Source organism: Aeromicrobium sp. (assembly GCF_036675695.1).
In the GTDB taxonomy this organism is placed as follows: Bacteria; Actinomycetota; Actinomycetes; order Propionibacteriales; family Nocardioidaceae; genus Aeromicrobium.
The window spans coordinates 1-46,146 of record NZ_JAKFEL010000218.1; the positions used below are offsets into that span (position 1 = coordinate 1).

Sequence of the window (46,146 nt, forward strand, 5' to 3'; positions counted from 1 at the left end):
CGTAACTCAATTGGTTAGAGTCTCTGCCTTCCAAGCAGAATGTTGCGAGTTCGAGTCTCGTCGTCCGCTCTGTACACCGCGTAGCGGTCTGTTGAGTGGACGACGAGACTCATGGGCCCCACCCCCGCGCCGAAGGCGCCAACCGAGGGATCGTCGTCCGCTCTGTATTCACGGCGAAGCCGTCCGCCCAGAGCGGACGCGCCACTCATGGGCCCCACCCGCGCGCCGAAGGCGCCAACCGAGGGATCGTCGTCCGCTCTGTACACCGCGTAGCGGTCTGTTGAGTGAACGACGAGACTCATGGGCCCCACCCGCGCGCCGAAGGCGCCAACGAGGGATCGTCGTCCGCAGGTCACATGACTACGTCGTCCGCTCGACAGCCAGCTCGCCAGACCGCGTAGCGGTCGCATCACCTGACCGCGCTCTCGACCGCGAAGCGGACACCGCGCACCCACAACCTTGTTACCGTGAACGACACAACGCGATCGGGGGATCCAATGGCACACGCACGAGTCAAGGTCATAGGGGCAGCGCTGGGCCTGCTTGTCCCACTCGGTTTGGCGGTCGGCTCACCCGCGTCGGCAGGCACCTGCGGCAGCCCGGTCTGGGACTTCAACCACGACGGCCACACCGACGCCGTCGTCGGCGGCATCGACGCGTCGCAGGTGCTGTTCTCCGACGGCGCAGGCGGTATCGCCACCTCGGAGCTCGGGCTGGCCTTCCCCGGAGCCATCTCGGAGGACTCAATCCTCCCCGAGTCGTTCGCCTCGATCTCACTGTACGAGGCCCCCGGCGATGAGGAGTTCTGCTCCCTGGCCGTCGTGGGAGTCCCGAACGCGACCGTAGACGGGGTCCCCGAGGCAGGGGCCGTGTATGTGTTCCGCGTCAACCCGGGCGGCGACCAGTCGACCGAGACCGGCGATGACGAGCTGTTGTTCACCATCACCCAGGCCAATGACGGTCTCGACCAAACCCAGCCGAAGGCGAATGCGCACTTCGGCGCATCGGTTGCGGCCTTCGACCAGACCGCGCTCGGCGACGGGCCCACGCCCCTGGCGATCGGCGCGCCGGGCGAGACGGTCGACGGTGTCACGAACGCCGGATCCGTGGCGGTGCTCAACCTGACGAAGACGGGCGACGTCGATTCGGCTCGTAGAGCCACCCGAGCACCCGGCAAGGGCGTCACCAAGTCGTCGGCACTTGGCACGTCACTCTCCGCGTCACGCGGCTTGGTTGTCGCCGGTGCACCGGGACGCACCGTCTCCGGAAAGGCCGCTGCCGGATCAGCGCTGCTGATCCCGACCGATTTCGCAAAGTCTGCCAAAGAGGTGACCCAGTCGACCTCCGGTGTGCAGGGCACGGTCGAGACGAGTGACCACTTCGGTCAGTCCGTGGCCGCCACGTGGAACGCGACCCTGAACCGGCACGAGATCGGCATCGGCATCCCGGGCGAGAACGTCGGCACCGTGATCGACGGAGGTCAGGTCACCACTCTGCGCAGTACGAGCGGCCTGAGCCTGACGACGATCAAGTCGTTCACCCAGAACACGAGTGGTGTGCCCGGCTCGGTCGAGAAGGGCGACAAGTTCGGACAGTCCATCGCGGCACTGACACGCGGCACGCAGGCGTCTGCCTGGCTGGTCGGAGTGCCATTCGAGAACGTTGGCTCCGCTGTCGACTCCGGACAGATCCAGACTCTGGGCGAGTCAAAGAACCGCTCGTGGGACGACACAGATGTGTTCGACAACGACTCGCCGAGTGCGCAGCTCCGGTTCGGCACCGAGATCGTCGGCCCCCGCGGGGATCGCGGCCCGATCTGGTTGGCCGACTACCAGCTCGACGACCCCTGGGCAGGATGGAACCTGCCCGACTGGGGCGCTGTGGAACTCATCGAGGAGCACGTCGAGCTGCAGTCTGGGTCCGGGACCGCCATAGGAGGCTGACTCGCTTCCGGATGTGCCCGAAGATGTCGATCACGACGCGGCGACCTATCGGCGCGGGCGCTTGGGACGTGGCGATGAAGAGTCAGTTCCCGCAACCGAAGGCGACAAAGCGCGCGTAAGGATCAGCACCGCACGGTCGTCGTCGCCAGACTCGACCTGGGCAATGATCCGCCGCGGTGCCTGATCGAACCCTGTTGAGACGACCTTGGCCGCGATGGTGCGCAACCACTCGATGCCCGAGGTGAAGTCCTTCGTGCGGCTCTCGACAACACCGTCGGTGTAGAACATCAGCGCATCACCCGCGGAGAGCCCACCTACGGTCTGATGGAACTCCGCGTCTTTCGTGATGCCAAGAGCGGTCCCCCGCGCACCGTCGATGATCCATTCGCGCTGGGCCGCATCCCACCGCAACGCGGGCGGGTGGCCGGCGTTGATGATCGTGTACGCACCTGTATCGAGGTCGATCAGCACGTGCACCGCCGTGGCGAATCCCTCGTCCCAGTCCTGTCGGAGCAAGAAGTCGTTGGCGGCGCTGAACAGCCCCAGCGGCGGCAACGCGCCGATCAGTCCGCCCAGTGCACCGGCGAACTGCAACGACTGCGTTCCGGCCGTCACTCCCTTGCCACACACATCGACCAGGACCATTTCGAGCCGAGACTCGTCGTCCGACAAGTTGGCGACCAGGAAGTCGCCGGCGAACTTCACGCCACCAGCCGTCAACATCGCCGACTGGGCGGTCCACCCTGTCGGCAGCGGGGGTACGACACCCTGCGCCTGGAGTCGATCTCGCAGGTCCACCAGCATCGCCTCGCCCAACGGTCCCGGCAGTCCGCTGCGGCGACGACTCGAGTCGAACAGCACGATCGCAATGATGGTGGCGATCGCGACAAGCGTCCCGATGCGGCCAACAACCAGTCCGGAGCTTGAGATCTCCTTGATTACTGAGGTTGCGATACACATGACCGTAAAGAGCACGAGCGCAAGCAGAGGCCTAAATCGCAGCGCGAGCATGCCGACCAGGATGGGGACGACAAATGATGCGGCGGGCACCGCCGCATAGTTCGTCAGAGATATCAGCGTCATCCCCAAGACCACGCCGATCAGCGCAGCGAGAACGAGGAACTGGCCCTCGTTGGAGCCCGTACGCCAGCGAACTATGCGGTCGTCGAGGTACCTCGCCATGTTCGGCATCGCCCTGCGGAACCTGTTAGCCACCCGGTCGACCTTATCGACGTTGCTGGCACGAGGGACACCAAAAGAGGTTTCTGCTGGCATGAACACGCGTGCACACGGAGGTGCCGCACACGAGGCATGCCTGGCCGTCGCGCCGATAGACATAGACCTCGCCACCATGATCGTCCACACGGGGTTCACGACCCATTGCCTCCGGCTCATGCTCCGGGTCCACCGTGTCGATGCGGCCGGTTTGCACGCCAGTCCGCATCAACGCCGCCAGGTCAGCCCACAGTGCCGCGAACGTGTCGCGGTCGAGCTCATGCCCAGGGAGGTCTGGGTCGATCCGGTGCCGGAACAGCAGCTCGGCGCGATATACATTGCCCACGCCGGACAGCACCCGCTGATCCATGAGCAGAGTCGCAATCGGCGCACGAGACGAGCTGATGCGCTGCCACGCCTGATCAGGATCAGCATCTTCCCGCAGCGGGTCGGGCCCGATCCGATTGATGAGGGCGTCGGCTTCGTCGGGGTCGAGGAGCTCACAAACGGTCGGTCCACGCAGATCGGCGGTCGCAGTCTCCGTGGCCAGGCGCCAGCGCACTTGGCCAACCACCGGCTGATCGGCGGCCGCCAGAACGAACGATCCGTAGATCCCCAGATGAACGTGCACGCGATCGCGCATTCCTGCGAAGTCGATCAGGAGGTGCTTGCCCCAGGTATCAGCCCGCTCGAGAACTCGACCGTCGACACGCGCAGCTCCGACTTCGAACCGTCCCTGCGGGCTGGAGGACGAGACGACGCGACCGCCGAAAGTGACGGTCAGCTCGGAGGCAAGCCTGTGGAGCGTGTGCCCCTCAGGCAAACTGGCCGGTCTCCTCGTACGCCAACAGCAGATCGATACGGCGCTGGTGACGAGCCTCATCGCTCCACGGCGTCGTCAGGAACGACTCGACGATCGCGACTGCCTCGTCGGCCGTGTGCATACGAGCGCCGATCGACACGATCTGCGCATCGTTGTGCTGGCGCGCGAGAGCGGCCGTCTCGACGCTCCACGCGAGTGCCGCGCGAGCACCTTTGACCTTGTTGGCGGCAATCTGCTCACCGTTGCCCGATCCACCGATCACTATGGCCAGCGAACTCCGATCGGCGACGGCGGCAGCAGCGGCGTCAACGCAGAACGGCGGATAGTCGTCTTCTGCGTCGTATTCGTGCGCGCCGTGGTCGACGACGTCGTGGCCGTTGGCGTCGAGCCAGGCGATCAGGTGGGTCTTGAGCTCGAAGCCGGCATGGTCGGCGGCAATGTGAACGCGCATGGATGAAGTGTGTCAGCCCCGAATCGGACGCGTCACCCGTGTCGGCTCAGCTGAAGTCGAGCTCGCCCGTACGAGTGCGCTTGAGCTCGAAGAAGTAGTCGAACCCGGCCAGCTGGCGGGTGCCGTCGAAGATCACGCCGGCGTCAGCGCCGCGAGGAATTTTGGTCAGCACCGGCCCGAAGAACGCCGTGCCGCCGATCGAGATGACGGGAGTTCCGACCTCTTCGCCGACGCGGTCAATGCCGTCCTTGTGCGAAGCACGAACCGCGTCATCGAGTGACGTGTCCTCGGCCGCGTTGGCGAGCTCGAGCGGGAAGCCGATCTCGGCCAGCACCTCTTCGTACAGAGCCTTGTCGAACTCACGACCTTCGTTGTGATGCTTGGTGCCGATCGCGGTGTAGAACGGGCGCAGCGCGTCGGTGCCGAGCTGCTGCTCGATCGCGATCGCGATACGAACCGGGCCCCAGCCGCGCTCGATCATTTCCTTGTACTTCTCCGGCACGTCCTTGTCGGGGTTGAGCACTGACAGGCTCATGACGTGGAACTTCGTCTCGACGTCTCGCACATTCTCGACCTCGAGCATCCAGCGGGACGTGATCCATGCGAACGGACACAGCGGGTCGAACCAGAAGTCGACAGTCTCTGTCGCAGTCGAAGGGGCGGAAGCGGTCAAGGTGTCAGTAGACGTCATACAAGTTTCAACAACTTGTGCAGCGTCAAGGATTCCAGCTGCGGCTATGACGTGGTTCACATCGAGCTAGCCAGGAGACGACAACGGGCTTCCCGCTCGCATCTCCTCAACGAGCAGCTGGGCCACCGCGTCAAGGTCGGAACCGTTGCCACCGACTGCGACCTGTCGTTGGTAAGACGCTCCCCCACGGACGATCTCGTCAATTCCGGCGAGCTCATCCATGCACTTGAGCTTGTCGGCGACCGGTTCGAGTCGCTTCAACAGCTTCGCCAGATCGGTGGTGACAAGCTCTTCCTCAGCGTTCTTGTCGAGAATCAGGATCGCGTCCATGCCATAGCGCGCTGACCGCCATTTGTTCTCCTGCGCGAACCACGGCGGCACGGTCGGCAGCTCGCGCCCGGCATCCAGCTCGCTCGAGAAGTACTCGACCAGGCAGTGGGTGAGTGCCGAGATGCTCATGAGCTCCGACATCGTCGGTATGCCGTCGCAGATGCGCACCTCGAGGGTGCCGAACTTGGGTGAAGGGCGAAGATCCCAGCGGATCTCATCGAATACGTCGATGACACCTGTCTTGAGCATGTCGGCGACATACCCCTCAAGCTGGCCCCAGTTCTCGAACTGGAAGGGAAGTCCCGCAGTGGGCAGCTGCTGGAACATCAGTGCTCGGTTGGACGCGTATCCCGTCGCCTTGCCGCCCCAGAACGGCGAGGACGCACTGAGTGCCTGAAGGTGCCCGTAGTACGTGAGCATCGCCCGGCTGATCGGCAGCACCTTGTCACGGTCCTCGATGCCTACGTGCACATGGACGCCGTAGATCAGCATCTGCCGGCCCCACCACTGCGTACGGTCGATCAGCGTCGCGTAACGCGCCTTGTCGGTCACCTTCTGGTGATCCCAGGCCGCGAACGGATGCGTTCCGGCGCACATCAGCTCAACCCGCAGCGGATCCGTGACGACCCGGATCTCGTCAATCGCCCGCTGGAGATCAGCTCCCGCTCCGGCGACGGTGTGACAGACACCGGACACGATCTCGACGGTGTTGAGCAGCAGCTCCTGGCGGATGTGCGGGTGCTCACCGCCGCCTGGGGGTGCCACCGCATCGAGCACTGTCTGCGCAACCTGGCGCAGGTCGCCCGAATCGGTGTCGACGAGGGCAAGCTCCCACTCAATGCCGATCGTCGACCGCTCGGACTCCGCGAACGGTATGTGCATGACCTCATCCTGCCCGAGAACGGTGTCCTGCCCGACTCATCTCGTGAACGGGCGCGTGAAAGCATGGCGACATGCCTGGAACTAACCTCACCCGCGAAGAAGCCAGCGAGCGCGCAGCGATCATCTCCACAGAGACCTACGATGTCGCGCTCGACCTCACCCTCGACTCCGAAACCCGCTTCGGATCGACCACGACGATCACGTTCGGGGCGACCCCCGGAGCGTCTACCTTCGTCGACCTGGTCGACGGAGAGATCACCTCGATCACCCTGAACGGCGCCGATGTCGACGTGTCTGCGTATGCCGACAGCCGCATCGCGCTGACCGGACTTGCCGAGAAAAATGAGCTCCGAGTCGAGGCCACCTGCGCCTACTCCCGCTCCGGCGAGGGCCTTCACCGCTTCGTCGATCCGGTCGATGGCCGCGTCTACCTCTATACACAGTTCGAGGTGCCCGATGCCCGGCGCGTGTTCACCACGTTCGAGCAGCCCAACCTGAAGGCAACCTTCGAGTTCCACGTCACTGCACCATCCGGCTGGGAAGTGGTCTCCAACTCCCCCACCCCCGACCCCGAGCCGGCTGCAGAAGGCACCAGTACGTGGCATTTCGCGCCGACCAAGCGCATGTCCACCTACATCACCGCGCTCATCGCCGGCGAGTATCACCAGGTCACCGACACCTACAAAGGTGCGTACGACGAGATCCCGCTCGGCGTGTTCTGCCGCCAGTCGCTCGTCGAGCACCTCGACGCCGATGACATCTTCCTGATCACCAAGCAGGGTTTCGAGTTCTTCGAGGGCGCCTTCGAGATGGGCTACCCGTTCGGCAAGTACGACCAGCTGTTCGTACCCGAATACAACATGGGCGCGATGGAGAACGCCGGCGCCGTGACGTTCCGCGACGAGATGATCTTCCGCAGCCGCCAGACCGTCGCCGCGTACGAACAGCGCGCCAACACGATCCTTCACGAGATGGCGCACATGTGGTTCGGCGACCTCGTGACGATGAACTGGTGGGACGACCTGTGGCTCAACGAGTCGTTCGCGGAGTTCGCGGCATCGCACTCGGCAACCAACGCGACACGCTTCACCGACTCGTGGACGAGCTTCACCAACGCTCGCAAGAACTGGGCCTACCGCCAGGACCAGCTGCCCTCAACTCACCCGATCGCGGCCGACAACTATGACCTGCACGCCGTGGAGGCCAACTTCGACGGCATCACGTACGCCAAGGGCGCCTCGGCACTCAAGCAGCTCGTGGCCTGGGTCGGCGAGAAGGACTTCTTCGCCGGACTCCGCGCCTACTTCACCAAGCACGCATACGGAAACACCGAGCTCTCAGACCTGCTGAGCGAGCTCGAGACCGCCTCCGGACGTGAGCTCGGCGACTGGTCCAAGGAATGGCTGCAGACGTCGGGCGTCAACACGCTCAAGGCGGTGTTCGAGACCACGGCGCCTGATGAGAGTGGCTCAGGCATCTTCACGTCCTTCAACATCGAGCAGACGGCGATCGAGGCCTACCCGACGCTCCGACGTCACCGCATCGCCATCGGCCTCTACAACCAGGTCGAGGGTCGACTCGTACGCACCGAGCGCTTCGAGACCGACATCCGAGGGGCGTCGACCCCGATTGCCGAGCTGCTGGACCACGCTCAGCCCGACCTGATCCTGCTCAACGACGACGACTTGACGTACGCCAAGATCCGGCTCGACGACCGCTCGTTCGACACCCTGCTCGAGAGCATTGCGACATTCGACGAGTCACTCCCCCGCGCGCTCTGCTGGGGATCCGCGTGGGACATGACTCGCGATGCCGAGCTGCCCGCGTCCGACTTCGTGGCGCTGGTGCTCGCCGGCGTCGGCTCCGAGACGGACCTGACTGCTGTCTCGGCGCTGCTGCGCCAGGCTCAGACGGCAGTCAACATCTACACGGCCGACAACGCACGACAGGAGCTCGCTGAGAAGTGGGAGTCGGGCCTGCGAGCTCTGGTCGACGAAGCCGAAGCGGGCAGCGACCACCAGCTCGCCTTGGTGCGCGCCTACGCCAACGCGGCTTCTGGTCCCGTACGACTCCGCGAGCTCCTCGACGGTGGACTCAAGGGACTTGCGGTCGATACTGACCTGCGCTGGACGCTGCTCACGGCCCTCGCCCGTCTTGGTGAGGCCAACGAGGCAGAGATCGTCGCCGAGCTCGAGCGTGACAACTCGATCTCGGGTCAGGAGCACGCTGCGTCGGCTCGTGCGATCCAGCCGCTGGCCGACGCCAAGGCTGCTGCCTGGGACGCCGTCGTCAGTGGGGACGTGCCCAACGAGACACGTCGTTCGATCGCCTACTCGTTCCAGGTCTCCGGCCAGGGTGAGCTGCTTGAACCGTACGTTGACCGCTACCTCACGATGGCCGAGACCGTGCTCGAGGAGAAGGGTGTATGGATGGCGAAGGTGGCGCTGATCCCGCTCTTCCCGTTGGCCAATCCGTCGCAGGCGACGCTCGACAAGGTCGATGCGTGGCTCAAGGACACCAAGGCCGGTGCGGCGACAGTGCGCTACGTGTCAGAGGGTCGCGATGACCTCGCCCGTGCGCTCCGCGCGCAAAAGGTGACGGTCTAGTCGTCTTCGCCACCCTCGGCGGCGCGTGAGGGGCGCCAGCTGGTGATGAGGAGGAACGCGGCACCGAGCAGACCGGCGCCGGCAGCGATGAGACCCACGGCGATTCCGTGCAGCTCGATGTCAAAGGCGTGATCCAGCGAGATCTCGCCGGCACCGAGCACAGCCAAGGCTGTGAGAGCGAAGGCAACCGTGCCGACGTACTCATAGCCCTCGCCGGGGTTGAAGATGAAGAAGCCGTTCTTGCGGTGCACTGTCACGAACGCGACCGTCATGGTCGCGACCCCAGCCGCCGCCGCGAACGGGACGAACAGGCCGAGCAGCAAGAGGATGCCGCAGGCGACCTCCATGTACGCGCTCATCGCGGCGTGCACCTTGGCCGGGCGCAAGCCGATGCTCTCGAACCAGCTCGCAGTTCCGGCGAGGCCACCAGAACCCCAGCCATGGTTGCGGCCGTGCATCAGCAGGACGACGCCCAGCGCGATGCGCAGGATCAATGAAGCCAGATCTGCGCTCGTCATGATCAGTGGTGCGCGCTGGTCTCGAGCTCAGTGCCCGGTTCGGGCTTGAAGTTGTTGCGCGCGGTCAGCAGACCGAAGATCGAGATGACGATGAACAGACCGACTGTGCCGCCACCAAACCGGATCAGGGTGTCGAGGACACTGCGGCTCTCACCATCGGGCCAGGCGGCGCTGTTGGGCTCATCGGCGATGGCGGATGCGGCTCCGATCGCGACAAACGTCGCGGTGGCGAGCAGCAAACCGAAGACACGGGTAGGAGTCGTCATAACGCAATCGTAGCCACCCGTACGCTGGAGGAATGCCGCACCTCGACGTCAACTGGGACATTCCCCGGGACACCGCCATCGACTGGTTCGTGGCCACCCCGGGCACGATCATCCTGATCATTGTTGTCGGGCTTCTTTTCCGCTGGTTCGTCAACCGCGCAATCGACAGGATCGTCGCTCGTGCCAGCAAAGGCAGCCTGCCCAGCCTCATCGCCAACTCCAAAGCTGGCGACTTCCTGTCTGACCTGCGTCCCGGCAACCACGAGCGTCGTAAGCAGCGCGCCGAGACGATGGGGTCACTGCTCAAGAGCATCGCTTCAGGCCTGATCCTGGGCGTTGTCATTGTCATGGTGCTGGGAAAGCTCGGCGCTCCGATCGCGCCGATCCTCGCGAGCGCCGGCATCATCGGCGTCGCGTTCGGCTTCGGCGCGCAGAACCTCGTCAAGGACTTCTTGTCCGGGATCTTCATGATTCTCGAGGACCAGTACGGCGTCGGCGACGTCGTGGACCTCGGCGAGGCCACCGGAGTTGTCGAGGCAGTCGGCCTGCGCGTGACTCGCCTCCGCGATGTCAACGGGACCGTCTGGTACGTCCGCAACGGCGAGATTCTCCGCGTCGGCAACCAGAGCCAGAACTGGGCCCGCACCGTCCTCGACATCACCGTCGGCTACGAAGCAGACCTCGACCAAGTGCAGACGATCCTGCAAGAGGAAGCCACGGCGATGTTCGAGGATCCTCAGTTCCGCGACGTCATCATCGAGGCTCCTGAGGTGTGGGGCGTCGAGCGTTTCGACAAGGATGGCGCCGTCGTACGCGTCGTCCTCAAGACCGCGCCGCTCGAGCAATGGCAGGTGGCGCGTGCGATGCGCCAGCGCATCAAGCATCGCTTCGATGCCGCCAACATTCGCATCCCGACGTCGTTCCAGACCTCGATGGGACCGGATGCATGACGACCGAACAGACGTTTTACGAGGCCATCGGTGGCCACGACACGATCAAGCTGATCGTCGACACGTTCTACGACGGCGTCGAGACCGACGAGGTGCTGCGTCCGCTCTACCCCGAGGAGGACCTCGGACCTGCCAACGAGCGGTTCCGGATGTTCCTTGAGCAGTACTGGGGCGGACCGACGACCTACTCAGACCAGCGAGGCCACCCGCGCCTGCGCATGCGCCACGCCCCGTTCGAGGTCACGATCGAGGCACGCGACCGCTGGCTAATCCACTTCCGCGCCGGCCTCGACAAGGCGGCCCTGCCGCCCGAGCTCGACCAGCAATTCTGGGACTATGTCCAGCACGCGGCCCAGTTCATGGTCAACTCCGCACGCTGACGAGCGGTCAAATACCGACGTGACGGCGGAGTTGGGCCATGAACAAACAGCACAGCATGGTCAGGTCCGCGCTCTGAGCGAAGCGAAGCGGACATGGTCAACTCGGCGCGCTAACGCACGTTCACTCGCAATGCGACGGCCGAATTGGGCCATGAACAATCAGCCCAGAATGGTCAGGACTGCGTCCTGAGCGAAGCGAAGCAGTCATGGTCAACTCGGCGCGCTGACGAGCGGTCATGGTCAACTCCGCACGCTGACCCAACAGCACTCGCGCTAGTTGTTGGGGATGAACTCCGAGAGGAGCTTCTTCTCGTGGTCTTCCAGCTTGCGTGATGTCTGCGCTGTCATGTCGAACCCGACCAGCACCGATCGCGCGTGCGCGTACAAGCGACCCTCCTCAGCGATCTCGGCCTCGATGTGGATCGAGGAGTCGCCGATACGGCTGATCCACGAGGTCACCGGGTAGGGCTCACGCCGCCACGGAATCGGCTCACCGAATGTGATGTCGACGTGTCCGACCACGAACCGGCTCGCCCCAGAACCATCGGTGCGCAGGGACGAGAAAAGGATGATTCGGGCTTCCTGGAAGAACTCAAACGCCTTGGTCAACGACGCGAATCCGGTGGCGTCGACGTCACTGCGACGCAGGCGCAGAGGAAACGGCTCAAACGTCGCCTGGCCTCGCTCGACATCGACGGGAGGTCCGAACACCGTGGTGACCCGCGCAAACACTGTCTCCGTGTCGCCGCTGGTGATCTCCTGAACGAGCGCGTCACCGTCACGCGTTGACGCCACGCATACGGGACGCTTGCTCAGCAGCAGCGGGCGGAGGAAGTCGACCGCGATGCGCTGCACGCGTTCGTCGGCGCCGACTATGCCGTCCTCGACCAAGATGGTGCGGCTCTCAGCCGCGTAGTCGAGATAGACGACGTTGTTGACGTGGTTGAGCGAGTCGAGGTCTGCCCAGCGCATCGGCAGCTCGTAGACGTGTTGATTGGCCACCCGCCGATGATGGCAGACGCCGAGTTAAGCGCTGGCGGTCTCGTCGATCTCGATCAGCGGGTCGCCCTCTTGGACGATCTGTCCGACCTCGACGAGGATCTTGCTCACGAAGCCTGAAGCCTCGGCGTACACCGGGATCTCCATCTTCATCGTCTCGAGGATCACCAGAACGTCCCCGGCGCCGACCTGATCGCCTTCGCGCGCGACGATCTTCCACACGTTGCCGACGATCTCGGCCCGTGCAGCAAACATCAGGCGGTGCCGGCGGTGAGCATGCGAAGCGCCGCAGTCATGCGGTCGCGTGTCTCCTCGGGATGGATCACGTCATCGACGATACCGGCCTCGGCGGCCAAATAGGGGCGAGCGACTTCCTCGCGATAAACCGCAGCCAGCTCGTCGCGCAGGACGGTCGGCTCTTCGGCCTCCTTCAGCGCGCGACGGTGCAGCAGCGCAACAGCGCCACCGGGACCCATCACGGCAATCTCGGACTGAGCCCAGGCCCAGTTCACGTCGGCGCCGAGCGACGCAGCACCCATCGCGATGTACGCGCCGCCGTACGCCTTGCGGACGACGACGGTGAGCTTGGGCGAGGTCGTGTCGACGTACGCCTTGAGAAGCTTGGCGCCATGCGTGATGATGCCGCGTCCCTCTTCGACGGTGCCGGGGATGAAGCCGGGAACGTCGACGAAGGTGAGGACAGGAAGGTCGAAGCGACCGCAGAAGTCGACGAACCGGGCGGCCTTGACGGCTGCCTTGGAATCGAGGATGCCGCCGCGGGCGTTGGGCTGGTTGGCCAGCACGCCGACGGCATGGCCGTCGAGGCGGGCGAACAGCGTCAGGATGCTGGGCGCGTGGGTCGGCATGAGCTCGAGGCGTGCGCCATTGTCGAGCACTCCGTCCAGGACTGCGTTCATGTCGAACACGACGCTGGACTTCTCGGGCACGATGCCAGGCAGGCGCTCGACCGCACCGGGGTTGGCCGGAACGGGGCTGTGGCGCTTCTGCGCTCCGCCCTTGTGGGTCGGCAGGAACGACAGCAGCAGGCGTGTCGCGTCGAACGCCTCTTCTTCGCTCTCGACCTCGAGGTGGGCGACACCGCTGACGCGGGTGTGAAGGTCAGATCCGCCGATGTCCTCAGCCGTGGCGTCCTCGCCTGTTGCCGCCTTGACGATGTCCGGGCCGGTCAGGAACATCTGTCCCTGCTCCTTGACCATGATCGTCCAGTCGGTCAGGGCCGGTGAGTATGCGGCTGCTCCGGCGCACGGGCCGAGGATCAGCGAGATCTGCGGGATGCGATTCTGCGCCTCGACGTTGAGCGCGAAGATGCCGCCACAACCGTGCAGCGCGAAGATGCCGTCGTGGATGCGAGCTCCACCCGAGTCGTTGATGTAGACGATCGGGTAGCCCTTCTCGATCGCGAAACGCTGGGCCTTCTGGATGCTCTCGGCCATGACAGCGCCGATCGCACCTGAGGCCACCGCTGCGTCGTGCGAGACGACGACGAGCGGGTGACCATCGGTCGTACCCCAGCCGGCGATGACGCCGCTGCCCTGACCGGCGCCGGCAGAGCGCAACGGCGTCATGGACACAAAGGAACCGTCGTCGACAAGCATCTCGGCACGCTGAAGTGCCGTGTAGACCCGCTTGCCCTTGGGCTCGACGTGGGCGAACCGATCTGCGCGACGCTGCGTAAGCATCGAGCGGTGACCTTGCCCGTCAACGAGCTCTGCGTCAGGCGCTGAGAGCACCGGAGGTGTTTCACGTTGCGACACGACGACTCCTAAAACATGAGGTTTTCCTCAACTATACACAAACATGAGGAAAACCTCACTTTCCGCGAGTGGTGTTTTCGAGTGATCTGGCTCTCGCGTGCTGGGGGCGTCTGCGATACGGTTCTGTGGAACTTACTAAGCAAGCGCTTAGGACATGATGAGACAGCACCGTGAAGGAGCAGAACAGTGAGTGAAGCCCGTACCGCGATCGTCACCGGAGGAGCCCGAGGAATCGGCGCCGGAGTGGCCCAGCGACTTTCGGCTGACGGGTTCAAGGTCGCCGTCGTCGACCTCGACGAAGGGTCCTGCGCGGGCACCGTCGACGCAATCACCGAAGCCGGTGGCTCGGCACTCGCCGTTGGTGCCAATGTTGGCGACGAGGAGCAGGTCGCAGCCGCCTTCAAGCGCATCGAGGCCGAGCTTGGTGCCCCGACCGTCCTGATCAACAATGCAGGCGTCATCCGCGACAACATGCTCTTCAAGATGACGACGGACGACTGGGACACCGTCATGAACGTGCACCTCCGCGGCGCCTTCCTGATGTCCAAGGGCGCGCAGAAGTACATGACCGAAGCCAAGTGGGGTCGCATCGTCAACCTCTCGAGCAGCTCGGCACTCGGCAACCGTGGGCAGGCCAACTACTCGGCCGCCAAGGCCGGCATCCAGGGCTTCACCAAGACACTCGCAATCGAGCTGGGCAAGTTCGGCATCACCGCCAACGCAATCGCTCCGGGTTTCATCCAGACCGACATGACGGCCTCGACGGCTGAGCGTCTCGGCGTCGCATTCGACGACTTCATCAAGTTCAGCGCCGAGCAGATCCCCGTACAGCGTGTCGGCCAGCCCGAGGACATCGCCCACACCGCATCGTTCCTCGTCAGCGAAGGCGCCGGCTTCGTGTCGGGTCAGGTCATCTACGTGGCCGGCGGGCCGCTCGGCTAATGAGCGATCCGAAGGGGCTCGACCTCGGAGCGCTGCATACGTGGCTGTCGGAGGTCGAGCCGTCGCTCGCCAACGGATCGTTGTCGGCAAGCCTGATCACCGGCGGCAAGTCCAATCTCACCTACCTGGTGAGTGATGGGACAAGCGACTACGTCGTACGACGCCCTCCCCTGGGCCACGTTCTCGCCACGGCGCACGACATGAGTCGCGAGTACACAGTCATGGCCGCGTTGGCCCCGACTGACGTACCGGTGCCACAGATGCTGGCCCACTGCGAAGATCCCGACATCATCGGCGCACCGTTCTACGTCATGGCCAAGGCCGATGGCACGCCGTACAGCCGCGCAGCACAGCTCGAGCCGCTTGGTGCAGACCGTACGCGCGCGATCACTGAGCAGCTGGTCGACACTCTCGCGACACTGCACGCCGTCGACCACAAGGCGGTCGGGCTGGCGGACTTCGGCCGACCAGACGGCTACCTCGAGCGCCAGGTGTCGCGCTGGAAGAAGCAGCTCGCGGCGTCGACCAGCCGCGAGCTCCCCGGCATGGATGAGCTCATCGCGCAGCTCGATGCCACCATCCCACCCACCAGCGACGGCACGATCGTGCACGGCGACTACCGGCTCGACAACGTGTTGGTCGACGACCAAGACAACATCACCGCAGTGCTCGACTGGGAGATGAGCACGCTGGGCGATCCGTTGACCGATGTTGCGGTGCTGCTGGCCTATCAGCAGCTGGCCGAGGAGGCCCCGCCCTCAAGCATCGGCGCGGCAATGGTCACGGACGCACCGCTTGCTCCCGGCTATCTCAGCCGTCACGACACTCTCGAGCGTTACGCCAGCAAGTCCGGCAGGGACGTCAGCAACATCTCGTTCCACCTGTCACTGGCGTTCTTCAAGCTCGCCGTGATCCTCGAAGGCATCCATTTCAGGCACTCCGCCGGCCAGACCGTCGGCAGCGGCTTCGATGGAATCGGCGACATGATTGAACCACTGATCGCCGCAGGACGCGCCGCTTCGCGCTAGGGTCGAGCCCGTGACGGCCGAGATTCTCGAACCCAGGCGCCGCCCGACTCAAGAGCGCAGCCACAAGAAGTTCGACCACCTATTGCTGGTGGCCCGCGAGCTGCTGCTCGAGGTCGGGTTTGAGTCGTTCACCTGCGAGGAAGTCGCCCATCGAGCTGGCCTGCCGATCGGCACGCTCTATCAGTTCTTCCAGAACAAGTACGTCATGGTCTGCGAGCTCGACCGCGTCGACGCTGTCGCCGTACGCATGGAACTCGCATCGTTCGCCGAGGCGATCCCATCACTCGACTGGTTGAAGTTCCTCAACCGACTCGTCGACCACATGGCCAAGATGTGGGTCGATGACCCCTCACGCCGCGCTGTCTGGCTGGCGGTCCAATCGACCCCCGCCACGCGTGCCACGGCCGCAGTGACCGAGCGCGAGCTCGCCGCCGAGGTCGCGAAGGCACTCGCTCCCCTGACGCCCGGCACGCCGCGTGAACGCCGCACGATCATGGCTGAGGTGCTGGTGCACGTCGTCTACTCGATGCTCAACTTCTCGATCCGCGATGGCCAGGAGCACAGCGAGGCGGTCATCGAGCTCAAGCGGCTCGTGACGGCTTATCTGCTGAGCGCCGAGCACTCCGAATAGTCCTCAGTCGGACAAGATGACGTACGCGGTCGCGTAATCGCCGTCGTGACTGAGAGACACCTCAAAGGTGCGGCCAGCAAGTCGCTTGGCCACTTCGCCATGAAGTCGTATGCGGGGTCGACCCCACGCATCGGTGACGACTTCGATCAGGTGATGGATGCCCTCGTCCATGACCGGCGCTTCACCGTACATCGATGCCGACCACGCCTTGATCACGGCTTCCTTGGCCGCCCAGCGAGCGGCGAAGTGACGCGCGGGATTGGAGGGACCACTCCGCGCATCACTCCGCTCGCCAGGTGAGAATGCCTCCGCAAACCTCGTACCGGGCTGGTCAAGCTGGTCCGCGAACGTAGGAACGTGGACCAGGTCGACACCGACCCCGAGGATCGTCATTGGCATGACACCGACTGGTACATGTCTCCCTCACCCAGTCGTGCTTGCGGATCCAGGAGCATCGCAGCCTCCCGGGCCCGCACTCCCTCGCTACCGAGGCGACGGTCGGGGCGTTCGTACAGCGAGGGGCCGCCGTACATTGCCCGAACCAGACGCATCCGGCCCCCGATCGTCCGCGCTTCCGCGCGGGTGGCGTAGGAGTCTCGCTCCTCCGCCGTCAAGGTTGCAAGGAAGGCTTGGGGGTTGACCAGCGCAATCAGGCCCGCCACGTGACCGAAGCCGAGGCTCGTCACGAGGCCTGCCTTGAGCTGGCCGGTCGCCAGCGGCTCACGCAGCCATACGAGGTGCTGGTGCTCAGCGAGGTCGTCCATGACGCAGTCGAGACTGCGGTTGGGAGGAACGACTCCGCCAGTGAGCACCTGGCTCAGACCGATGAGCTGGAAGGCTGCCGCGCCACCCTTCGAGTGACCCGTGAGGGCCTTCTGCGAGATGACATAGAGCGGGTTGCCCTCACTACGGCCGATTGCCGCCGCTAGACGCTCATGCAGCTCAGACTCGTTGCGCTCGTTGACGCCCGTCGAGGTGTCGTGCTTCGAGAGCACGCCGATGTCGTCTGCGGTCAGGCCGACCTGCGCCAGCGACTTCGCCAGCGCGGACTCGCGTCCACCGCGACCCGCGGCCAGCGCTCCGATGCCCGGGGCCGGGATCGACGTGTGGACACCGTCGGCGAACGAGCCGGCGTAGGCCACGACTGCGAGCACGGGCAGACCCATACGGGCAGCGACATCGCCACGAGCCAGCAGAATTGTTCCGCCGCCCTGTGACTCGACGAAGCCGCCATAGCGACGATCGTTGGCACGGCTGAAGTAGCGATCCTCGAGACCCTTGGCCTTCATGGCCGCCGAGTCAGCAGTGGCCGACATGTCAGCGAAGCCGACGATGCCCTCAACGCTCAGGTCGTCGAATCCGCCGGCTACGACGAACTCGGCCTTGCCAAGCTTGATCTTGTCGACGCCCTCTTCGACGGACACCGCGGTCGTGGCACAGGCGGCGACGGGGTGAACCATCGCGCCGTAGCTGCCGACGTAGGACTGCACGACGTGCGCTGCGATGACGTTGGGCAACGCCTCCTGGAGGATGTCGTTGGCCTTGTTCTCGCCGAGCAGGGTGTCGAGGTAGAGCGACTGCATCGACTGCATGCCACCCATGCCGGTGCCCTGCGTGTTGGCCACCATCGCCGGGTGAACCCAACGCATGAGCTCCGACGGCTCGAAGCCACTCGACAGGAACGCATCGACGGTGCAGACGAGGTTCCAGAGGCCGACGCGGTCGATCGACTCGACCATCTCAGCCGGAATGCCCCACACGGTGGGATCGAAGCCGGTCGGGATCTGGCCGCCGACCGTACGGGTCAGCTTGAGACGACGCGGTACGCGGATCTCGGTGCCGGCCTTGCGGGTCACGGTCCAGTCGCCGTCGGCTGTCGCCGCGATGACCGTACGCTCGGGGTCCGCGTCGCGGAGTGCCTTCGCCTCGGATTCGTTGGACACTGTGAACGACAGGTCCTTGTCAAGGAAGACCGATGTCAGCAGCGGGGCAGCGTTGTCGACCATGTTGCCTTCGTCGACGTAGCGGCGGATGCCACAGGCTTCGCGGACCGCATCTTCGTAGCGATCGGCGAGATCAGCCTCGTCGACGCTCTCCTGCGACTCGGTGTCGTACCAACCGCCTGCGGTGGTGTCCCAGGCGACCAGCCCGGTGGTCCACGCAAGCTCGAGGATGCCGGCGGCCGACAGGTCGTCGGACACCTCGACCTCGAAGCGAGTGCGCGAGGAGCCGTACGGGCCGAGCTCTCCGGCACCAACCATGACGACGAGATCCTCGGGACGCGCCTCGAGGGGTGCCCATTCAAGTGTGTCAACACGGTCGAGCTGTGCCGGGGACGGTGCCAAGGCGGCGATCATGCCGGTCTCGTCCTCGGCCTCAGCCGCAGGCCGCTCGACACCTTCGGCGAGTGCTCGCATGTCGAGGTTCACTCCACCGAGTCCACCCGTGAGATCCACCGTGAGCGGCTCGTTGTGTGCCGCGGCGCGAGCCTCCGGTGTGCAGGTCTCCAGAAGGGCTTCTGCCATCTCGTCAGGCGTCCACGTACGTACGCCGGCAGCCTCAACGGCCTCGACCAGCGGGTCGTTGCCGCCCATGAGGCCGGTACCGCGAACCCACCCGATGATCGCGTGGCTCAGCGTTACGCGGTTGGCCCAGGCGGGTTCAGCCTTCCAGCGGGTGACCAGTGCATCGAGAGCAGCCTTGGCCTCTCCATAACCGCCGTCGCCGCCGAACATGCCGCGGTTGGGCGAGCCCGGAAGTACGACGTGCAGCGACGCGTCGATGTCATGGTCCTGGCCGTGCGCCGACAGCGAGGTGATGAGGCGTTCGACCGACCACAGCAGGATGCGCATGTCGATCTCCGTGCGACTTCCGACGTCCGACATGTCACCAGCGACTCGACCTGCCGCGAACGGGAAGAGCAGCGTCGGTGTCATGGCGGGCTTGAGGACCGTCGTCGTACCTGCACGAGTCTGCGTCTGCTCGGCGCCGATCCACTCGGTGAGTGCGTCGACGTCGGCGAACGACGCCATGTTGGCTGGTACGACCCACAGGGCAGCACCCGTGATGGCGTACGACCGGTAGAGCTCGCGATAGAACGCGAGGCGCTTGGGATCGAGGCCCGATGTCGTCGCCACAACCGTCGCGCCACCGGCGAGCAGTTGCCCGACGATGCCTGCGGCGATCGAGCCCTGGCTCGCGCCGGTCACGACTGCGGTCTCGCCGGCCCACGGAGCGCTGGGCTCAGCGAGGGCGTCGGCAGCGATCTTGGCGAAGCGGTCCCTCAGCGCATGCTCACCGTTTGTCGCGTGCCACTGGGCCTGCGCCGCGAGCGCCTTGCCGGCTCCAATGAAGCTGACGTCAAGATCGTCGCCGTGGACGATGCGGGCGAGGTCTTCACGCGCACTGGCCCAACGATCGTCGAGCAGGACTGCCTTGTCTGCATCGAACGCAGGCGCGGTGAGCTTGGCCCAGTCGCTGCCCAGCTCAGTCTCGACGCGCGAGAGGATCGCGGCGTCATCCGCATTGGGCTCGACAACTACTGCGGGCTCATTGAGGCCGAGCTGGTCGAGCACGAGGCGGGCTGCCGAGGCGAGTACGCCGTCAGGACCGGTGATCTGTGCCGTGAACTCACCGAGAGCAGCGGCGTCGATCGTGGCTTCTCCTCCGCCGGTCGACGGGAGATCAACGCTGACACCGTGGCGTGCGGCGACTGCCGCAACGCTGGCATCGATGGCCGCGTCGACATCGGCACCTGTGGCGAGACCGCTCAGTGAACCGAAGTCACCACCGCGAACACTCGCACCTTCGCGGCTCGACATCGCGAGCTCGGCGAGCACGTGACTCGCCCAACCCGGGCCAAGCTGCCAGACATCGGCAACGCGTTCGGCGACGTACGCCTGACGCTTGCCGGTCGGGCCAAGCACCTTCTTGAGGTGATCGCCGAGAGCCTCGGTGAGGACCTGGCCGAACGCCTTGTAGCCACGCGCGAGGCCCTTGACCTGGCCCGACAGCGTCGGCAGGTCGGCGTCGGCGGCGCCATCAATGGCGCCGAGCCCAAGCTCTCCGCCAAGGTCGACGAGCAGCTGGTTGCGGCGTGAGGACGCTCCATCACAGAGCGACTCGATCGAATCGGCGGCGCCGATCTGATCGATACGCATCTTCGTCCACCAGGCGATGAGCACGGTGGTCGCATCTGCGGCGTCGAACGAGATGTCCGCAGGACGCGGGCCACTGCTCGTGGGCGAGGTGACCAGTTGAACACTCGGCGAAGCCGCATCCGAGGTTGGCGCCTCGACAACTGCCTCTTCCTCGTCGAACTCAACCATCTCCTCATCGGTGCTGAACACCGCGGCGCTGTCGCGCTCGAAGTTGAGCACCTCGACGGGTCCGCCATGGCGGCCCGGGAGCTTCAGAGTCTGCGAAGCGAGGTTGGCGACCGTAGGTGCCTGGCCTACGCCGACCTCGATGAAGCGCTCGACACCGAGCTCACCGAACATCAGGTCCTGTGTCTCGATCCAGCGGACCGGGCTGGCGAACTGCCAGGCCAGGAGCTCGATCAGCACCACGCGGCACAGCTCACCGGGCTTCTTGGACCACGCGGCGAAGTCTGCAAGGACTGCGTCGAGCGGCTCGGAAGGTACGAGGTCGGCGATCTCCTGGATGAAAGCGCGATCCAGAGAGAACGGCTTGGGCACCAGGTTGGGGACATAGCGACCGGCCAGGATCGCCGGGTCGATTGTCGGCGGCAGCAGCTCGTCGAGTCGCGCCCGGAAGTCCGGCACACCTCCACGGAGCACCGTCGAGTGGAATGGCACGTCGATACCCGGGATCAGGATGAACGCACCCTTGCCGCCGAACTCGTCGCGACGCTTGTTGACTGCGGTTTCGAGGATCTCGAGGCCGCGTACGGTGCCGGCGATCGCGTACTGCGAGTCGCGGAGGTTGTAGTTGACGATCTGGAGGAACTCGCCCGAGCTTTCGGCGATCCCGTCGACGAACTCCTTGACGTTCTCGTCGACCAGGCCGATCTGTGACGGCCGGATCGCGGCGAGACGATAGTCGCTGCGTCCCTCAGCGTCACGCTCGACGAGCGTGTGCATGACCGAACCGCGTTGGAACACGACCTCGACAACACCCTCGAGCGCAATGACGCCGGAGACAGCAGCGAGAGCGTTGTACTCGCCGACCGAGTGACCCGCGAGGATCGAGCCCTCGACGAATCCGCCTGCCTCGCGGAGTTCAGCCATCTGTGCAGCACCGAGGACGGCCATGGCCACCTGGGTGAACTGCGTCAGGAACAGCACGCCATCCGGGTGCTTGTGCGTGACGCCTTGCGCGACGAGAACCGTCGGGTTGTCGCGGACGACGTTCAGGATCGAGAAGCCGAGGGCCTCGCGAGTGTGCGCATCGGCGCGGTCCCAGATCTCGCGGGCGGCCTTGGAGCGGGCGTACGCGGCCATGCCCATGCCGGCGTGCTGAATGCCCTGACCCGGGAACGCGTAAGCCGTGCGGGGAGCTTCGAGGCGAGCGGTGGCGGCCATGACGACCTCACCCTCGACGCGGCAGCTGATGTCGATGACTTCAGCACCGGCGTCCAGACCAACGCGGTCGGCGCGGATGTCGACGGTCGCACCCGGACGTACGGGCGCCATGAAGCGCGTCGTCCAGCCCGTGATGCGGCGATTGGAGACGATCTGCTGGGCAGCCGCTGAGACCCACATGCCGTGGACGATCGGATCGCCCAGACCTGCCAGGCGTGCCGCGGCGACACTGGTGTGGATCGGGTTGTGGTCGCCGGTCACTGCGGCGAAGGCGTGCAGGTCAGTCGGTGCGACGACCGAGGCGGAGCCGCGCGACTTGCGCGGCGTGTCCTGGACGTCATCGCCCAGCGCTCCCCCGGCGCGTGCCGGATCGGCAAGCACGCCGGCGCCCGTGCGTCCGCGGATCGCAAAGCGCTCGCGCAGGGTGGCAATGGCCTGTCCTTCGGACGAGATGGTCACGTCAACCGTGACGACGCGGCCGTAATCGGTGTCGGAGACCGACTCGACCGTGGCGCCAATCGTGAGCGTCGCAGGCACGGTCGGCATAGTGCCGTCGAGCGCGATGGCGTGGTCAAGGTGAACCAGGTCGAGCATGCCCTCGATGACGGGGATGCCATCGGCAGTCGTCGTGTCGCCCAGAACGGCGAAGACAGACGGCCAGGCGAGTCCGACGAGCACGTCGGGTACGGGGTGCACGGGCACATCTGCGCCGGTCACACCCGCGTGGTCGGCGATCAGATCGGGGTCCCAGTCGACCGAGACGGTCGCATGACCATCCGAGACCTTGGGCACGGTTCCACCGGAAGCACCGGCAACCAGAGCACCCATTGCCTCCGCTGCGATCTCGGTGCTCACGACCGGAGCTGCGCCAGACACGACGGCGTCGCCAAGGTCGATGCGCAAAGAGAGCGGCTTTGCGAGCGGTACGTGGAGCTCAGCAGTACGGGCATCGATCGCGATGATCGTCGCGCCAGTCTCGGGGTGCTCAGCACGCTCGGGATCGACGATGACCCAGTCTGCGCCGAGGCGGTGGACGGGGTTGCGAACCGTGCGGCCGGCCCACACCAGGTCGGGAGCGGCGAGAACGAGCGACAGCACGTCACCCGCTCCGTCGACGCGACGACGTCCAGCAACGCGCTGAGGTGCGCGACCGGAAGCCAGCAGGCCATCGATCGTGGCGTCCTCGAAACGACGCAGGAGCTCGGCAACGGGCTCATCGACGCGGTCGATGCCGCCGACCGATACCGGTCCGGGGATGACGCAGACCTGATCAGCGCCGTAGCGGGCATCGTGTGCCTGCCATAGCGAGTCGGAGCGCCACCAACGGCGTACGTCCTGGTCGAGGATCGGTACGAAGTTGACCGGCTTGCCGGGTGTCTTGCACTGGTCGACGAAGAACAGCACGTCGCCCGGGTGCAGGGTAACCTCGGCCGCAGCCGGGTAGGCACGAAGCAGTGCGTCGAGAGCGGTCGCGCCGAAGGCAACGCTCTCCTCGTCGGCGAACAACGTCGGAATCGTGCCGCGGTCGGCGGCGTGGAGGCGAGCTTCGGCACGCTGCAGCATTGCGGTGAACCGCTCCTGCATCGTGATGTCGAGCCATGTCGGGGTGCCGCTCAGCTCGAGGAAACGGCTCAGCCACTGGGCGTAGGTCATGGTTGCGACATCGCCGAAGTAGGGCTTCGCGGTGCGGTTGAGCGCCTCGACGATCTCGTCACGACGCTCGGCAACGGCTTCGGCGTCGCCGGCGACCTCGTCGAGGAGGTGGCCGGTACGCGATGCGGTGTTGTCGATCTCGTGGATGTCAGCGCCGAGCTGGCTCAGGCTGGACGCCATTCCGCCCTTGGCGGTGCCTGCGCCGATCCAGGCGCCAGTGCCGCGCGTGTCGACCAGCAGCTGCTTGACGTCAGGTGCGGTGGTGGCCTCGAGCGTTGCCATGGCAGCAGTACCGACGAGGATGCCGTCGAGCGGCATCAACGGGAAGTCATGGCGACGAGCCCACTCACCGGACAGGTACGCCGCAGCAACCTCGGGAGTACCGATGCCACCGCCGACGCAGACGACCACGTTGTCGAGCGCGCGCAGCTCGCCGTACGTGGCGAGAAGCAGGTCGTCGAGGTCTTCCCACGAGTGGTGGCCGCCGGCCTTGCCGCCCTCGATCTGAACGATGATCGGTGTCGGAGCGACTTCCTTGGCGATCGCGATGACCTGGCGGATCTGCTTGACCGTGCCGGGCTTGAAGACGACATGCGTGATGTCGGCGTCGCGCAGCTCGGAAACGAGTGCAACGGCTTCTTCAAGCTCGGGGATGCCCGCAGTGACGATGACGGCGTCGATGGGCGCGCCGGCAGCGCGAGCGCGCTGTACGAGGCGCTTCTGGCCGAGCTGCAGCTTCCAGAGGTACGGATCGAGGAACAGCGAGTTGAACTGGTAGGTGCTGCCGGGCGTCAACAGCTCATTCAGCTCAGCGACACGGTCGGCGAAGATGGGCTCGGTGACCTGTCCACCGCCGGCGAGCTCAGCCCAGAATCCGGCGTTGGCGGCTGCCGCGACGATCTTGGCGTCAACGGTCGTCGGCGTCATGCCGGCGAGCAGGATCGGCGACTTGCCGGTCAGACGCGTGAAGCGCGTCTCGGCGTGAATGCTGCCATCAGGCAGTGTGACGACGCTGGGCGCGTAGGCCGACCACGGCGTTGCGAGGCGCGGAGCTGCACCGGCAGCGACAAGCTCGCGGTGACCGCGACGAGTCGTCGTGGCGATGATGCCGACGCCGCGTGTACGCAGCTCGCGGGCCGAGAGGCGCGCTGCGATGTCGCCAGGACCCAAGTCAAGGATCCAGGTCGCGCCGGAGTTCATGGCCATTTCGAGGGACTCGACCCAGTCGACCGGGTCGACGAGCGAGCGCTTCGCAAGATCGCGAGCACGTTCGGCGTCAATGCCACAGGTCGTTGCCCAGGCGGCGACGAGATCTGCTGCTTCGGCGAGGTCGGGGTGGTGGAAAGCCAGCTGTGACGTGAGCGGTTCGATGACGGGAGCGAACGGCGTACCGCCCGTCGTCTTACGATCGCGCTCAGCCTTCTCGGCGGCTGCAACCTCTTCGAGATGGGATTCAACGATGGGGAGACTGCTTGCCGGACCGCTGATGACAACACTGCGGCGACCGTTGCGCATGCGCGAGACGACCCGAAGTGAAGCCGGCAGTTCAGCGAGGATCTCGTCGATGCGCTCCGGGCGTACATTCGAGATGCTCAGCATGGTGTTGCCGAGCAGTCCACGACGACGGCCAACCAGCTGTCCCGCTGCACCGATCAGACGAGCGATCGCAAGCAGCTCGACGTCGTCGACGCCAGCAAGTGACTGGGCTGCGATGTGGCCCTGCGAGTGTCCAATCACGGCGGATGGCTTCACGACCTGAGTGTCGATCCCCTGACGGTGCAGCGCGCGGATCCCGGCGAGCTGCGTCAGAAGGATTCCGGGCAGCGAGACACCCGGCGCGCCGAGCATGTCGGAGTCAGGAAGCTCAGGAGCGTCGTCGTCCTCAGCCGACTCCCCCACAGCGAGGACGTCGACCCACGCCAGCGGCGTGAACGTGATGCCCGCACGGGCGAGCTCACCTGCGACAGGTACGAGCTTTGCTTCGGCCTGGCTCACCAGGGACTCGAGGTCCGCCTCGAGGGCGTAATCACGTACGAGATCGGCCAACGGCTCCAGCCACGAGGCGCCCTGTCCACCGAAGCCCACTGCGTAAGGGGCGCCGTCGACGATGCGGTCGACGAGAGCGCCGCGGCGCTCAGAAGTGCGGATGGGGGCAAGCGATGTGTCGATGGTCGTCACGTGAGTTCCCTCGGGGTACTGCCGTCTCGGGATCGACGGGCGGTAACCCCAGTCTCGCAAAACATGAGGGAAACCTCAACTTTAATGCGAGGTTTTCCTCATGTTTTTCAAGAGATGTGGATCACGCTCCCTGTTGACCGATCCCCAGTCAGCGACCAGAATGAATGAACATTCAGTCATAGGAGCTCCCGATGAGTTGGACCCAGAACGACATCCCCGATCAGTCCGGCCGCACGGCGGTCGTCACAGGCGCCAATGGCGGTCTCGGTCTTGAGACCGCAGAAGCCCTGGCCGGCGCCGGCGCACATGTCGTCATGGCCGTACGCAACCAGGACAAGGCCAAAGGCGCTGTCGAACGCATCCGAGCCAAACATCCCGACGCTTCGCTAGAACTCGTGCCACTCGACCTCGGCGACCTGGCCTCCACCGCCGCAGCCGCCGAGCAGATCCTGGCGAAGCACGACTCGATCGACCTGCTCATCAACAACGCCGGTGTGATGGCCATGCCTGAGCGCACCACGGCCGATGGCTTCGAGATGCAGTTCGGCGTCGACCACCTCGGCCACTTCGCCTTCACGGCCCATCTCCTCCCGAGGATCGTCAGGACGGACGGGGCTCGAGTCGTCACTGTCACCAGCATCGCCCGCTTCCAGGGCAAGCCGGTCGATCCCGACAACCCGCACATGAAGGGCAACTACGGCGCATGGCGCTCGTACGGGCAGGCCAAGCTGGCCAACTACTACTTCGGTCTGGGCCTGCAGAATAAGTTCGCCGAAGCTGGCGTCTCGGCCCAGAGCCTGCTCGCGCATCCAGGTCTGTCCCATACGGACCTGCAGACCACAACGTCAACTGAGGGTGGTGCCGGATGGCTCGGCGCCTGGTCTGAGACGTTGGCCGCTCGCACCGGGATGCCACCTCACAAGGGAGCCCGCCCGCAGCTGCGTGCCGCGACCGATCCCAAAGCCAAGGGCGGCCAGATGTACGGTCCGCTGCTCGCATCCAATGGCCCTGCCGTCAACCGACCAATCCTTCGCCGTATCGGCCTCGACAAGCGCATTCAGGAGCTGTGGGACGTTTCCGAGCGCGAGACCGGCGTGAAGCTCGACGTGGCAGAGGCTGTGCGCTCGAAATGACGACACCCGTCGCGGTCAATCGAGCCAAGGCGGTTCGTCACGCCTTGATCCGGCTCGTTGCCCGTGACGGGTTCCACGGCACGTCCATGGCTGCTGTTGCCAAGGAGGCGGGGGTCGCAACCGGCACGGCGTACGTCCACTACGCCTCGAAGGACGAGCTGGTCCTGGCGACCTACCTGGAGGTGAAGCAGGCCTTGGGTGAGGCGGCGTTGGCTGGCGTGGACCCTGACGCCACCTCGCGAGAGCAGTTCGGTCAGCTGTGGACCGGCGTCTTGCATCACCTCCAGGCAGACCCCGACCGTGCACGCTTCCTGGCGCAAGCGGACAGCTCGCCATATGCGCAGATCGCCCACGAGAAGGCAATCTCCGCCCTCGACGACCCGCTCATGTCATCGCCGGTGGTTGCCAGCCTGCTTCAGCAGATGGTCACGCTGCCCGCCGAAGTTCTGTTCGATCTGGCCGTCGGCCCGATCATCCGCCTCACGGCGATCCAGCGCAGCGTTGACGAGTCCGTTGTGGAGCCACTGATCGAGGCGTGCTGGCGGGCCGTGACTCCCCCGAAGGAGTGAGTCAGACGCCACCGGTGAGCAGCAGACCGCCATCGATCGTGAGGGTCTGACCTGTCACCCAGGCCGCATCCTCGGACAGCAGGAACGCGACAACCGAGCCCACGTCATCCGGCACGCCGAGTCGCTTCATCGGGTATGCGGCCGACACTTCGTCTTCCTTGCCCTCATAGAGAGCGGCTGCGAACTTCGTCTTCACCACAGCCGGCGCGACGGCGTTGACCCGGATGTCCGGACCGAGCTCGACGGCAAGTTCCTCGGTCACATGGATGACCCCGGACTTCGAGGCTCCGTAGACACCGATCCCGGGCGCGGGCTTGAGACCCGCGACCGAGGCGACGTTGACGATCGCTCCCCCGTTTTCGCCCATCCAGGCGTGATAGACCTTCTGCGCCCACGCGATCGACGAGATGACGTTGACCCGGAACGTCTTCTCAGCAGCGCCCAGGTCGACATCGATCATCCGCCCGTACGTCGGATTGATGCCCGTGTTGTTGACCAGGAAGTCGATCCGACCGAATGCGTCGAGGGTCGCCGCAACCGCCTCCGCCTGGTGGGCCTCATCATCGGCCGCACCAGCGGAGAAGATCGCGTTCTCGTGTCCGCCGAGCGACTCGACTGCCTCGGCCAGCGCGTCAGCCTTGCGGGCTGTGATGCATACGCGTGCGCCATCGGCGACGAGGCGCTCCGCGATGGCAAGGCCGATGCCCCGGCTTGCGCCGGTGACAATTGCGACCTTGCCCTCGAAGCGGCGAGTCATCAGGACAGGCGTTCGATGACCATGGCCATGCCCTGGCCACCGCCGACACACATCGACTCGACACCGAACTGCTTGTCGTGGTGCTGCAGCGAGTTGATCAGCGTGCTGGTGATGCGAGCACCGGTCATACCGAACGGGTGACCGATCGCGATCGCACCGCCGTTGACGTTGAGCTTGTCCATCGGGATGCCGAGCACCTTGGCCGAACCCCACGACTGGACCGCGAAGGCCTCGTTGATCTCGTAGAGGTCGATGTCGTCCAGGCTCATACCGGCATTGCGCAGGGCGGCGGGGATCGCCTCGACCGGACCAAGGCCCATGATCTCGGGCGAGAGGCCCGTGACCGCGGTCGACACGATGCGAGCGAGCGGGGTCAGACCGAGTTCCTTGGCCTTGGTGTCGCTCATGATGACAACTGCAGCAGCACCGTCGTTGAGCGGGCAGCAGTTGCCAGCAGTGATGGTGCCATCGGGACGGAACACGGGCTTGAGCTGCGAGACAGCCTCGAGCGTGACGCCGGCACGCGGTCCGTCGTCCAGGCTCACCGTCGTGCCGTCAGGCAGCGTGACGGGGGTGATGTCCTTGGCCCAGAATCCGTTGTTGATTGCCTTCTCAGCAAGGTTCTGGCTGCGTACGCCGAACTCGTCCTGCTCTTCACGGCTCATGCCGATCTTCTGCTGAACGTTCTCTGCTGTCTGGCCCATCGAGATGTAGACGTCGGGTACGTCGCCGTCTTCGCGGGGATCACTCCACGAGTCGGCTCCACCCTGCTCACGCTTGGCGGTACGCGCGATCGCGTCGTCGTAGATCGGGTTCTTGGTGTCAGGCATGCCATCCGAGCTGCCCTTGCCGAAACGGCTCACGGTCTCGACACCGGCCGAAATGAACACGTCACCCTCGCCGGCCTTGATCGCGTGGAAAGCCATGCGGGTGGTCTGCAGGCTCGAGGAGCAGTAGCGGTTGACCGTCACTCCGGGTACGTGGTCGAAGCCGGACTGCACGGCGACGATGCGACCGAGGTTGTAGCCGCTCTCACCGGCCGGCTGGCCGACACCGAGGTGGAGGTCGACGATGTCCTTGGGATCGAGTCCCGGCACCTTGGCCAGCGCTGCCTGCACCATCTGGACCGTGAGGTCATCGGGGCGCATGTCCTTCAGCGAGCCCTTGAACGCGCGGCCGATCGGCGAGCGAGCGGTGGAGACGATTACTGCTTCAGTCATCAGTGGTGCCTTTCGTTGGACTCAGAATCCGAGGTCTCGGCCTATGAGCTCTTTCATGATCTCGTTCGAACCAGCCCAGATCTTGCTGACCCGGGCATCTCGCCAGGCGCGTGCGACACGGTACTCGTTCATGTATCCGTACCCGCCATGGAGTTGGACGCAATGGTCCAGGACGTCGTTCTGGATCTCCGACGACCACCACTTGGCCTTGGCTGCATCGGTGGCGGTGGCCTCGCCGCGAGTGTGCGCCAGCACGGCCGCATCGATGAACGTCTCGGCGACTTCGATCTTGGTCACCAGCTCGGCGAGCAGGAACTTGTTGTGCTGCAGGCTTCCGATCGGCTGCTTGAACGCCTGGCGATCGTGGGCGTACTGGATCGTCTCGCCGAGGATCTGCTTGGCGTGCGCCACATTGGACACCGAGCAGCTGATTCGCTCCTGCGGAAGGCGCTGCATCATGTAGATGAAGCCCTGGTCGACCTCGCCGACCAGCCGGTCGTCACCCAGTCGTACGTTCTCGAAGAACAACTCGGCGGTGTCGGCTTCGCTCTGCCCGACCTTGTCGAGCTTGCGTCCGCGGCTGAAGCCGGGATCAGTCGCCTCGATTGCGAACAGGCTGATGCCCTTTGCGCCCTTGTCGGGCGACGTGCGTACGGCGGTGATCACGAGATCTGCGGAGAAGCCGTTCGTGATGAACGTCTTGGAGCCGTTGATGACCCATTCGTCACCATCGCGCACTGCCGTGGTCTTGAGGGCGGCCAGATCGGAACCACCACCGGGCTCGGTCATGGCAATGGCGGTGAGGATATCGCCGGTGACGCAGCCCGGGAGCCAGCGCGCCTTCTGCTCGTCGGTGCACAGGTCCACGAGATAGGGCACTGCGATGTCGGTATGGATCGCGACGCATGAAGCGAGTGCGGCGTTGAGCTTGCTCAGCTCCTCATCCCATACGGCGTTGAAGCGGAAGTCGTCCGCCTCGGCGCCACCGAACTCCTCGGGGATCTCGAGACCGAGAAAGCCCTCAGCTCCAGCGGCGAGCCAGAAGTCGCGCGGGAGGGCCTTGTCCTCGAGGTACTTCTCGAGGTTGGGCTCGACATGCTTGGCGAGGAATGCGGCACAGGAGGCGCGGAACGCCTCGTGGTCCTCGTTGTAGATCGTTCGCTGCAAAGTTCTGCCTTCGTGGTCCGTGAACGCGCACTAAGCGCTTGCTTAGCATGCAAGCACTGCGGCATGCTGTCAACCAATTAGGAGGCCAGCATGACGACCATCACAGCGCGTGAACGGCTCCTCAATGCTGCCGTTGAGGCGTTCGCCGAGAAGGGCTTCGCTGGTACCACGACGCGAGACATTGCCTCCCGTGCCGGTATGAGCCCGGCCGCGGTCTACGTGCACCACGACTCCAAGGAGAGCCTCCTGTTCTCCGTCAGTCTTGACGGCCACCGTCGAGCGCTGGAGGTCATCACCTCGGCTGCCGCCTCGAGCACTGATCCCGTCAATCGGCTGCGTGTCATGGTCTACGAATTCAGCCTCTGGCACGCCGACAACAGCCGGGTAGGGCGCATCGTGCAGTACGAGTACCACGCGCTCACCGACGAACACCGCGCAGAAGTCGCAACTTACCGACGCGACATCGAGAAGGCGATGCAAGACGCCCTGGCCGACGGTGTCGACCAGGGCGTCCTGGATGTTGTTGACGTCCCCGGAACAGCGTTCTCGCTGCTCTCGCTGGGCGTCGATCTCGTGCGCTGGTTCGAGCCCGGAGGTTCTCGCTCCGGCCACGAGCTGGCCAGCCTGCACGCCGATCTGGCGGTCAGGATGACCAGGCTTCGTTAGGCTGCGTCAGCCTGCAGGACAGCCTCGGCCACGATGTGGATCGAGATCTTGTCGCCGATGACGACCTTGTCGCCCTCAAGCGGGATGTTGAAGTCGATACCGAACTCCTTGCGGCTGATCTCGGTGGTCGCCTCGACGCCCACGCGCGTTCCGCCCCACGGGTCCGAGCCCTCACCGAGGAAGTCAACGGCCAGCTCGACCGACTTGGAGACGCCCTTGATGGTCAGATCGCCAGTGACGACGAACTCAGTGCCGCTCTTGGCGACGACACCTGTCGACACGAACGTCGCCTGGTCCTGGTTGTCGGCGTCGAAGAAGTCACCCGAACGCAGGTGCTCGTCGCGCTGGGCCGTACCGGTGTTGATCGACGACAGGTCGAAGGAGACGTTCACCGACGAGGCGGTGATGTCCTCGGCCGTGACAAGCGTGCCCTCGAAGGTCTCGAACTTGCCGCGGACCTTGCTGATGATGTGGCGAACGGTGAAGCCGATCTCGGTGTGAGTCGGGTCGATCGTCCAGGTGCCAGTGCTGACGTTGATGTCTGTGGTGGTGCTCATGTTGATGCCTCCGGGTACAGTAGTTGATTGTTCAACAAACATGACCCTACAGATAGTACAACCTTCAATCAAGTGGGCAGGCTTGTATGATGGATCACATGGAGACCGCAACCGAAACTCCGTGGCTCACCGCCGCAGAGCAGCAGATCTGGCGATCGTTCCTCGGCGGAACGATCGTCCTGAACGATCGCCTCGATCGCGACCTCCGCACGGCTCACGGCCTGTCGATGCCCGAGTACGAGATCCTCGTACGACTGTCCGAGGCGCCCGACCGTTCAATTCGTATGGCCGAGCTCGCTGCTGCGGTCTCCCACTCACGCAGTCGCGTGACTCATACGATCGCCCGCCTTGAGCGAGAAGGACTCGTCTTCCGGGGCCAGTGCTCCGAGGACGGCCGCGGCGTCTCCGCCGTCATGACCGACAAGGGCTTTGCCCGGCTCGAGGAGGCGGCGCACACCCACGTACGCGGTGTGCACTCCTATCTTGTCGACAACGCCTCCCCTGAAGAGTTCGCCGTGCTCGGTCAGATCATGCAGCGCGTGATCACTCAGCTCGGCGGACAGTGCTGACCGAACCGTGCTGACTGACAGGCAACTCACAGGTTGACCTCATGGTTCTGCCATCTGACGTACGCACCATGAATTGCACCAACAATTCAAGGAGCACGTCATGCACAAACGCACTGCGAGCATCATTCTCGCCAGCACCCTCGCGGTAGGCGGTGGCGCTGTAGCGCTCACGCCCGCCTCGGCCGCCGACTCGGACAACCCCGTCAAGAGCCGACTCGCTTCCATCAAGAGTTCCCTGAGCGGCCTCGTCAAGGACGGCACGTTGACCCAGGATCAGGCAGACAAGGTCGCCGAGACCCTCAACGAGAAGCTGCCCAAGGGCGGACCTGGACGCGGTGGACCTGGCGGTCCGCACCTCGCCGCAGCCGCGAAGGCCCTGGGTCTCACCGAAGCCGAGTTGCGCACCAAGCTCAAGGACGGCAAGACGAGCCTGGCTGACGTCGCCAAGGCTGAAGGTGTCAGCACCGACACGCTGGTCAAGGCTCTCGTCGCCGAGGCTGAAGAGCGCATCGACGCCGACGTCAAAGCCGGAAGGCTCACCGAGGCTCAAGCCACCGAGCGCAAGAAGAACCTGACTGAGCACATCACCGACCGCATCAACAACGTCCGCCCGGAACGTGCCAAGGGCGACGCTGGCCGCCCGTTCGACGGTCCGCCCCCGGCAGACACGTCGTCAGACAGCTCGAGCTAGTCAGTCGCGGGTGAGTTTGCGGTACGTCACGCTGTGCGGGCGTGCCGCTTCCTCGCCCAGACGCTCGACCTTGTTGACCTCGTAGTCGGCGAAGTTGCCCTCGAACCAGAACCAGTTGGCCGGGTTGTCGGCATCACCTTCCCACGCGAGGATGTGCGTCGCCACGCGGTCAAGGAACCACCGGTCGTGCGAGACCACGACGGCACAGCCCGGGAAGTCGAGCAGCGCATCTTCGAGCGACTGCAGCGTCTCCACGTCAAGGTCGTTGGTCGGCTCATCGAGCAGCAACAGGTTGCCACCCATCTTCAGCGTCAGCGCCAGGTTGAGGCGGTTGCGCTCACCACCCGAGAGGACCTTGACCAGCTTCTGCTGGTCCGGACCCTTGAAGCCGAACGACGCGACGTAGGCGCGGCTCGGGACCTCGAAGTTGGCGACCTTGATGAAGTCGAGCTCACCGGAGACGAGCTGCCAGACGTTGAGCTTGTCGTCGATTCCGCCACGACCCTGGTCGACGTACGAGATCTTGACCGTCTGGCCGACATCGAGGCTGCCGCTGTCAGGCTTCTCCTCGCCCACGATCATCCGGAACAGCGTCGACTTGCCGACACCGTTGGGTCCAACGACACCGACGATGCCGGCGCGCGGGAGATCGAAGGTCAGACCGTTGAACAGCTCACGGTCGCCGAAACTCTTGTGCAGGTCCTTGGCGTTGAGGACGACATCTCCGAGTCGCGGACCGGCCGGGATGTTGATCTCCTCGAAGTCGAGCTTGCGACTGCGCTCGGCCTCGGCAGCGAGCTCTTCGTACCGGCCGAGTCGAGCCTGGTTCTTGACCTGGCGGGCCTTGGCGTTGGAGCGAACCCACTCAAGCTCCTTGGCGAGGATCTTGGCGCGCTTGGCGTCCTTCTTGCCTTCGACGACGAGGCGGGCCTGCTTGGTCTCGAGGTAGGTCGAGTAGTTGCCCTCGTACGGGTGGGTCTTGCCACGGTCGAGCTCAAGGATCCACTCGGCGACATTGTCGAGGAAGTAGCGGTCGTGGGTGATCGCCAGGACGGCACCGGGGTAGGTCGCGAGGTGCTGCTCGAGCCACAACACGCTCTCGGCATCCAAGTGGTTGGTGGGCTCGTCGAGCAGGAGCAGATCGGGCTGCTCAAGCAACAGCTTGCAGAGTGCGACGCGGCGGCGCTCACCACCCGAGAGGTGGTCGACCAGCTCGTCGGCAGGCGGGCAGCGCAGTGCGTCCATGGCCTGGGCGAGGCGGGAGTCGAGATCCCACGCGTTGGCGTGGTCGAGATCGGTCTGCAGCTCACCCATCTCAGGGAGGAGCGTGTCGTAGTCGGCGTCCGGATCGGCGAGCTCTTCGCTGATCTTGTTGAACCGATCGATCTTGCCCTTGATCTCGCCCACAGCCTCTTCGACGTTCTCCAGAACGGTCTTGCCCTCAGTGAGCGGCGGCTCCTGAAGCAGGATGCCGACGGATGCGTCAGGGTCCTTGATTGCATCACCGTTGTTTGGCTGCTCCAGCCCAGCCATGATCTTGAAGAGCGTGGACTTGCCGGTGCCGTTGGGGCCCACGACGCCGATCTTGGCTCCGTGCAGGAAGGACAGCGTGACGTCGTCAAGCACCACCTTTTCGCCGAGCTTCTTGCGAACATTGCGGAGTGTGAAGACGTAGTCAGCCATAGGGCCCAAGTCTAACGAGCGGCTCATGGCCCGAGCCCAGCGGTCAAGCCGCTGGCGACGGGTCAGCCGAGGGCTGTGGTGATGCCAGCTCGGTAGGCGCCGTACGCGTCGAGCTCGGCCTGCACGGGACCGAGAATCTGGGAGGCGGTCACCTCGTCGATTGCGGCCCGCAGCTCGCGATTGGCGCGCTTGGCTCGACGGCGTCCGCTCAACCTTGCAAGGACGCGCGACGCCAGACCAAGGACCATGCCGAGAGCGGCTGCGGCAGCCGCGACCACTGCCCCAGCCGGATAGCCGGCGATGTCATTGATGTCGGGCAGCTTCGTGTCAGGGAAGTAGTTGTCGACGATCGCCTCAGTTGCAAGCCAGCCGAGTCCCGCCACAAGTGCGAGGAATGCCAGCCACTGGATGACATGCACACCTCGCCACCACAGTGCCGTACGAGCCCGTACGTGAGTTGCCTCGATCGCCGCATCCAGGTCCTCGACGATCGAACGACCCTTCGGACTGGCTGCATTGCGTACGGCATCCCGCCACGGGTGCTCGAGGCCGACAGACGCCTTCTCAGCCAGATCGCGGATGGCGAGCTCGGCGTTGGCGCGCTGCACCGGGCTGGCCTCCGGGAGCGACGCCTTGGCAAGAGCCGCCATCGACATGTCTGAGCTCAGCTCAAGGTCCTTGAGTGGGTCACGGCGGAGCTTGCCGAGCCAACGGGCGACGGGCCAACCCGTACGCAGGATCGCCTGACGCCGGGTCGAAGCGGCAATCGCTTCAACAACCTGGGGTACTCCTGCGCAGGCCACCAGCGCGTCGTCGAGAGTCTGGCGATCAACGGAGCTGATTCCCGGCACCTGACCGGTTCCCCCGACCTGGGCCATGACCTTCGCAGCCGCCGTGATGTCTGAGCCAAGTCGCCCCTTGGCCGAGGCCTTGGCGCGAATCCGAGTCGCCAGTACGCGCTTCATGTCGTCGATGCCATCGCCCCGGGTCGCTGAGACGCCGATGACCTCGACGTTCGGCAAGCCCTCGGCTGCCAGGATGCGCTTGACGTCTTCGAGCGTGCGCGCACGCTGCTCGTAGGGAATGCGATCGATCTGGTTGAGCACGACAAGCGTCACATCACTGTAGGAAGCCATGGGACGGATGTAGCGGTCGTGGAGAGCTGCGTCGGCGTACTTCTGCGGGTCAAGTACCCATACGAGCAGGTCGGCGTACTTGACGAGCCGATCCATCTCGAGATGGTGCGAAACCTCAGTCGAGTCGTGATCGGGCAGGTCGAGCAGGATCAGGCCGTCGAGTTTGGTGTCCTCCGAGGAGGTGTCGAGCATGCTGAGTCGGGACACCTGGTGGCGCGGCGGGATGCCCATCCACTCGAGCAGGCCCTGGGCGCCGTCGGGTCCCCATGCGCAGGCCAGAGCCCACGACGTCGTCGGCCGTCGTACGCCGACACCGGCCAGCTCGAGGTCGGTCAGCGCATTGAACAGCGACGACTTGCCCGAGCCGGTGGCTCCGGCGAGGGCAACGATCGTGTGGTCGCCCGACAGTCGCAGACGCTCACTCGCGCGTCCGGCCAGCATCTCGGCGGGCGCAAGGATCTCTTCGTCGATACGTCCTCGGCTCGCCGCGACAGCCTGGGTCAGGCCATCCAGGCGCTTGGCGACGTCATTGGGTTCGCCGGCGAACGTGGGAAACGCTGCGCCATCAAGGCTGACGCTCATGCGGGGTGCTCCCCGCGAAGGAAGTCAGCGTGACGGGCGCCTTCAGAAAGCCGGGCAGATTCGCGGAGGTCTGCCTGCCGCGCCTTGAGATCGTCGGGACGACCGACTAGTTCCACGAAACGCTGCATCTCGCCCTCGAACAGGGCCGCAACACGAGTGTCGAGGTCGGCGTGCGCCTTGGTGACCAGCGCCTTGACCGCGTCGTCACCGAAGATCGCCGAAAGCAGCTTGTGACCCAGAGCGACGGTGCCATCTTTGTCCTTGACGGCGTCGGCGAACATCACGACCATGAGCGCGACACCGATGCCATTGACGCCGAAGGCAAGGAACTTCGCGGTCATGCGCTTGTCGCCGCCATCAGTGCGTACCAGCTCAAGCACGGCCTGACGCCAGTCGCGTACTGCACGTTCGGCCTTGACGCGGAAGTCGCTGGAAGCTCGATCAAGGTCACGGGATCCGGCGAGCAGAGTCTTGCCGGCTGGCACCTCGGCCCACGCTTGCGCACAGGCTGCGGCAGCCTTCTCGGCCTGCTCGACAATCAGGTTGAACACGCCCGTCTCGATCGCGGCAACGATGTCACTCGACCGCGTGCGCTTGCCCGTCACGCCGTCGACAAAGCGGTCACGGATGCGACCGACCTTCTCCTCGACTGAACGGAGCAGATCACCGGTACCGACGAACTCCTGCCAGCGAACCTGCACTTCACCTCGCAGCAGGGTGCCGTCGGTGCTCTGCGTCGTGAAGGAGTCGAGCGCCTCTCGGTAGATCGCATCCACATCTGCGTAGAGGAGCTCGGAGATCTCGATCTGGGCGTCCATGGCGTCCGCGACATCGTGCGAGCGCAGCACAATGTGGCGGATCGAGCCGTCGAGGGTGTGCGAGATGACCTTGCCGCGGGCGTCGCTGTTGCCGGCGAGATCGTGCAGCCAGCCGACAATCGGCGCCACCGACTCCGCCGGGAGCAGTCCCTCGGCGTCGACACTGGACTCCGGCACCGTGAACAATGGCGAGTCGGACAGACCGCGCGACGTCATCATGCGCGCGAGGTGTCCGCGGACCTCGGTGACGGCATCGCTGCTCGTACGGTCGAGCACGACGGCAACCGAGGTGCTGCGCTCCGCCGCGAGCCGGAGGTAGTCCCACGGCACCTGGTCTGCGTAGCGCGCTGCGGACGTCACAAACAGCCACAGGTCGGCGGCCGCGAGAAGCTGGGCGGCAAGCTCCCGATTGCCCTTGTCGATCGAGTCGACGTCTGGCGCATCGAGGAGGGCGAGGCCTCGTGGGATCTTGGTCGAGGTCGCGAGCCGCAGCGCGTACGTGTCGTTGCTCGGCACAGTCGTGCGCGGCAGCTCGGGCAGGATGCGGTCCGGGGCGAACCACTTCGCGTCATCTGGGTGGTGGATCAGCACCGGCGAGCGTGTCGTCGGTCGCAGAACACCCGACTCGGTGATCCGCTCCCCCAACAGCGAGTTGACCAAAGTCGACTTGCCAGCACCCGTCGAGCCGCCGACCACCGTAAGCAATGGGCCGTCGAGCTGGACCAGGCGTGGGATGACGTAGTCAGAGAGCTGAGTGGCGATGTCTGCGCGAACGCGTCGGGCGTCGACGACCCCAGGGACGTCGAGCGCGAGGGGCGCTCCGTTGACGTTGCCGAGCAGCCCGCTCAGGGCACCGAGAAGCTCGGCCGAAGCATGTTCGCCGGGCACGGGAGCTCCTCTCATCGACTGGCGCAGTCACCTACGGGGTTATGAAGACAGATTAGTGGACGTGGGGGTACACCGCCGCCACGGCCGCATGTGAACCCCGGGTCAGAAGTGACGAACGGTGTTTTGAAGCGCTGGGGGAAATCGCAGGTCAGGACGCAATGCGTACATCTGATCCAGCAGCGCATAGGTCCGCTCGACGCCATTCGGCTTCGACCGGCCACTCATCATGGCGTCGTGCAGGAACGCCATCTCGGTCGCGAGCTGCTGATAACGCTTCACGACCTTGCGCGCTTCCTTGCCGTGGTGCTCCTGGGCGAATCGACGCGCTGCCTTGCGATAGGTGAACCGCGACAGGTACGGGATCTCAGCCGGGTGGATCCAGCCGCGCTGCGCGACGTATGACAGCGAGCGCTCCAGAACGCGGATCTGCTTCGACCGGGCGACGATCGCGATGGCGGCGACGATCAGGAGCACGACGGCGAGAGCCAGGTAGACGAGGAGGAAGCCGGCGCCACCGCCGAAGCTCAACGAGGCGTTCCACATGGCGTGCAGACCGATGCTCAGCGCGAGACCCAGCAGGACGAGCCCGACCTTGGCGAACTTTGACTTTCGGGTGACGGCGAGACCGATCGCAATGCCGAACGCAGACGTGAAGAGCGGATGTGCGAACGGGCTGAACACGCCGCGCACGATGAACGTCGTCGTCACGCCGGCTGGCCCATCGATCTTGATGTCCTCCGAGCCGAGATAACTCGCGGCGTAGTAACCGATGTTCTCGACGAAGGCGAAGCCGATGCCGACGAGACCCGCGAGGATCAACCCGTCGAGGAATCCGTCGATGACGCGGCGTGCACGGATGAAGGTTAGAAGCAAAAACAGGCACTTGGCCGGCTCTTCGGTGAGCGGCGCGACGACCGAGGCCATCGTCTCGTCGCTGACGTCGTATGCACTCTGGATCCAGATCTGCAGTGCCAGGGCGATCGCGACTGCCACGACGCCCCCCCACACGAAGGCGGCGAACTTGTAGCGGCGTGGCTCAGGCTCGTACCGATCAAGCCACCAGAAGGACACCCACAGCAACGGCAGCGGGATGAGCGCGAACAGGAACGACATTCCCGCCCCAGCCACATCGCCTGCGCCGACAATCGCGAGCACGACTCCACCGACGATGCCTACGGCGCCGAGAATGATGAAGATCACCAGCAGTGCCGTACGCCCACGCTGTCTGAACGGCTCGCGACGGACTGCACCAGCGACGGCGGCATCGGTCGCGATTGTCACCTGCGAATCGTAGGGCATACGCGGGGTCCGTCAGCGATCGATCTCTCGCGGATAGGCTTGTCCCGGGCATCCCGCCCGACGCCCCCGTAGCTCAGTTGGATAGAGCAAGAGCCTTCTAATCTCTAGGTCGCAGGTTCGATTCCTGCCGGGGGCACACCCACGACTCACGTCAAGTGATCGGCGGCAGCTACGCGGATCGCCTGGGCAGTCGCCTCAAGGGCGGGAGTCTGCAGGGTCCACTGCTGCCAATAGAGCGTGACGTCAATGTGACGCCCAGGATCGATCTCCACCAGCAATCCGGCTCGTTCCGCCTTTTCTGACTGCTCCTTGGGCAGCATTCCCCATCCGAGGCCGAGAACGATCGCCTCGGCGAACTGCGACGACGCCGGTACGTGTTGACGTGGCGGGTTGAGTCGGCGCCGGCTGCGTTGGCGCAGGTAGGCATCCTGCAGATCGTCGTTGCGATCGAACACCACTACCGGGGCCCGCGCCAGACTCATGGGGTCCACGCCGTCGGCGAACCACTCGGCGACGAATGCTGGGCTGGCCATCGGGCGATAGCGCATCGTGCCGAGGCGTGTCGATCGGCAGCCCTGAACCGGAGAGGCATCCGAGGTGATCGCCGCCATCACGGTCCCCGAGCGCAGCAGATCGGCCGTACGACCCTCGTCTTCGCGGCGGATGTCGAAGCACGTCGTCCCTGACAGTCCGGCCAGCGCCGGCAGCACCCAGGTCGCCAGAGAGTCACCATTGATCGCTAGCGGGATTGTGGGCGGACGCTGCTCATCCGTATCAACCTCGGCGCGTACGTCCTGCACGAGCGCCTCGACCTGGCGCGCAAGTCGCAGGTAGGCGTGGCCGGCCTCCGTCGCCTCGGTGGGTTTGGTCCGGCGTACGAGTACGCGGCCGGCGGACTGCTCCAACGCCTTGATCCGCTGGCTGACCGCGGAAGGTGTGAGGTGGAGTGCCGACGCCGCAGCGTCGAACGATCCCTCGTCTACGACAGCCGCGAGGGCACGAAGCTGCGCGAGATCTACATCAGCCACATCAACGATGCTAATGCATCATCAATAACCTGAACTGGTCTTCAGACAACGACACCGGTTGGATTGACAACATGGATCATGCTGCGCTCGTTGCTGCCCTCGCCGGGGGCGGCTTCGGCCTGTCCCTCATCATCGCTATCGGCGCGCAGAACGCCTTCGTGCTGCGCCAAGGCCTGCGCGGCGAGCACGTGCTCACCGTCGTGATGATCTGCGCCATCTCCGACGTCGTCCTGATCGCCCTCGGTATTGCTGGCATCGGCCGCCTGATCGAACTCGCTCCATGGCTGCTCGATGCCATGCGGATCGGCGGTGCCGCGTTCCTCCTCGCGTACGCCGTGATCGCCGCCAGACGGTCCCTTCACCCCGGCGAGCTCGACGCCGAGACCTCGGGTGCCCCGACCCCGCTCTGGCCAACCGTCACGACCGCCGTGGCGCTGACCTGGCTCAACCCGCACGTCTACCTCGACACGATCCTGTTGCTCGGTTCCGTCGCCGGCACACACGGCGACGCGCGCTGGTGGTTCGGACTGGGAGCGGCGGCCGGTTCGATCGTTTGGTTCTCGTCTCTCGGCTTCGGAGCGCGGCTGCTGCGACCCTTGTTCTCCCGCCCTGCAGCGTGGCGAGTTCTGGACGCCCTGATCGCGATCGTCATGGCGGCGATCGCTCTCAGCCTGCTACACGGTCTAATGGAGGGGTGAGGTCGTTCGCACTTGTCGCCATCGGTGGCGCCGCGGGGACCCTGGCCCGTCATGGAATCACCGAGGCGTTCGACGCCGATCGACTCTTCCCACTGGCTACGTTCCTGGTCAACGTGACCGGTTCGTTCGCGCTCGGCGCGCTCCTGGCCGTGCTGCTCGTACGCGATCACAGTGCTCCAGCAAACCGACTGCGGCTGCTGCTCGGCACCGGCTTCTTGGGTGGCTATACGACATACAGTGCGCTCGCCGTCGACACGGACACCTTGCTTCGCGGCGACCACGTGGCGCTGGGTCTGGCCTATGCCGCCGGGACTGTCATCGCCGGGCTCGTCTCCGCCAGTGCAGGGATAGCTGCAGCCAGGGCGGTCGTGCGATGACGACGCTGCTCATGGCACTCGCCGGTGGTCTGGGCGCCGGCAGCCGCTACTCGCTCGACGCATGGATGCGCCCGCGTGTACCCGCTTCGCTGCCGTGGTCGACTCACCTCATAAACATCTCGGGGTCACTGCTGCTTGGTCTGATTGTCGGAGCCGGATCGTCCGATTCGTGGCACACCATCGCAGGCATCGGATTCCTCGGCGGCTACACGACATTCAGCACAGCCAGCGTCGAATCGGTGCACCTTGCGATCGATCGACGCTACGGCGCTGCGTTGGCAAACGCAGTTGGGATGCTCATCGCGTGCGTCGCCGCGGCAGCGCTCGGCTACGCGATCGGGCGCGCACTCTGAGCTACTGGTTGACGGCGCCCACGACACCGCCGTACTGACCGATCGCCCTGGGCTTGCCGTTGCCACCCGGCAGATGGAGCAGCACCTGGTGCTTGTACTGCAGGGTGCCGGACCCGGAGATTCCCGTCGACAGGAAGGCCTGCTGCGGCGTTCCTTCGGGCCAGCTCACGGTCAGACCTGACTTGACCTTGTAGGTGTCGTATCGAAGCAACGTGACGAATGCGAGTGCGCCGCCGTCGGCCGTACGAAGCACGAAGCGGACATCCTCGGCGGTCCATCTCTGCGCAAACTTGACTCCCGTCAGGCCCGTACTTGCTGCGGCCGCGGCACGCATCTGCCGGATGAACGAGTCATTCACGACAGTGTCAGCCTCGGGCGCATTCGCGTTGCCCAGAGTCGTGGCGTATGCCGTTGCCGCGGCCTGGGCCGACATCGCCATTCCCTTCCCGTTGCCTGGGCTGACCGGCATCACCTTGGACCCGGTCGAGCGAAGCTCGGGCAGGTTGATCTCGGCGACTGTCTCAGGACTCGCAACCAGCAACCACGGATCGGCTGCCTGCGCGCGCTCGAAGATCTGGATGCGATTGACACCCTTCGCCTGATCGCGGACCACGGCAAGGAACCACAGCGGATATTTCGAGAAATGCGGAGTGACGACCTTGGTGACATCGATTGCCGAGGTGTCCTGCTTCTGCTTCTGCGCAAGGCGCTGAGACACCTCGAACGAGCCCGAATCGATGTCGAACACAGCATCACTCTCGACTGTCGACAGCGGCCTCGGGTCGAGCAGCTTGATGGCTGCGTTGCGCACCAAGCGGTAGCGCTCGAACACCCGGTTGACCTCAGATGTGCGCGCAGCGTCCTTGCCCACCGACAGGTCGGAGCGCTCGTGGGGGCGGCTGCACGCCGACAAGACGAGGAGGCAGCACGCGGCGACCACTAGACGCCTCACGGCTTGTCCTCCTCTTCGTCAATGACTTCGAAGTCTGCAAGCTCATCTTCGCTGACTTCGTGCTCCACTCCGCTCTCGTCGACGAAGACGTACATGACTCGCTCCTCCGGAGCACGCGCAGGCGGTTCGTCCTGCTTGTCGTCAACTTCGACAACGACCTCGTCAATGAACTCGTAATTCTCGGCCTCGTCGGCTGAGATCTCGTGCTCGATGCCGTGCTCGTCGACGAAGATGTAGACGAGCTCCTCGTCGTCCGATGCGGGCGCGTCAGACCCCAGCTTCGGCTTACGCTCGAAGGTGGACCCGACAGAGGCTTTCAACGCGTTGAGTCTCGAAGCAAACCTGGACGCGGGCTTCGGTCCCGGCGGGGCGGCGGGTTCCGGTTCATCGTCAGGTTCCGGTTCATCGTCAGGTTCCGGCTCTTCGGCGGCGACTTCATGGGCCTCGTCGACCACGACTTCTTCGACCTCGACCACCTCGTAGTCCTCGGCCTCCTCGGCTGAGATCTCGTGCTCGACACCGTCGTCATCGATGAAGACGTACACAACGTCTTCCGCGCCATCGTCGTCGCCCGCCCAGATGTCCTCACCTCGCCGCATCAAGCGACTGAGCAGGATCGCGCCGGCACCGAGCATCAGCAGGCCGAGCCCCTTGAAGAACCCGCCCTTCAATCCGTACGCGATGCTGACTTTGAGTCCTGAGAGGTTGCTGTCACCGACTGACAGGATCGCGAGGGAAACCGTCTCGTCGGGAAGGTTGGTCGAGATGGTGGCTCCGCCACGGCCCGCAGACGCTGCACGCCACCAGTCGAGCGCGGTAGGCGCACCTGGCAGTCCGGGTCTGCCCTCGAGCTGACGTGTCTTGGGTTTCCACGGCGTGTGGAAGCCAGTGACCTCAAGGCGTGCCGTCTCACCGACATAGTTCTCGACATCGACACTGTTGCCTATGCCGACGAACACGGGTTTTTGAGCCGGAACCTCGGCGAGCACGTCGACCTGCAGGTCGGCCCAGGAGATCACCTTGGGGGCCGTCACCACAGCGATGCCGTCCGTCTCGACCGCATGCGGTCCGGTCGAGAATCGACCGTCAGGTCCGAGAATGAGGATCAGAGCGAGTCCGGCGATGGCCGAGAGCGCGCCAAGGCCGGTGAGCACCCAGCTCATCCTCGTACGCATCGACACGCTCCCCTGCGGCTCCGTGTGGACGCCGCGTTAGACCTTATCGGGAAAGACCCCGTCGGTCAGAACAATGCCGACGCGAGCGCCCTGCGCGCCGCAGCCACTCGCGGGTCGGCCACACCGACAACGGTGAACAGCTCGACCAGCCGAGTGCGTACGTTCTCTCGGTCGTCATCGGATGTGCGCTTGATCAGCTGGATCAGGCGGTCGAAGGCATCGTCCACGTGCCCTCCACTGACATCCAGGTCTGCGACCAGCATCTGCGCTTCGAGATCGTCGGGAGCATCTGCGGCAGCCTTGCGCGCGGCCTGAAGGTCGATGTCGGTCGTACGCGCGAGCAGCTTGACCCCCGCCAGGCGCTCACCGATCTCGGCGTCAGCAGGATATTGAGCGAGAAGCTTTTCGTACTCGGCAACAGCCGTCGCGAAGTCGCCTGAACCAAATGCCTCGTCGGCGGCAGCAAATCGCGGGTCGGCAGGAGCTTCCACTTCAGCTTCCTCACCGGGAGCGCCGGCGGGCTGCGCCCGGCCCGTCAGCCCGTTCTCGGCCGCCACCTTGATCAGCTCGGAGAAGTAGCGGAGCACTTCAGCCTCATCGAGTGTTCCCTGGAACAAGGGCACGGGCTGTCCCTTGACGAGACCAACGACCATCGGCACGCCCTTGGCGTCCAGGGCCTGCGCGATCGCCGCATTGGTGTCGACGTCGACCTGCGCCAGCATGATCTGGCCGTCGAACTGGTTGGTGACTCTCGCCAGGATCTCGTTGAAGTCCGTGCTCTGCGGCGAACGCGGCGACCACAGACTGAGCACGACGACGTACTGCAACGACGCCTCGAGCGCGGCGGACTGGAAGTTCTGCTCAGTGATGTCGACGACGTACGAGCCGCCACCTGGTGCTGCCGGACGCGCAGGAGGCTGCTTGAGCGCAGACAGGTCGATGGCGCCGGGACGCGAGAAGTTCATGCGCCCAGTGTAGGAAGTCGGCGGTTGGCCGCGGGTGTCAGGCGGATCAGGTGATCTTTCCGGCGAGCACGCAGTACGTGATGAAGGCGACGCCCAACAGCATCCCGACATGTCCCAGGATCGACAACGACGGACCCTGCGCCCAGCTGTCGTCGACCGACGGCGCAGCGTGCCGACCCGCGCCCGGCAGCCAGCGCAGCAGGATCAGGATCCCTACGATGACCTCCAACCACCACAGGGCCACAGAAACGAGTCCAAGAGTGTCGCTCGGCGAGGTGAGGTAGTAGATCCACACCGTGAGGGCCGTGACGCCAACCACGGCATGCATGTTGAGGATCGTCCCGGGGACCTGCGCGTGCCCAGACTGCCGCGTGGTCGCAGACAGCCGCATCCGCGTCAGGAGGATGACAACGGCCGCCAGCGCCGTGAGCATCCAGAGAACGTCGTCGAGTTCCACGCTCGCATCGTGGCACAAGTCAGGATCACGGTGGTCCGAACTCGTCAAACGGTGCGGTGCGTCAACGACCTTCGAGCAGCTGCTGCTCGATCGTGCGACCGCGCAGGCCGGATCGCTGGACCACGCGCTGGATCGTGAGATCGCGCTCGTCGGGATCGCCGATGTAGCGGATATTGCGAAGACCCTGCGCCTGAGCCGCCGACTCGAAGGTGAAGTGGCCATAACCAAGCATCCTGCCGAGAAGTGGCTTCTCGACCGTGATGTCGAGGATGCGGGTGATCGGCATCGTCGCGATCTTGACGGTGAAGACACCGCTGGCGCGAAACACCCTCATGTTGGTCACGACGAACACGTCGCGACGCTCACGAAGCGTCAGGTAGAGCGCATGCACCGCGAGGGCGAATCCGCCGATCAGGAACAGCCAGCCGAGCTGGATGGGTCCGACGAGTGCCAGTGTCCACAGCGCCGCGGTGCCGATGGCCTCGGCGATCGGACGCCAGAACACGATGTCGTGGTGATAGACGAGGTCGATGACCTGCTCACCCTCATCGACCAGGAGGTGGCTGTCGATCTCCTGATCGGGCAATCGGTCGAGCAGAGCC

Annotated in this window: 41 protein-coding genes and 1 tRNA gene; 16 read left to right on the forward strand and 26 right to left on the reverse strand. The window is 64.9% G+C overall.

All coding sequences use genetic code 11. The features are described from left to right. The first annotated feature begins 497 nt into the window (after positions 1 to 497). Positions 498 to 1,943, forward strand: coding sequence for a hypothetical protein (locus tag V6M39_RS13765; RefSeq protein ID WP_332644386.1), 1,446 nt, complete (start codon positions 498 to 500; stop codon positions 1,941 to 1,943). A 45-nt stretch (positions 1,944 to 1,988) separates the two neighbouring features. On the opposite strand, the gene V6M39_RS13770 is transcribed toward V6M39_RS13765, so the two are convergent. The 5 genes from V6M39_RS13770 to V6M39_RS13790 form a co-directional block, all read right to left on the reverse strand. Further along, a complete protein-coding gene (locus V6M39_RS13770; protein WP_332644387.1) occupies positions 1,989 to 3,125 on the reverse strand; it encodes a PP2C family protein-serine/threonine phosphatase in 1,137 nt (378 codons plus the stop codon). A gap of 43 nt (positions 3,126 to 3,168) precedes the next feature. Further along, entirely contained in the window at positions 3,169 to 3,981 is an 813-nt protein-coding gene (locus V6M39_RS13775) for an Fpg/Nei family DNA glycosylase (RefSeq protein WP_332644388.1), read from the reverse strand. Continuing rightward, positions 3,974 to 4,432 carry a ribose-5-phosphate isomerase gene (locus V6M39_RS13780; protein WP_332644389.1) on the reverse strand — a complete coding sequence of 153 codons (459 nt, stop codon included), beginning with the start codon at positions 4,430 to 4,432 and terminating at the stop codon, positions 3,974 to 3,976. Before V6M39_RS13780 ends, V6M39_RS13775 begins: the two co-directional genes overlap by 8 nt. Positions 4,433 to 4,478: 46 nt before the next feature. Continuing rightward, positions 4,479 to 5,105 (reverse strand): mycothiol-dependent nitroreductase Rv2466c family protein, encoded by a 627-nt coding sequence (locus tag V6M39_RS13785; RefSeq protein ID WP_332644390.1) that lies wholly within the window; start codon positions 5,103 to 5,105, stop codon positions 4,479 to 4,481. Between the two features lie 84 nt (positions 5,106 to 5,189). Further along, positions 5,190 to 6,335 carry a glutamate--cysteine ligase gene (locus tag V6M39_RS13790; protein ID WP_332644391.1) on the reverse strand — a complete coding sequence of 382 codons (1,146 nt, stop codon included), beginning with the start codon at positions 6,333 to 6,335 and terminating at the stop codon, positions 5,190 to 5,192. Positions 6,336 to 6,406: 71 nt separating this feature from the next. Here V6M39_RS13790 and pepN point away from each other — a divergent pair, with 71 nt between their 5' ends. Then, complete coding sequence (gene pepN / locus V6M39_RS13795) at positions 6,407 to 8,941, forward strand: aminopeptidase N (protein WP_332644392.1); 2,535 nt, start codon at positions 6,407 to 6,409, stop codon at positions 8,939 to 8,941. On the opposite strand, the gene V6M39_RS13800 is transcribed toward pepN, so the two are convergent. Together V6M39_RS13800 and V6M39_RS13805 are read right to left on the reverse strand one after the other, a co-directional pair. Next, entirely contained in the window at positions 8,938 to 9,459 is a 522-nt protein-coding gene (locus V6M39_RS13800; protein WP_332644393.1) for a DoxX family protein, read from the reverse strand. The genes pepN and V6M39_RS13800 overlap by 4 nt on opposite strands. 2 nt (positions 9,460 to 9,461) lie before the next feature. Further along, positions 9,462 to 9,725 (reverse strand): hypothetical protein, encoded by a 264-nt coding sequence (locus V6M39_RS13805; protein WP_332644394.1) that lies wholly within the window; start codon positions 9,723 to 9,725, stop codon positions 9,462 to 9,464. Positions 9,726 to 9,757: 32 nt separating this feature from the next. Between V6M39_RS13805 and V6M39_RS13810 the strand changes: the two genes are divergently transcribed. Both V6M39_RS13810 and V6M39_RS13815 read left to right on the forward strand, forming a co-directional pair. Continuing rightward, positions 9,758 to 10,675 (forward strand): mechanosensitive ion channel family protein, encoded by a 918-nt coding sequence (locus tag V6M39_RS13810; RefSeq protein ID WP_332644395.1) that lies wholly within the window; start codon positions 9,758 to 9,760, stop codon positions 10,673 to 10,675. Continuing rightward, the gene (locus V6M39_RS13815) at positions 10,672 to 11,055 is read left to right on the forward strand and encodes a globin (RefSeq protein WP_332644396.1); all 384 of its coding nucleotides are present in this window, start codon (positions 10,672 to 10,674) and stop codon (positions 11,053 to 11,055) included. The genes V6M39_RS13810 and V6M39_RS13815 overlap by 4 nt, the downstream gene beginning before the upstream one ends. Positions 11,056 to 11,328: 273 nt before the next feature. Here the strand turns inward: V6M39_RS13815 and V6M39_RS13820 are convergent, their stop codons facing one another. Genes V6M39_RS13820 through V6M39_RS13830 form a run of 3 tightly spaced genes read right to left on the reverse strand, consistent with a single transcriptional unit; the run spans position 11,329 to position 13,829 of the window. Further along, complete coding sequence (locus V6M39_RS13820; RefSeq protein ID WP_332644397.1) at positions 11,329 to 12,057, reverse strand: thioesterase family protein; 729 nt, start codon at positions 12,055 to 12,057, stop codon at positions 11,329 to 11,331. A 24-nt stretch (positions 12,058 to 12,081) separates the two neighbouring features. Beyond that, positions 12,082 to 12,309: a biotin/lipoyl-binding carrier protein gene (locus V6M39_RS13825; protein ID WP_332644398.1), complete on the reverse strand. Its 228-nt coding sequence runs from the start codon at positions 12,307 to 12,309 to the stop codon at positions 12,082 to 12,084. After that, positions 12,309 to 13,829, reverse strand: a complete 1,521-nt coding sequence (locus tag V6M39_RS13830; protein ID WP_332644399.1) for an acyl-CoA carboxylase subunit beta — start codon at positions 13,827 to 13,829, stop codon at positions 12,309 to 12,311. The genes V6M39_RS13825 and V6M39_RS13830 overlap by 1 nt, the downstream gene beginning before the upstream one ends. Positions 13,830 to 14,015: 186 nt before the next feature. Here V6M39_RS13830 and fabG point away from each other — a divergent pair, with 186 nt between their 5' ends. From fabG to V6M39_RS13845, 3 genes are read left to right on the forward strand one after another with little or no spacing between them, the layout of a single operon-like run. Continuing rightward, positions 14,016 to 14,771, forward strand: a complete 756-nt coding sequence (gene fabG / locus V6M39_RS13835; protein WP_332644400.1) for a 3-oxoacyl-ACP reductase FabG — start codon at positions 14,016 to 14,018, stop codon at positions 14,769 to 14,771. Further along, positions 14,771 to 15,799 (forward strand): phosphotransferase family protein, encoded by a 1,029-nt coding sequence (locus V6M39_RS13840; RefSeq protein ID WP_332644401.1) that lies wholly within the window; start codon positions 14,771 to 14,773, stop codon positions 15,797 to 15,799. The genes fabG and V6M39_RS13840 overlap by 1 nt, the downstream gene beginning before the upstream one ends. Before the next feature lie 10 nt (positions 15,800 to 15,809). Continuing rightward, the gene (locus V6M39_RS13845; protein ID WP_332644402.1) at positions 15,810 to 16,430 is read left to right on the forward strand and encodes a TetR family transcriptional regulator; all 621 of its coding nucleotides are present in this window, start codon (positions 15,810 to 15,812) and stop codon (positions 16,428 to 16,430) included. A 3-nt stretch (positions 16,431 to 16,433) separates the two neighbouring features. Here V6M39_RS13845 and acpS read toward each other — a convergent pair whose 3' ends face one another. Continuing rightward, positions 16,434 to 16,823, reverse strand: a complete 390-nt coding sequence (acpS, locus tag V6M39_RS13850) for a holo-ACP synthase AcpS (protein WP_332644403.1) — start codon at positions 16,821 to 16,823, stop codon at positions 16,434 to 16,436. Beyond that, entirely contained in the window at positions 16,820 to 25,804 is an 8,985-nt protein-coding gene (locus V6M39_RS13855; protein WP_332644404.1) for a fatty acid synthase subunit beta domain-containing protein, read from the reverse strand. The genes acpS and V6M39_RS13855 overlap by 4 nt, the downstream gene beginning before the upstream one ends. A gap of 191 nt (positions 25,805 to 25,995) precedes the next feature. Between V6M39_RS13855 and V6M39_RS13860 the strand changes: the two genes are divergently transcribed. Both V6M39_RS13860 and V6M39_RS13865 read left to right on the forward strand, forming a co-directional pair. After that, positions 25,996 to 26,937: an oxidoreductase gene (locus V6M39_RS13860; protein ID WP_332644405.1), complete on the forward strand. Its 942-nt coding sequence runs from the start codon at positions 25,996 to 25,998 to the stop codon at positions 26,935 to 26,937. Continuing rightward, on the forward strand, positions 26,934 to 27,506 hold the full coding sequence (locus V6M39_RS13865; protein WP_332644406.1) for a TetR/AcrR family transcriptional regulator: 573 nt from the start codon (positions 26,934 to 26,936) through the stop codon (positions 27,504 to 27,506). Before V6M39_RS13860 ends, V6M39_RS13865 begins: the two co-directional genes overlap by 4 nt. 1 nt (position 27,507) lies before the next feature. On the opposite strand, the gene V6M39_RS13870 is transcribed toward V6M39_RS13865, so the two are convergent. The 3 genes from V6M39_RS13870 to V6M39_RS13880 are packed head-to-tail and all read right to left on the reverse strand — an operon-like array spanning position 27,508 to position 30,650. Further along, positions 27,508 to 28,263 carry an SDR family oxidoreductase gene (locus tag V6M39_RS13870; protein WP_332644407.1) on the reverse strand — a complete coding sequence of 252 codons (756 nt, stop codon included), beginning with the start codon at positions 28,261 to 28,263 and terminating at the stop codon, positions 27,508 to 27,510. Next, the gene (locus tag V6M39_RS13875) at positions 28,263 to 29,483 is read right to left on the reverse strand and encodes an acetyl-CoA C-acetyltransferase (protein ID WP_332644408.1); all 1,221 of its coding nucleotides are present in this window, start codon (positions 29,481 to 29,483) and stop codon (positions 28,263 to 28,265) included. Before V6M39_RS13875 ends, V6M39_RS13870 begins: the two co-directional genes overlap by 1 nt. A gap of 21 nt (positions 29,484 to 29,504) precedes the next feature. Next, positions 29,505 to 30,650 (reverse strand): acyl-CoA dehydrogenase family protein, encoded by a 1,146-nt coding sequence (locus tag V6M39_RS13880; RefSeq protein WP_332644409.1) that lies wholly within the window; start codon positions 30,648 to 30,650, stop codon positions 29,505 to 29,507. 90 nt (positions 30,651 to 30,740) lie between these two features. Between V6M39_RS13880 and V6M39_RS13885 the strand changes: the two genes are divergently transcribed. Further along, positions 30,741 to 31,316: a TetR/AcrR family transcriptional regulator gene (locus V6M39_RS13885; protein ID WP_332644410.1), complete on the forward strand. Its 576-nt coding sequence runs from the start codon at positions 30,741 to 30,743 to the stop codon at positions 31,314 to 31,316. Here V6M39_RS13885 and V6M39_RS13890 read toward each other — a convergent pair. After that, positions 31,313 to 31,873: a YceI family protein gene (locus tag V6M39_RS13890; protein ID WP_332644411.1), complete on the reverse strand. Its 561-nt coding sequence runs from the start codon at positions 31,871 to 31,873 to the stop codon at positions 31,313 to 31,315. The two genes, V6M39_RS13885 and V6M39_RS13890, sit on opposite strands and share 4 nt — an antisense overlap. Before the next feature lie 98 nt (positions 31,874 to 31,971). Between V6M39_RS13890 and V6M39_RS13895 the strand changes: the two genes are divergently transcribed. Continuing rightward, positions 31,972 to 32,442: a MarR family winged helix-turn-helix transcriptional regulator gene (locus V6M39_RS13895; RefSeq protein ID WP_332644412.1), complete on the forward strand. Its 471-nt coding sequence runs from the start codon at positions 31,972 to 31,974 to the stop codon at positions 32,440 to 32,442. 100 nt (positions 32,443 to 32,542) lie between these two features. Continuing rightward, positions 32,543 to 33,133 (forward strand): hypothetical protein, encoded by a 591-nt coding sequence (locus V6M39_RS13900; protein WP_332644413.1) that lies wholly within the window; start codon positions 32,543 to 32,545, stop codon positions 33,131 to 33,133. Here the strand turns inward: V6M39_RS13900 and ettA are convergent, their stop codons facing one another. The 4 genes from ettA to V6M39_RS13920 form a co-directional block, all read right to left on the reverse strand. Then, the gene (gene ettA / locus V6M39_RS13905) at positions 33,134 to 34,816 is read right to left on the reverse strand and encodes an energy-dependent translational throttle protein EttA (RefSeq protein WP_332644414.1); all 1,683 of its coding nucleotides are present in this window, start codon (positions 34,814 to 34,816) and stop codon (positions 33,134 to 33,136) included. 62 nt (positions 34,817 to 34,878) lie between these two features. Next, on the reverse strand, positions 34,879 to 36,534 hold the full coding sequence (locus V6M39_RS13910) for a GTPase (RefSeq protein ID WP_332644415.1): 1,656 nt from the start codon (positions 36,532 to 36,534) through the stop codon (positions 34,879 to 34,881). Further along, positions 36,531 to 38,240: a GTPase domain-containing protein gene (locus V6M39_RS13915; RefSeq protein WP_332644416.1), complete on the reverse strand. Its 1,710-nt coding sequence runs from the start codon at positions 38,238 to 38,240 to the stop codon at positions 36,531 to 36,533. Before V6M39_RS13915 ends, V6M39_RS13910 begins: the two co-directional genes overlap by 4 nt. 102 nt (positions 38,241 to 38,342) lie before the next feature. After that, on the reverse strand, positions 38,343 to 39,521 hold the full coding sequence (locus V6M39_RS13920) for a PrsW family intramembrane metalloprotease (RefSeq protein WP_332644417.1): 1,179 nt from the start codon (positions 39,519 to 39,521) through the stop codon (positions 38,343 to 38,345). An 80-nt stretch (positions 39,522 to 39,601) separates the two neighbouring features. Here V6M39_RS13920 and V6M39_RS13925 point away from each other — a divergent pair. Beyond that, positions 39,602 to 39,675, forward strand: a tRNA-Arg gene (locus tag V6M39_RS13925). Positions 39,676 to 39,685: 10 nt separating this feature from the next. On the opposite strand, the gene V6M39_RS13930 is transcribed toward V6M39_RS13925, so the two are convergent. After that, positions 39,686 to 40,567 (reverse strand): LysR family transcriptional regulator ArgP, encoded by an 882-nt coding sequence (locus V6M39_RS13930; RefSeq protein WP_332644418.1) that lies wholly within the window; start codon positions 40,565 to 40,567, stop codon positions 39,686 to 39,688. Positions 40,568 to 40,638: 71 nt separating this feature from the next. On the opposite strand from V6M39_RS13930, the gene V6M39_RS13935 reads away from it, so the two are divergent. Genes V6M39_RS13935 through V6M39_RS13945 form a run of 3 tightly spaced genes read left to right on the forward strand, consistent with a single transcriptional unit; the run spans position 40,639 to position 41,995 of the window. Next, on the forward strand, positions 40,639 to 41,265 hold the full coding sequence (locus tag V6M39_RS13935) for a LysE/ArgO family amino acid transporter (protein ID WP_332644419.1): 627 nt from the start codon (positions 40,639 to 40,641) through the stop codon (positions 41,263 to 41,265). Then, positions 41,262 to 41,642: a fluoride efflux transporter FluC gene (locus tag V6M39_RS13940; protein WP_332644420.1), complete on the forward strand. Its 381-nt coding sequence runs from the start codon at positions 41,262 to 41,264 to the stop codon at positions 41,640 to 41,642. Before V6M39_RS13935 ends, V6M39_RS13940 begins: the two co-directional genes overlap by 4 nt. Further along, positions 41,639 to 41,995: a fluoride efflux transporter FluC gene (locus V6M39_RS13945; RefSeq protein ID WP_332644421.1), complete on the forward strand. Its 357-nt coding sequence runs from the start codon at positions 41,639 to 41,641 to the stop codon at positions 41,993 to 41,995. Before V6M39_RS13940 ends, V6M39_RS13945 begins: the two co-directional genes overlap by 4 nt. Position 41,996: 1 nt before the next feature. Here V6M39_RS13945 and V6M39_RS13950 read toward each other — a convergent pair whose 3' ends face one another. From V6M39_RS13950 to V6M39_RS13970, 5 genes are all read right to left on the reverse strand, one after another. Then, a complete protein-coding gene (locus tag V6M39_RS13950) occupies positions 41,997 to 42,947 on the reverse strand; it encodes a hypothetical protein (protein WP_332644422.1) in 951 nt (316 codons plus the stop codon). Further along, complete coding sequence (locus V6M39_RS13955; protein WP_332644423.1) at positions 42,944 to 44,122, reverse strand: hypothetical protein; 1,179 nt, start codon at positions 44,120 to 44,122, stop codon at positions 42,944 to 42,946. Before V6M39_RS13955 ends, V6M39_RS13950 begins: the two co-directional genes overlap by 4 nt. A 65-nt stretch (positions 44,123 to 44,187) precedes the next feature. After that, complete coding sequence (locus V6M39_RS13960; protein WP_332644424.1) at positions 44,188 to 45,087, reverse strand: tetratricopeptide repeat protein; 900 nt, start codon at positions 45,085 to 45,087, stop codon at positions 44,188 to 44,190. Positions 45,088 to 45,133: 46 nt separating this feature from the next. Continuing rightward, on the reverse strand, positions 45,134 to 45,544 hold the full coding sequence (locus V6M39_RS13965; protein WP_332644425.1) for a hypothetical protein: 411 nt from the start codon (positions 45,542 to 45,544) through the stop codon (positions 45,134 to 45,136). A 61-nt stretch (positions 45,545 to 45,605) separates the two neighbouring features. Next, positions 45,606 to 46,142: a PH domain-containing protein gene (locus tag V6M39_RS13970; protein WP_332644426.1), complete on the reverse strand. Its 537-nt coding sequence runs from the start codon at positions 46,140 to 46,142 to the stop codon at positions 45,606 to 45,608. Between the last annotated feature and the right edge of the window lie 4 nt (positions 46,143 to 46,146).

Excerpts from the sequence above, each read along its gene's own strand:
- V6M39_RS13765 (WP_332644386.1), top strand. The coding sequence starts at position 498 with ATGGCACACGCACGAGTCAAGGTCATAGGGGCAGCGCTGGGCCTGCTT.
- V6M39_RS13770 (WP_332644387.1), bottom strand. The coding sequence starts at position 3,125 with ATGGCGAGGTACCTCGACGACCGCATAGTTCGCTGGCGTACGGGCTCC.
- V6M39_RS13780 (WP_332644389.1), bottom strand. The coding sequence starts at position 4,432 with ATGCGCGTTCACATTGCCGCCGACCATGCCGGCTTCGAGCTCAAGACC.
- V6M39_RS13790 (WP_332644391.1), bottom strand. The coding sequence starts at position 6,335 with ATGCACATACCGTTCGCGGAGTCCGAGCGGTCGACGATCGGCATTGAG.
- pepN (WP_332644392.1), top strand. The coding sequence starts at position 6,407 with ATGCCTGGAACTAACCTCACCCGCGAAGAAGCCAGCGAGCGCGCAGCG.
- V6M39_RS13800 (WP_332644393.1), bottom strand. The coding sequence starts at position 9,459 with ATGACGAGCGCAGATCTGGCTTCATTGATCCTGCGCATCGCGCTGGGC.
- V6M39_RS13805 (WP_332644394.1), bottom strand. The coding sequence starts at position 9,725 with ATGACGACTCCTACCCGTGTCTTCGGTTTGCTGCTCGCCACCGCGACG.
- V6M39_RS13810 (WP_332644395.1), top strand. The coding sequence starts at position 9,758 with ATGCCGCACCTCGACGTCAACTGGGACATTCCCCGGGACACCGCCATC.
- V6M39_RS13815 (WP_332644396.1), top strand. The coding sequence starts at position 10,672 with ATGACGACCGAACAGACGTTTTACGAGGCCATCGGTGGCCACGACACG.
- V6M39_RS13825 (WP_332644398.1), bottom strand. The coding sequence starts at position 12,309 with ATGTTTGCTGCACGGGCCGAGATCGTCGGCAACGTGTGGAAGATCGTC.
- V6M39_RS13840 (WP_332644401.1), top strand. The coding sequence starts at position 14,771 with ATGAGCGATCCGAAGGGGCTCGACCTCGGAGCGCTGCATACGTGGCTG.
- acpS (WP_332644403.1), bottom strand. The coding sequence starts at position 16,823 with ATGACGATCCTCGGGGTCGGTGTCGACCTGGTCCACGTTCCTACGTTC.
- V6M39_RS13860 (WP_332644405.1), top strand. The coding sequence starts at position 25,996 with ATGAGTTGGACCCAGAACGACATCCCCGATCAGTCCGGCCGCACGGCG.
- V6M39_RS13865 (WP_332644406.1), top strand. The coding sequence starts at position 26,934 with ATGACGACACCCGTCGCGGTCAATCGAGCCAAGGCGGTTCGTCACGCC.
- V6M39_RS13870 (WP_332644407.1), bottom strand. The coding sequence starts at position 28,263 with ATGACTCGCCGCTTCGAGGGCAAGGTCGCAATTGTCACCGGCGCAAGC.
- V6M39_RS13875 (WP_332644408.1), bottom strand. The coding sequence starts at position 29,483 with ATGACTGAAGCAGTAATCGTCTCCACCGCTCGCTCGCCGATCGGCCGC.
- V6M39_RS13885 (WP_332644410.1), top strand. The coding sequence starts at position 30,741 with ATGACGACCATCACAGCGCGTGAACGGCTCCTCAATGCTGCCGTTGAG.
- V6M39_RS13890 (WP_332644411.1), bottom strand. The coding sequence starts at position 31,873 with ATGAGCACCACCACAGACATCAACGTCAGCACTGGCACCTGGACGATC.
- V6M39_RS13895 (WP_332644412.1), top strand. The coding sequence starts at position 31,972 with ATGGAGACCGCAACCGAAACTCCGTGGCTCACCGCCGCAGAGCAGCAG.
- V6M39_RS13900 (WP_332644413.1), top strand. The coding sequence starts at position 32,543 with ATGCACAAACGCACTGCGAGCATCATTCTCGCCAGCACCCTCGCGGTA.
- ettA (WP_332644414.1), bottom strand. The coding sequence starts at position 34,816 with ATGGCTGACTACGTCTTCACACTCCGCAATGTTCGCAAGAAGCTCGGC.
- V6M39_RS13910 (WP_332644415.1), bottom strand. The coding sequence starts at position 36,534 with ATGAGCGTCAGCCTTGATGGCGCAGCGTTTCCCACGTTCGCCGGCGAA.
- V6M39_RS13935 (WP_332644419.1), top strand. The coding sequence starts at position 40,639 with ATGGATCATGCTGCGCTCGTTGCTGCCCTCGCCGGGGGCGGCTTCGGC.
- V6M39_RS13945 (WP_332644421.1), top strand. The coding sequence starts at position 41,639 with ATGACGACGCTGCTCATGGCACTCGCCGGTGGTCTGGGCGCCGGCAGC.
- V6M39_RS13955 (WP_332644423.1), bottom strand. The coding sequence starts at position 44,122 with ATGCGTACGAGGATGAGCTGGGTGCTCACCGGCCTTGGCGCGCTCTCG.
- V6M39_RS13960 (WP_332644424.1), bottom strand. The coding sequence starts at position 45,087 with ATGAACTTCTCGCGTCCCGGCGCCATCGACCTGTCTGCGCTCAAGCAG.